The sequence below is a fragment of the Acidimicrobiia bacterium genome (genome assembly GCA_012959995.1).
In the GTDB taxonomy this organism is placed as follows: domain Bacteria; phylum Actinomycetota; class Acidimicrobiia; order Acidimicrobiales; family MedAcidi-G1; genus MedAcidi-G2B.
Map to the genome: position 1 here is coordinate 1 of DUCC01000034.1, position 57671 is coordinate 57671.

Annotated in this window: 56 protein-coding genes, 2 tRNA genes and 3 pseudogenes (1 of these 61 running past the window's edge); 33 read left to right on the forward strand and 28 right to left on the reverse strand. The window is 51.8% G+C overall.

The features are described 5' to 3' along the window. Nucleotides 1-1149 precede the first annotated feature (1149 nt). The 3 genes and pseudogenes from EYQ49_08855 (at nucleotide 1150) to EYQ49_08865 (ending at nucleotide 3172) form a co-directional block, all read left to right on the forward strand. Nucleotides 1150-1302 (forward strand): annotated as a pseudogene (locus EYQ49_08855) (DNA primase). Nucleotides 1303-1883: 581 nt separating this feature from the next. Continuing rightward, a pseudogene (locus tag EYQ49_08860) lies at nucleotides 1884-2039 on the forward strand (attachment protein). Between the two features lie 272 nt (nucleotides 2040-2311). Continuing rightward, nucleotides 2312-3172: a L,D-transpeptidase gene (locus tag EYQ49_08865; GenBank protein HIG25984.1), complete on the forward strand. Its 861-nt coding sequence runs from the start codon at nucleotides 2312-2314 to the stop codon at nucleotides 3170-3172. A gap of 55 nt (nucleotides 3173-3227) precedes the next feature. Here EYQ49_08865 and EYQ49_08870 read toward each other — a convergent pair whose 3' ends face one another. Continuing rightward, nucleotides 3228-4862 (reverse strand): hypothetical protein, encoded by a 1635-nt coding sequence (locus tag EYQ49_08870; protein HIG25985.1) that lies wholly within the window; start codon nucleotides 4860-4862, stop codon nucleotides 3228-3230. A gap of 53 nt (nucleotides 4863-4915) precedes the next feature. Here EYQ49_08870 and EYQ49_08875 point away from each other — a divergent pair, with 53 nt between their 5' ends. Continuing rightward, entirely contained in the window at nucleotides 4916-5692 is a 777-nt protein-coding gene (locus tag EYQ49_08875) for a hypothetical protein (protein HIG25986.1), read from the forward strand. Here the strand turns inward: EYQ49_08875 and EYQ49_08880 are convergent. The 11 genes from EYQ49_08880 to dnaA all read right to left on the reverse strand — a co-directional run bounded on the left by EYQ49_08880 (nucleotide 5606) and on the right by dnaA (nucleotide 17469). Next, nucleotides 5606-6286 carry a DUF3105 domain-containing protein gene (locus EYQ49_08880; GenBank protein ID HIG25987.1) on the reverse strand — a complete coding sequence of 227 codons (681 nt, stop codon included), beginning with the start codon at nucleotides 6284-6286 and terminating at the stop codon, nucleotides 5606-5608. The genes EYQ49_08875 and EYQ49_08880 overlap by 87 nt on opposite strands. Continuing rightward, nucleotides 6273-7268: a hypothetical protein gene (locus EYQ49_08885; GenBank protein HIG25988.1), complete on the reverse strand. Its 996-nt coding sequence runs from the start codon at nucleotides 7266-7268 to the stop codon at nucleotides 6273-6275. The genes EYQ49_08880 and EYQ49_08885 overlap by 14 nt, the downstream gene beginning before the upstream one ends. A gap of 173 nt (nucleotides 7269-7441) precedes the next feature. Continuing rightward, nucleotides 7442-7515 (reverse strand) — tRNA-Ile (locus EYQ49_08890). A 38-nt stretch (nucleotides 7516-7553) separates the two neighbouring features. Beyond that, complete coding sequence (locus tag EYQ49_08895) at nucleotides 7554-8294, reverse strand: hypothetical protein (protein HIG25989.1); 741 nt, start codon at nucleotides 8292-8294, stop codon at nucleotides 7554-7556. Nucleotides 8295-8341: 47 nt separating this feature from the next. Then, nucleotides 8342-8677, reverse strand: a complete 336-nt coding sequence (locus EYQ49_08900) for a hypothetical protein (protein ID HIG25990.1) — start codon at nucleotides 8675-8677, stop codon at nucleotides 8342-8344. A gap of 61 nt (nucleotides 8678-8738) precedes the next feature. Further along, on the reverse strand, nucleotides 8739-11249 hold the full coding sequence (gyrA, locus tag EYQ49_08905) for a DNA gyrase subunit A (protein ID HIG25991.1): 2511 nt from the start codon (nucleotides 11247-11249) through the stop codon (nucleotides 8739-8741). 8 nt (nucleotides 11250-11257) lie between these two features. Then, a complete protein-coding gene (locus tag EYQ49_08910) occupies nucleotides 11258-13183 on the reverse strand; it encodes a type IIA DNA topoisomerase subunit B (protein HIG25992.1) in 1926 nt (641 codons plus the stop codon). A gap of 193 nt (nucleotides 13184-13376) precedes the next feature. After that, nucleotides 13377-13640, reverse strand: a complete 264-nt coding sequence (locus EYQ49_08915; protein ID HIG25993.1) for a DUF721 domain-containing protein — start codon at nucleotides 13638-13640, stop codon at nucleotides 13377-13379. 50 nt (nucleotides 13641-13690) lie between these two features. Continuing rightward, nucleotides 13691-14767, reverse strand: coding sequence for a DNA replication/repair protein RecF (locus EYQ49_08920; protein HIG25994.1), 1077 nt, complete (start codon nucleotides 14765-14767; stop codon nucleotides 13691-13693). 5 nt (nucleotides 14768-14772) lie between these two features. Then, a complete protein-coding gene (gene dnaN, locus EYQ49_08925) occupies nucleotides 14773-15867 on the reverse strand; it encodes a DNA polymerase III subunit beta (GenBank protein ID HIG25995.1) in 1095 nt (364 codons plus the stop codon). A 198-nt stretch (nucleotides 15868-16065) separates the two neighbouring features. Beyond that, the gene (gene dnaA / locus EYQ49_08930) at nucleotides 16066-17469 is read right to left on the reverse strand and encodes a chromosomal replication initiator protein DnaA (protein HIG25996.1); all 1404 of its coding nucleotides are present in this window, start codon (nucleotides 17467-17469) and stop codon (nucleotides 16066-16068) included. A gap of 481 nt (nucleotides 17470-17950) precedes the next feature. On the opposite strand from dnaA, the gene EYQ49_08935 reads away from it, so the two are divergent. From EYQ49_08935 to EYQ49_08970, 8 genes are all read left to right on the forward strand, one after another. Next, nucleotides 17951-18085 (forward strand): 50S ribosomal protein L34, encoded by a 135-nt coding sequence (locus EYQ49_08935; GenBank protein HIG25997.1) that lies wholly within the window; start codon nucleotides 17951-17953, stop codon nucleotides 18083-18085. Then, nucleotides 18082-18423: a ribonuclease P protein component gene (gene rnpA, locus EYQ49_08940; protein HIG25998.1), complete on the forward strand. Its 342-nt coding sequence runs from the start codon at nucleotides 18082-18084 to the stop codon at nucleotides 18421-18423. Before EYQ49_08935 ends, rnpA begins: the two co-directional genes overlap by 4 nt. Before the next feature lie 8 nt (nucleotides 18424-18431). Then, a complete protein-coding gene (gene yidD, locus EYQ49_08945; protein HIG25999.1) occupies nucleotides 18432-18719 on the forward strand; it encodes a membrane protein insertion efficiency factor YidD in 288 nt (95 codons plus the stop codon). Then, the gene (locus EYQ49_08950) at nucleotides 18719-19924 is read left to right on the forward strand and encodes a YidC/Oxa1 family membrane protein insertase (protein ID HIG26000.1); all 1206 of its coding nucleotides are present in this window, start codon (nucleotides 18719-18721) and stop codon (nucleotides 19922-19924) included. The genes yidD and EYQ49_08950 overlap by 1 nt, the downstream gene beginning before the upstream one ends. A gap of 3 nt (nucleotides 19925-19927) precedes the next feature. Further along, nucleotides 19928-20824, forward strand: coding sequence for a hypothetical protein (locus tag EYQ49_08955; GenBank protein ID HIG26001.1), 897 nt, complete (start codon nucleotides 19928-19930; stop codon nucleotides 20822-20824). Next, complete coding sequence (locus tag EYQ49_08960; protein HIG26002.1) at nucleotides 20811-21449, forward strand: hypothetical protein; 639 nt, start codon at nucleotides 20811-20813, stop codon at nucleotides 21447-21449. The genes EYQ49_08955 and EYQ49_08960 overlap by 14 nt, the downstream gene beginning before the upstream one ends. A 106-nt stretch (nucleotides 21450-21555) precedes the next feature. Continuing rightward, nucleotides 21556-22341 (forward strand): ParA family protein, encoded by a 786-nt coding sequence (locus EYQ49_08965; GenBank protein ID HIG26003.1) that lies wholly within the window; start codon nucleotides 21556-21558, stop codon nucleotides 22339-22341. Then, nucleotides 22338-23222, forward strand: a complete 885-nt coding sequence (locus tag EYQ49_08970; protein ID HIG26004.1) for a ParB/RepB/Spo0J family partition protein — start codon at nucleotides 22338-22340, stop codon at nucleotides 23220-23222. Before EYQ49_08965 ends, EYQ49_08970 begins: the two co-directional genes overlap by 4 nt. Here EYQ49_08970 and EYQ49_08975 read toward each other — a convergent pair. The 10 genes from EYQ49_08975 to EYQ49_09020 all read right to left on the reverse strand — a co-directional run bounded on the left by EYQ49_08975 (nucleotide 23219) and on the right by EYQ49_09020 (nucleotide 31852). Next, entirely contained in the window at nucleotides 23219-24223 is a 1005-nt protein-coding gene (locus tag EYQ49_08975) for a hypothetical protein (protein ID HIG26005.1), read from the reverse strand. The genes EYQ49_08970 and EYQ49_08975 overlap by 4 nt on opposite strands. A 48-nt stretch (nucleotides 24224-24271) precedes the next feature. After that, on the reverse strand, nucleotides 24272-24598 hold the full coding sequence (trxA, locus tag EYQ49_08980) for a thioredoxin (protein HIG26006.1): 327 nt from the start codon (nucleotides 24596-24598) through the stop codon (nucleotides 24272-24274). Between the two features lie 128 nt (nucleotides 24599-24726). Further along, on the reverse strand, nucleotides 24727-25686 hold the full coding sequence (gene trxB / locus EYQ49_08985) for a thioredoxin-disulfide reductase (GenBank protein ID HIG26007.1): 960 nt from the start codon (nucleotides 25684-25686) through the stop codon (nucleotides 24727-24729). 21 nt (nucleotides 25687-25707) lie between these two features. Beyond that, a complete protein-coding gene (locus tag EYQ49_08990) occupies nucleotides 25708-26040 on the reverse strand; it encodes a hypothetical protein (protein ID HIG26008.1) in 333 nt (110 codons plus the stop codon). 38 nt (nucleotides 26041-26078) lie between these two features. Continuing rightward, nucleotides 26079-26879 (reverse strand): hypothetical protein, encoded by an 801-nt coding sequence (locus EYQ49_08995; GenBank protein ID HIG26009.1) that lies wholly within the window; start codon nucleotides 26877-26879, stop codon nucleotides 26079-26081. A 23-nt stretch (nucleotides 26880-26902) separates the two neighbouring features. Continuing rightward, nucleotides 26903-27448, reverse strand: coding sequence for a sigma-70 family RNA polymerase sigma factor (locus EYQ49_09000; protein ID HIG26010.1), 546 nt, complete (start codon nucleotides 27446-27448; stop codon nucleotides 26903-26905). 75 nt (nucleotides 27449-27523) lie between these two features. Beyond that, nucleotides 27524-28273, reverse strand: a complete 750-nt coding sequence (locus EYQ49_09005) for a hypothetical protein (GenBank protein HIG26011.1) — start codon at nucleotides 28271-28273, stop codon at nucleotides 27524-27526. A gap of 50 nt (nucleotides 28274-28323) precedes the next feature. After that, the gene (locus EYQ49_09010; protein HIG26012.1) at nucleotides 28324-29160 is read right to left on the reverse strand and encodes a DegV family protein; all 837 of its coding nucleotides are present in this window, start codon (nucleotides 29158-29160) and stop codon (nucleotides 28324-28326) included. Further along, nucleotides 29160-31103, reverse strand: a complete 1944-nt coding sequence (locus EYQ49_09015) for a hypothetical protein (GenBank protein ID HIG26013.1) — start codon at nucleotides 31101-31103, stop codon at nucleotides 29160-29162. Before EYQ49_09015 ends, EYQ49_09010 begins: the two co-directional genes overlap by 1 nt. After that, nucleotides 31103-31852 carry a GNAT family N-acetyltransferase gene (locus EYQ49_09020; GenBank protein HIG26014.1) on the reverse strand — a complete coding sequence of 250 codons (750 nt, stop codon included), beginning with the start codon at nucleotides 31850-31852 and terminating at the stop codon, nucleotides 31103-31105. The genes EYQ49_09015 and EYQ49_09020 overlap by 1 nt, the downstream gene beginning before the upstream one ends. Nucleotides 31853-31991: 139 nt before the next feature. On the opposite strand from EYQ49_09020, the gene EYQ49_09025 reads away from it, so the two are divergent. From EYQ49_09025 to EYQ49_09035, 3 genes are read left to right on the forward strand one after another with little or no spacing between them, the layout of a single operon-like run. Then, nucleotides 31992-32987, forward strand: coding sequence for a histone deacetylase (locus EYQ49_09025; protein HIG26015.1), 996 nt, complete (start codon nucleotides 31992-31994; stop codon nucleotides 32985-32987). Next, the gene (locus EYQ49_09030; protein ID HIG26016.1) at nucleotides 32984-34237 is read left to right on the forward strand and encodes a hypothetical protein; all 1254 of its coding nucleotides are present in this window, start codon (nucleotides 32984-32986) and stop codon (nucleotides 34235-34237) included. The genes EYQ49_09025 and EYQ49_09030 overlap by 4 nt, the downstream gene beginning before the upstream one ends. Nucleotides 34238-34281: 44 nt before the next feature. After that, on the forward strand, nucleotides 34282-34692 hold the full coding sequence (locus tag EYQ49_09035; GenBank protein ID HIG26017.1) for a hypothetical protein: 411 nt from the start codon (nucleotides 34282-34284) through the stop codon (nucleotides 34690-34692). Nucleotides 34693-34696: 4 nt separating this feature from the next. Here the strand turns inward: EYQ49_09035 and EYQ49_09040 are convergent, their stop codons facing one another. Next, complete coding sequence (locus EYQ49_09040; GenBank protein ID HIG26018.1) at nucleotides 34697-35836, reverse strand: DUF1679 domain-containing protein; 1140 nt, start codon at nucleotides 35834-35836, stop codon at nucleotides 34697-34699. Nucleotides 35837-35906: 70 nt separating this feature from the next. Between EYQ49_09040 and panB the strand changes: the two genes are divergently transcribed. The 14 genes and pseudogenes from panB (at nucleotide 35907) to EYQ49_09110 (ending at nucleotide 49908) form a co-directional block, all read left to right on the forward strand. Then, the gene (gene panB, locus EYQ49_09045; protein HIG26019.1) at nucleotides 35907-36758 is read left to right on the forward strand and encodes a 3-methyl-2-oxobutanoate hydroxymethyltransferase; all 852 of its coding nucleotides are present in this window, start codon (nucleotides 35907-35909) and stop codon (nucleotides 36756-36758) included. Between the two features lie 190 nt (nucleotides 36759-36948). After that, nucleotides 36949-37311, forward strand: a complete 363-nt coding sequence (gene rpsF, locus EYQ49_09050; GenBank protein ID HIG26020.1) for a 30S ribosomal protein S6 — start codon at nucleotides 36949-36951, stop codon at nucleotides 37309-37311. Between the two features lie 15 nt (nucleotides 37312-37326). After that, nucleotides 37327-37764: a single-stranded DNA-binding protein gene (gene ssb, locus EYQ49_09055; GenBank protein ID HIG26021.1), complete on the forward strand. Its 438-nt coding sequence runs from the start codon at nucleotides 37327-37329 to the stop codon at nucleotides 37762-37764. Then, nucleotides 37764-38015, forward strand: a pseudogene (gene rpsR, locus EYQ49_09060) (30S ribosomal protein S18). The gene ssb and the pseudogene rpsR overlap by 1 nt, the downstream one beginning before the upstream one ends. 191 nt (nucleotides 38016-38206) lie before the next feature. Then, nucleotides 38207-38653, forward strand: coding sequence for a 50S ribosomal protein L9 (locus EYQ49_09065; protein ID HIG26022.1), 447 nt, complete (start codon nucleotides 38207-38209; stop codon nucleotides 38651-38653). Nucleotides 38654-38958: 305 nt separating this feature from the next. Then, nucleotides 38959-40320, forward strand: a complete 1362-nt coding sequence (dnaB, locus tag EYQ49_09070) for a replicative DNA helicase (GenBank protein ID HIG26023.1) — start codon at nucleotides 38959-38961, stop codon at nucleotides 40318-40320. 2 nt (nucleotides 40321-40322) lie between these two features. Then, nucleotides 40323-40529 (forward strand): hypothetical protein, encoded by a 207-nt coding sequence (locus EYQ49_09075; protein ID HIG26024.1) that lies wholly within the window; start codon nucleotides 40323-40325, stop codon nucleotides 40527-40529. Between the two features lie 78 nt (nucleotides 40530-40607). Continuing rightward, nucleotides 40608-41699: a mechanosensitive ion channel family protein gene (locus EYQ49_09080; GenBank protein HIG26025.1), complete on the forward strand. Its 1092-nt coding sequence runs from the start codon at nucleotides 40608-40610 to the stop codon at nucleotides 41697-41699. 20 nt (nucleotides 41700-41719) lie between these two features. Beyond that, nucleotides 41720-43693, forward strand: a complete 1974-nt coding sequence (locus EYQ49_09085; GenBank protein ID HIG26026.1) for a bifunctional aldolase/short-chain dehydrogenase — start codon at nucleotides 41720-41722, stop codon at nucleotides 43691-43693. 217 nt (nucleotides 43694-43910) lie between these two features. Continuing rightward, entirely contained in the window at nucleotides 43911-45065 is a 1155-nt protein-coding gene (locus tag EYQ49_09090) for an ABC transporter ATP-binding protein (protein ID HIG26027.1), read from the forward strand. Further along, on the forward strand, nucleotides 45065-46102 hold the full coding sequence (locus EYQ49_09095; GenBank protein ID HIG26028.1) for an ATP-binding cassette domain-containing protein: 1038 nt from the start codon (nucleotides 45065-45067) through the stop codon (nucleotides 46100-46102). Before EYQ49_09090 ends, EYQ49_09095 begins: the two co-directional genes overlap by 1 nt. A 33-nt stretch (nucleotides 46103-46135) precedes the next feature. Further along, complete coding sequence (locus tag EYQ49_09100) at nucleotides 46136-47971, forward strand: ABC transporter substrate-binding protein (protein HIG26029.1); 1836 nt, start codon at nucleotides 46136-46138, stop codon at nucleotides 47969-47971. 108 nt (nucleotides 47972-48079) lie between these two features. After that, nucleotides 48080-49024, forward strand: a complete 945-nt coding sequence (locus EYQ49_09105) for an ABC transporter permease (protein HIG26030.1) — start codon at nucleotides 48080-48082, stop codon at nucleotides 49022-49024. Next, complete coding sequence (locus EYQ49_09110) at nucleotides 49024-49908, forward strand: ABC transporter permease (protein HIG26031.1); 885 nt, start codon at nucleotides 49024-49026, stop codon at nucleotides 49906-49908. Before EYQ49_09105 ends, EYQ49_09110 begins: the two co-directional genes overlap by 1 nt. A 15-nt stretch (nucleotides 49909-49923) precedes the next feature. Here EYQ49_09110 and EYQ49_09115 read toward each other — a convergent pair whose 3' ends face one another. The 3 genes from EYQ49_09115 to EYQ49_09125 form a co-directional block, all read right to left on the reverse strand. Beyond that, nucleotides 49924-50844, reverse strand: coding sequence for an ornithine cyclodeaminase (locus EYQ49_09115; protein ID HIG26032.1), 921 nt, complete (start codon nucleotides 50842-50844; stop codon nucleotides 49924-49926). Continuing rightward, nucleotides 50841-51827, reverse strand: a complete 987-nt coding sequence (locus EYQ49_09120; GenBank protein HIG26033.1) for a proline racemase — start codon at nucleotides 51825-51827, stop codon at nucleotides 50841-50843. Before EYQ49_09120 ends, EYQ49_09115 begins: the two co-directional genes overlap by 4 nt. 43 nt (nucleotides 51828-51870) lie before the next feature. Then, a tRNA-Gly gene (locus EYQ49_09125) sits at nucleotides 51871-51944 on the reverse strand. A gap of 82 nt (nucleotides 51945-52026) precedes the next feature. Between EYQ49_09125 and EYQ49_09130 the strand changes: the two genes are divergently transcribed. The 3 genes from EYQ49_09130 (at nucleotide 52027) to EYQ49_09140 (ending at nucleotide 53657) form a co-directional block, all read left to right on the forward strand. After that, nucleotides 52027-52374, forward strand: coding sequence for a VOC family protein (locus tag EYQ49_09130; GenBank protein HIG26034.1), 348 nt, complete (start codon nucleotides 52027-52029; stop codon nucleotides 52372-52374). Nucleotides 52375-52492: 118 nt separating this feature from the next. Further along, nucleotides 52493-53071: a phosphohydrolase gene (locus tag EYQ49_09135; GenBank protein HIG26035.1), complete on the forward strand. Its 579-nt coding sequence runs from the start codon at nucleotides 52493-52495 to the stop codon at nucleotides 53069-53071. Between the two features lie 19 nt (nucleotides 53072-53090). Next, a complete protein-coding gene (locus EYQ49_09140; protein ID HIG26036.1) occupies nucleotides 53091-53657 on the forward strand; it encodes a dCTP deaminase in 567 nt (188 codons plus the stop codon). A 7-nt stretch (nucleotides 53658-53664) separates the two neighbouring features. On the opposite strand, the gene EYQ49_09145 is transcribed toward EYQ49_09140, so the two are convergent. After that, nucleotides 53665-55881 (reverse strand): 4Fe-4S dicluster domain-containing protein, encoded by a 2217-nt coding sequence (locus EYQ49_09145; protein HIG26037.1) that lies wholly within the window; start codon nucleotides 55879-55881, stop codon nucleotides 53665-53667. Between the two features lie 216 nt (nucleotides 55882-56097). On the opposite strand from EYQ49_09145, the gene EYQ49_09150 reads away from it, so the two are divergent. Then, complete coding sequence (locus EYQ49_09150) at nucleotides 56098-57408, forward strand: ammonium transporter (GenBank protein HIG26038.1); 1311 nt, start codon at nucleotides 56098-56100, stop codon at nucleotides 57406-57408. Here the strand turns inward: EYQ49_09150 and EYQ49_09155 are convergent. Further along, nucleotides 57405-57671, reverse strand: partial view of a phosphoglyceromutase gene (locus EYQ49_09155; GenBank protein HIG26039.1) — the final stretch only. Its footprint extends 483 nt past the window's final position; the window shows 267 of its 750 coding nt (coding positions 484-750); its start codon lies off the right edge, out of view; it ends in the stop codon at nucleotides 57405-57407. The two genes, EYQ49_09150 and EYQ49_09155, sit on opposite strands and share 4 nt — an antisense overlap.

Here is a 57671-nt window from a genome sequence, read left to right on the forward strand (position 1 = left end):
GATGTAGACCTCGGAAGTTTTGATATTGAACTCACCAGTGACTTTGAAACCCACTGCGACGCCGACGACGGAACCTTCACCGTTTCGTTCATGAATAACTACACCGGTGAGGGCTTCACTGCTGCCGATCGGTGGGTCGCTATAAGTGTGGAAGATAACGACGGCATTGGTTGGGCACCATCAGACGGCTCAACTCCAAACTTTGGAAAATTTGAAGAAGGAGAAGGGTTCAGTTATACCCAAGATGCCCTCCCTGGAAGCTACCAAGCAACCGTGACCTTCTACCTCAGCCTCCTCGAAGTTGACCCACCTGATGCAGAAAGCGTTGTCGCCGAAATGGCCGCCGACGGTGAAACCTTTTGGCAAGAAACGGTCAGCGTTGACTGCACCCCAGACGAACCCGTCGAGACCACTGAAGAAGTTGAAGAGCCAACTGAAACCCCAGAAGAAATTGAAGAGTCCGAAGTAGACGAAGCCATCGAAGGGTCCCCCCTCTTCACCGGCTAATCCCTTCCCTTATTGAGATGCCGGCAGCTAATGCTGCCGGCATCTACGCGTCTAATGGAAAGCCTCTTTGAACCTGTCAGATTTTTCACCCTAAGTCATCCCCTTTTTGAAGCTTGGAAACACCAAGCACTAACAAAAGGAACCCTCATGAAAAAACTTACCCACCTTATTACTGTCATGGTTGTTTTAGCTTCGTCGCTAATGATGACCCCTCAAACCGTTTCAGCAATTAGCATCGAGCCCTACATTCCTATCGCTGCTCCAGTGGTCACCGGCTCAGTTGACGTAAACTTCATCACTGCTCTTGATGGCCACTGCGAGGGTGAACCCACAGGTGCCGTAGTAAGCATCGAAAACAACACCACCACAAACCGGTGGGTAGCCGCCAGTTTTGATGTTGACATCGACGGAATTGTTGAAGCTTGGCAGCCCGTTGGAGCACCCACCCATTTTGAACTTCTTGCTCCAGGAGACCACGCCAGTTACGGTTTTTCTGCTCCGGCTGGCAGTTTCGTAGCACTTATCTCGGTTTATGTAGCAGAGCATAGTTACGACGCTGACGACGCTTTGGGAGAAGGTGCCGACTTCACCAGGTCCATCCACAAATATTGCCCGGATTCTGATCCCGTTACTCCCGGAAACACTCCAGAGGACACTCCAGAAGAAACTCCAGAGGATAAGCCCGAGGACACTCCAGAAGAAACTCCCGAGGACACTCCAGAAGAGACTCCAGAAGAAATTGAAGAATCCGAAGTAGACGAAGCCGTTCCCGGCTCGCCGCTCTTCACTGGCTAAACCCTCCCAAACCCCCGATGCCGGCAGCACCAGCTGCCGGCATCGGCGCGTAAAAAACTTTTTCGAGCCTGTCAGATCTTTCACTCTGAGCCATCTCCCTTTTGAAGCTTGGAAGCACCAAGCACTAACAAAAGGAAACCCTCATGAAAAAATTAATACACACCCTTACTGCTTTGGCCATTGTTGCCAGCTCACTACTTATCGTCAGCAACACCGCCTCAGCAATGCCTACAGGGTCAATCGACACAATTATTTATGCGGATATTGATAACCATTGTTCTGGAAGTTCCAGCATCACGGTCAAATCAGTAAATAACTTGCCGCCAGTACCTGGCAACGAACGATGGGCACGAGCAGAGCTCGTCATGGTTGATTCCACGGGATTAACCGTTTTATTGGCTCCCGGGCCGAGCCCCACTCATGTTGACCAGTTTTTTCCTGGCGACTCATTTACTCATGTCTTTTACCCACCTCCTGGTGATCTTTATATGGTTGCCGCCTTTTTTGTTTATTCGAGCCCTTCAGCAGCGGATGACCTAACAATCCCCGCAGAGATGTTTGAGCACTTCGGAATTACCTGCGGAGACGACGATGGTGGTGGCGACGATGGTGGCGACGATGGTGGCGACGATGGTGGCGACGATGGTGGCGACGATGGTGGCGACGATGGTGGCGACGATGGCGACGATGGCGGTGACACAACCGATGGTGGCGACGATGGTGGTGACGATGGCGACGATGGCGGTGACACAACCGATGGTGGCGACGATGGTGGTGACACAACCGAAGACGGTGAGACAACCGAAACCCACAGTGGCGAAGTCAAAGAGTCAGAAGTAGACGAAGCGGTAGTCGGCTCTCCGCTCTTCACCGGCTAAATACTCCCAACCCTGGTGCCGGCAGCTCCCGCTGCCGGCACCAGCGCGTAAAAGCCTTTTTCGAACCTGTCAGAACTACGCCCGTGGCAACTCAACACTTTGAACACAACAACCAACCAAAAGGACCAACCATGAAAACCCGCCAAACCACCGCACTTCTCCTAACCATCACTCTGGCGCTTACCGCTTGCGGAGGCACCCCGGCCACTGAAGAAACAGGCCCCAAAGAGTCGCCAGTTACCACCGAGGCACCGGCGCCGTCGACCACCGAAGCACCAGCACCAACCCCAACCGAAGCACCAGCACCAACCACTGAGGCACCGGCGCCGTCGACCACCGAAACACCTGCACCCACCCCAACCGAAGCACCAGTCGAAGAAACCGCATTCGTCCCCGACCCAATTTATGTAGCCCGAGCAATTGGCACCGTCGAGGCCTATGCCAACCCCAGCGACACCGACCCCGCCTGGACCTTCGAAGACACCACCGACTACGGCTCCACCACCGTGTTCCTTGTCAACACAGTAGAAGGCGACTGGTACAACGTGGACCTCCCGGTTCGCCCTAACGAAACCAGCGGTTGGGTACACGCCAGCCAAATAGAACTCCGCACCGTCACCTTGACCATCGTCATTGACCAATCAGAACGCACCCTCACCGTCAACGATGGCCCAGACGTAGTCCTCGAAACCTCAGTAGCGATCGGCAGCGAAGAAAACCCCAGCCCTACCGGCGAATTCTTCCTCACCGACAAACTCCTCACCGGCAACCCAAGTGGCGCCTACGGACCCGTCGCCTTCGGACTCTCCGCCTTCTCTGACACCCTGTCATCTTTTGCCGGTGGCCCCGGGCAAATAGGTATCCATGGCACCAACCAACAGGACTCCATCGGCACCGCCTCCTCACACGGATGCATCCGCACTCCTAACGAAGTAGCCCTTTTACTCAACGACCTTTTGCCCCTCGGCACACCAGTAACCATCCAAGCCTAAATCGCGGGACCCCAAAACCCCGGCCCGAATACCCTCGGGTCGGGGTTTCTCGCGTTTACCTTCTCCCAAGCCCCGGAGCCAGCCAGCCCCAAGGAGTGGTCGTGGTCGTCGTGGTAAGAACCGGCATCAAAGGCTGAACTCGGCTCACCATGGTGGTTGTGGTAGTCGTGGTAAGAACCGGCATCAAAGGCTGAACTCGGCTCACCATGGTGGTTGTGGTAGTCGTAATTTCCACCGGGCCCACGCGCCTCGTTATCTCAAGAGAGAGCGAAGGAAGCGCAGCCACTGACCTCACTTGTTGTGGGTTCCATTCACCCGCAACTAACCCCTCACTCATGTCTACAAAATCTGGAGGTGCTGTGTAACAACTGCCATCTAGTGTCGTAGTCGCCCTTCTTTCAGTTTGGATGTGTTCAAGAACCCGAGCCATCTGTACAACCCCCGTTACCCCTGTTCCCCCTTCATCAAACCCTGCGCCACCTTCCCAAGTACAAACAACCACATAGTCATCTTCGCCATCCGAGACAAAAGTTACCCCACCAGGACCAACCAGCCCATCGCCTGAACTCAACCACTGCCCTTCTTTTACGCAAGGACCAGAAGGCGACGCACAACTGGCTATACCTGTGCTGTATGACGCACTATCCCACCACCCAGCCGAATAAGACAGCCAAAGATCCCCATCTGAATCACGAAAAAAATCTGGATTCTCAATTAACGGCCATTCCCAATCCTGATCCCGGCACAACAAGTTTGTTGACTCCCCAAGAAGCCTCATAGCGGAGGTGTTTAGCCGTTGAGAAAAAATACATGCCGTCCCGTTTATGTGGGGTGCATTTGTATCAGCCTTCCAAGCTATCCATAAAGACCCATCATCATCACGAAAAGGAGAAGGATCGATTGACCCCCCCAGTGACTCTTGGCAAATAAAAGGATCCGAACCTCGATCAATAAAAGGTCCAGTAGGCGCAGGAGCAACAGCGAGACCAACACACTGAACCCCCGCTGGGTACGCCGAATCTGCAGTAGTGCCAAGAACTCGAGCCGTATAAAAAAGAATCCATTTGTTGCTTGCGTTTATTACCCCCGGCGCCCAAGTCCAACTATCCTCAGCCCACGACCCAACTTTTTCTAAACCATCACCAACAGCTTCCCATGCAGAAAAGTCTGTAGTTTTCCAAATAGGGACATTAATCGGCGGGCCAAACGGGAAAATATTTGTGGTGTAGAGATAACCTATCCCGTTATCTATGACCAATTCAGGGTCCCGTGCCTCAAAAGGAGTAAATGTAAACTCATCACCCTTTGGCGCATTATCGGGGTCCAACGGCGTTCCGCTATCTTGAGTTTTTTGCATCCCTTCCTCTTCGCCACTCTCCTCACCAGATGACTCAGAACCGTCTGAGCCAGTATCCCCAAGAGTTTCCCCTCCAAGAACGCCGCCACTCTCCTCACCGGAATCAAACCCGTCCTCTTCGTTTTCACCAGACTGCATCGGACCCTCCGCTGCTGTGTCTCCTGCTTCGCCTAATTCTTCTTGAACGCTGTCCGACGTTGAATCTCTTTGGTCGACCAACGTATTCTCTGAAGAATCGTCCCGGCTCAAAATTTCATCATTTTGAACACCGCACCCCACAAAAACCAGCACCAATGCGCCATAAATAACCGCCCTGCCCATTGATTTAAGCATTTGTTACCCCCGTTAAACTTGCCGACAACCAGCACCCTTTAGACTAGGTAATCATGACTTTAGCCCTTCCGCCAGTAGACCCAGAGATTTTAAGTTTCGCCACTACCATCGCTCAAGAAGCCGGGGCCTACACATTAGAAACCTTCCAAAGCCCTGACCTGGACGTTGAAGGCAAAGGAGATGGCACCCCAGTAACGGCCACCGACCGAGGCGCTGAACGACTCTTACGCCAACGCATCAGCGAGGCCTTCCCCGACGACGCCATTGTGGGTGAAGAAGAAGCCGATACCGAAGGAACCTCCGGCCGCACCTGGATCCTCGACCCCATCGACGGCACCGAATCTTTCATACGCGGCGTACCCCTCTACGGAAACCTCGTAGCCATGGAAGACCAGCATGGGCCCGCCGTAGGTGTCATAAATATTCCCGGACTCGGCGAATGTATTTCCGCAGGCCGAGGAAAAGGGTGCTTTCTCAACGGAACCCAAGTGCACGTATCTAACCAAACCACGCTCGAAGGCGCCTGTTTAGTTACCAGTGGCGTGGACTACTGGCCTTCAGTCACCGAACTGGAGCCATTCATCCAAACCGGCACCGTTATGCGCACCTGGGGCGACGCCTACGGCTACGTATTGGTCGCCACAGGACGAGCCGACGCCATGATTGACCCGTTGGTTAACCGCTGGGATGTGGCCCCCATGCTGACCATTTTCCCTGAAGCCGGCGGTCTCTTCACCGATTTTTCAGGAAACATCACCGCGGAAGGTGGCAGCGCCGTAGCGGCCAACCCAAGCCTCCATCAAGCCATCATCAAAACCCTTAACTCCTGAACGCTTCGCTGGCGCAAACGGCTCATCTGGCGGCACCCCCAAACCACCAGTACAAGACACTCCAGGCTCCGGGGAATCTTCCGCATCGGTAAAAGCTTCAACAAAGCCCAAAATTCGTGGGTCGTCTACTTCTTGAATCTCTAAACGGCGACCCCATGAAGTAACCACCACCGGCGCAGGTTGCTCCGGATACGGCGATATCAACAACCTTTCGTTGTTGCTAAACAACCCAGCCAAAGACAAAACCTTTTCTTCGCTCAAACTCGGCAAGTAAGTCACCCAAATCATGCCGTGTTCCAAGGTGTGGACCACCATTTCGTCGTGCAACTCAACCGAATAAACACCACAGTTGTGCCACACATCAAAATGATCCCCTCCCGATGGTGGAACTGTGGGGTAATCCACGTCAAACGGTGTGTGGTTTCGGCTTAACCCATCTACCTTTTCGACTGCTGATAAATCCACAACCACCGTTGTCGAAGGAATAACCGTTGTTGTTGTTACCAGCGTCGCCGGAGGAACCGCCTGTACCGCCCCAGTGCTACACCCTGCAACCACCACCAAAAACCACCACAGACCCTTAGGTCGGCGCATGATCACCTTCAAAAACTTCAATCACCAACCCGCGTTCTCGCACATCATGTAAAAAGGCCACCGGTTCAACCATTTCAGCCAAACCAGCCATCCCTCGCTTTTTCAGGCGACCCGTTAACGCCCACTCAGCAGCAGTAGCCGCCACCGTGGCCGCCGCTACCGCAGGACGCTCAGTAACCCCCAACACCACCGCCTTATGTGCGCCATCTTGTTTACCCTGTAGTTCCACCCGTATCGCCCCTGGCCCACCCTCTGAGTGGGGAGGCGCCAACATCGGCAACGGAGCCGTCAAACGGTCTCTACGAGTAGCAGAAACCCGAGAGGTAATCCACTCTGCTTGCGGAAAGGCGTGGTGTAAAAGCACTGGTCCAGCCAAAGCAGCTCGATAACAATCCTGTGGACCTACCGGTTCAGGGAACCAACACAACGATCGGCCCGAACCCCCCGGGTTACGCGCCCACTGCCCTTGACGCCAATCGTAAGCAATCCGACTCAACGCCCGATGATGAACCAAAGCACAAGCCGGCCCACCAGTACCTGCTTTCGCAATATGAATCTCTTCTACCTGATCAAGCCACGTGGCCCCATGAGCCGCCAACACACAACTCAAACCAGGAGCAAACCCGGCGCCTAAAACCACCGAGACTCCGGCTTCTTTTGCTTGAAGAGACAATTTCAACATTGACACGGTTTCCGCCAAGCCATCGCCAGTGGTTATGACCGGGCGTTGATGCGCCAAAGCATCTACCAAAGCCGGTAACTGTGTGCCCCCAGGGGTCGCTACCACCACCACGTCGGCTTCCAGCGACGCCGGAAATGGCGCGTGCTCAATAATGAGTCGTTCCCCTAGCGAACGCGAAACCCAAGCTAAACGATCAGCATCAGTGTCACGCAACACAACTTGATCAACTAAGCCCCCCGACAGCAACTGGCGAGCCACCCGTGCTCCCACTGCTCCGGCCCCCAAAACAGCAGCTCTCATCAGCGAAGATCCGGCCCTTCAAGACGGCGCCACCCGCCCGTTTGGCGAGGAGTACGAGTGATACCAATAGCCCGAAAAACACTCGCCACAGCAGCCGCAGCCATAATTGACTCAAGAGCTCCTCGGATGGTACGCATCATGATCTCGGACCTACTCCAATTCTGCGGGTTGCGTGGGGCTAGCTGGATTTGAACCAGCGACCTCACCCTTATCAGGGGTGCGCTCTAACCAACTGAGCTATAGCCCCGCAGTGACAAAACGGTATCGCCGACGAGTGGTCGGTCGCTACCCGGTTGGGGGAGGTTGTTTCTTAATTCCTGGCTTAGGAAGCACCCGGTCACCGGAACGAACCCTCCTTCGCCGCACCGCAGTCTCCTCTTCGATGACGGTAAAACGAATACCCCCCATCAAATCGCTGATCAGGTTAAAGACCACCACCAGTACCACGGTGGTTGCTGTGCCACCCACCACCATAACCAAACCGCCCAAAACAAAGATGCGGAAAATTTGTTCCGTGTCAAAAGCAAAGTCTTCTAACGCAAACAGTTGGGCAATAAAGTGCTCAACTTTTTCAATGGTTCCGGCGTCGCTGGCTGCTCCCCAAACCATAGAGGTAGCAATCACCGTCATGCCCCACACACACAAGTAAAAAATTAACCCAATTTTAAGTACCGACCAAGGCTCAATATGGCGCAACAGTCGGCGAACCCGGCGAACCCGAAACCCACCGCGCTCTCTCCCGGTAATGCGTTCAGGTTTTGAATCTTTTTCTGATTTACGAAAACGAGGCCCCTTTGCTGGGCTGAGGTCTTCTGCAAAAACCTCTTTTTCGTTTTCACCCGTGGGCTCAAACTCTGTTGATTGCTTATCTCCACTGCTTTGAAAAAGGTCTTCAAGGCGCGCTGCGGTAGTTGCTGGCCCGCCCAATTCAGGAAGTTCTTCACTCCCTGTCGTGGGGTCAACCACTTCTTCGTTTTCTGCTTGTTCAGATTCTTCTTCCACGACCGGTGAGTCTAGAGGAATCAGAGCAGTTGGTCGCGGTCGCCTAGCATTTGTCTTTCAAAACCCTCTCGTTAAGGGATGAAACTGGCCACACTTTGCGCCTTGGCGGTGGCCCTGGCTCGACCAACACGAACCACGATCACCACCTCAAAACCATCCCGACGAAACGACTCCAGGGTTGCCCCATTACTGGTGGCCATTAACTGTGCTGCTTTTTCCGGATCAACCCGGTCAGTTGCTGCTGCTAAGGCGGCAGCATCTGCTGCGGTACGGGCTTGTGCACGCTCCACCGCTACTGCACCTAACTCCGCAGCAAGGATCGCTAAACCCACCGCCAGTAAAACCAGCAAAGCCATTAACGGTAAAGTCTGACCTCGGTCATTAAGCGGTTCTTTTTTAGACAACATAATTTCCTCACTTGGTTTCCAAGTAATTGGAATACAGGGGGGAAGTTTTGTTGCTTACAACTTATTCTTCGAGATCGACAGTTTCGCTTTCAGCTTCAACTGTGTCTTCGTCTTCGCTCATGTCTTCGGCAGGGACCCGAGACAACGCCACCACATGCTGCCCATCATCGGGGTTCATTACCCGAACCCCAGTAGCGCTTCTTCCCTGGAGCGAAATATCTGAAACCGACATACGAATAATCACCCCACCAGAGGTCACCGCAAAAATATCATCATCTTCATTCACCACCACAGCCCCTGCTACCTGGCCACGTTCTTCGGTTACCCCGATACCTCGCACCCCTAACCCACCCCGTCCTTTGGTGGAAAACTCGTCAAGGCTGGTTCGTTTACCAAACCCTTGCGTGGTCAAATGCAAAACGGTGGCCCCAGGCTTCACCACAGCACAAGACAAAAGCTCATCGCCTTCTCGGAACTTCATGCCTCGTACCCCCGCAGCGGTACGGCCCATTGAGCGCACTGCCGATTCGTCCATGCGTAAGGTTTGGCCCGACCGCGACACCAGCAACAAATCATCTTTCCCGCTGGTAGCCATGACATCAACCAACTCGTCGCCATCATTAAGTTTGATAGCAATAAGGCCCGCTTTTAACGAAGAGTCATAAGCAGAGAACTTCGTCTTTTTTACTCGACCACTTCGGGTAGCAAAAAACAAGAAGCGATGCGTTTCGTAATCTCTGGTATCGATCACTGCCTGAATGCGTTCCTCTGCCTCTAACGGCAGCAAGTTAATAATGGCGGTGCCGCGTGCCGTACGGCTTGCTACCGGCACTTGATGTGCTTTTAAGCGATACACCTTGCCCCGAGTAGAAAAGAACAATAAATATGCATGCGCAGAAGTATGTAACAAGTGAGTAACCACATCTTCATCTTTAAGACGCGCCCCCGCAACCCCGCGGCCCCCGCGGCCCTGGGTACGGAATTCATCGGCAGACATTAACTTCACATACCCACCGGCACTCATGGTGAACACTTGCTCTTCATCATCAATCAAATCTTCAACATCAAGCGACCCAGGATCAACCATCAGTTCGCTTTTTCGTGGCGTGGCGTGGGCTTCACGAACTGCTTGCATTTCTTCCTTGATGACCTCGCGAAGTCGTACTTCGTCACCCAATATGGCTTCCAAGGCATCCATGGTGATTTTAAGCTCAGCTAAACGTGCCTCTAAATTGGTTCTGCCCAAACGAGTAAGTCGCACCAACTGCATATCCAAAATATGATTCGCCTGAATTTCAGTGAAACCGAAATCCTCACCCATTAACCCCTCACGGGCGTGACTACGGTCTTCAGAAGATCGGATGAAGGCAATGATTTGATCTATTTGATCTAATGCTTTGATTAAACCTTCAGTGATATGAGATTCAGCTCGAGCTTTTTCTAGCCGGTACTGCGAACGGCGGGTAACAACCTCCACCTGATGTTCAATATAAGCAACCAAGAGTTCCCGCAAGTTCAAAAGACGGGGCACTCCATCAACTAATGCCACAGAGTTCACCGAAAAAGTGGTCTGCAAAGGTGTCCGCTTGAACAGATTGTTCAAAATAACCAGTGCCGGAGCATCCCGTTTTAAGGTAATAACAATGCGGGTTTTTCCTTGCGCCGACTCGTCGTTGATATCGGAAATACCTTCAATTTCACGGCTATCAACGAGGTCACGAATTTTGACCATGATTTGGTTCGGACTGGCCTGATAAGGCAACTCACTCACCACAATACGGTTCGTCCGTTTACCTTCTTCGATTTCTGTACGGGCCCGCATGCGAATACTTCCCTTACCGGTGCGGTAAGCATCTCGACTTCCGGCTCGGCCCAAAATAAGTGCGCCGGTAGGAAAGTCAGGAGCCGGCATGAAGTGCATCAAATCATCCGGGGTGGCCTCTGGGTTATCAATAAGATGCATGGTGGCATCAATAACCTCACCCAAGTTATGGGGGGCAATGTTGGTGGCCATTCCCACAGCGATGCCTTGACTTCCGTTTACCAACAAGTTAGGAAAACGCGCCGGCAACACCTTGGGCTCGCTGAACTCACCCGAATAGTTATCTATAAAATCAACAGTGTCTTCATCTATACCGTTAAGAAGCGCCAAAGCAATAGGGTCCAAACGGCACTCGGTGTAACGGGCGGCAGCCGCCGAATCGTCGGGAGAGTAACCAAAGTTTCCCTTAGGGTGAATAACCGGATGGCGCAAACTAAAGTTTTGCGCCATACGCACCAACGCATCGTAAATAGCTAAATCTCCATGCGGGTGGTATTTACCCATGACTTCGCCAGTAACTCTGGCGCACTTCATCGTTGGTCGGTCGGGGCGGGCCCCCAGGTCGTACATGCCCCATAAAATTCGACGATGCACTGGCTTTAAACCATCTCGCGCATCAGGGAGCGCACGAGAAACAATGACCGACATGGCGTAATCCAGAAAAGATTGTTCCATCTCTTCTTGAATTTCGATGGGCTCAATAGTACCCATCGGTATGTTTTCCGTTGGTGTGTCGTTGGTATCGCTCATAATGACCCTTAAATATCCAAGAAGCGGACGTCGTGCGCATTGGCCTGAATAAACTTTTTCCGGCTCTCCACATTTTCACCCATCAGGGTCGAAAAAATTTCGTCAGCTATGGCCATCATTTCTACCGTTACTTGCAGCAGGGTGCGTTTGGTGGCATCCATAGTGGTGGCCCGCAACTCGTCGAAGTCCATCTCACCGAGACCCTTCAACCTTTGAAACTCTCTTTTGTGGTTGGGGTGCTCCACCAAAAATGCGTCTTTAGCATGATCGTCTTTTAGATAAATCTTTTCTTTACCCACCACCGTGGAGTACAACGGAGGTTGCGCAATATAGATGTGACCGGCTTCCACCAAAGGCCGCATCTGACGGAAGAAAAACGTTAACAACAGGGTACGGATATGGCTGCCATCAACATCAGCGTCGGCCAACAAAATTACTTTGTGATAACGAATCTTTTCTAAGTTGAACTCTTCGCCAAAGCTTCCCCCGATGGCCTGAATAAGGGTCTGCACTTCATTGTTTTTCAACATCTTGTCGGGGCGGGCTCGCTCCACGTTCAAAATTTTTCCGCGAATGGGCAAAATAGCCATGGTGCGCGGGTCACGAGCCTGCACCGCTGACCCACCGGCAGAATCGCCTTCCACGATAAAGAGTTCTGACTCACGCGGATCACGTGAAGAACAGTCTTTAAGTTTGTCAGGCATACCAGCGCCATCAAGCGCAGACTTTCGGCGAGCAGACTTTCGCGCATCGTGGGCAGCAATGCGTGCCCGTTGCGCATTAATAGCTTTTTGGAGCACCCGTTTTGCTTCTGATGGGTGTTCTTCTAACCATTCTGCAAGACGCTCATTGGTTGCTTTTTGCACCAGGGAGCGTATTTCAACGTTGCCGAGTTTTGATTTTGTTTGCCCTTCAAACTGAGGGTCACCAAGACGCACGCTAATAATGGTGGTCATACCCTCTCGAATATCTTCGCCTTGAAGATTGTCGTCTTTTTCTTTCAAAAGACCCTTCACTCGGGCGTAGCGATTCATTACCCCGGTTAACGCGGTACGGAACCCTTCTTCGTGCATGCCCCCTTCAATGGTGTTGATGCCATTAGCAAAAGAATGCAGTCCGTCGGTGTTAAACCCGGTGTTCCACTGAAAGGCCACCTCAACTTCGTGGTCCTCTTCTTCTTGTGCAAAATATCCAACCACTGAAAACAATGATTCTTTAGAAGCGTTGATGTGCTCAACAAAGTCTCGAATACCACCGGCGTAACAGAACACCGTTTCGTTAGGAGTCTCGTCACGTTCATCGCGGAAACAAATTTCTAGCCCACGATTTAAAAAAGCCATCATCTGAAAACGCTCTAAGAGCGTCTGCGCACGAAATTTTGTTTCTTCGAAAATTTCATCATCGGGCCAAAAAGTGACGGTAGTGCCGGTGCGGTTATCGGGAGCTTCACCAATATCCGCCAGACGAGAATCTAACTGCCCACCGTCAATAAAGGTCATAGCATGGCGGCGCCCATGCCGATCAATTTCTACTTCCACACGAGAAGAAAGCGCATTCACTACCGAAATACCAACCCCATGCAGGCCACCCGACACTTTGTAACCTTCGCCGCCAAACTTACCGCCAGCATGTAACACCGTTAACACCACTTCGGCAGCCGTGAGGTCTTCGTATTGGTGATGTTTATCAACTGGTATCCCGCGGCCGTCATCTGAAACTCGGCAAGATCCATCAGGTAACAAGGTCACAAAAATTGTTGAACAGTGCCCCGCCATGGCTTCGTCAACAGAGTTATCTACCACTTCCCAAACCAAGTGGTGAAGCCCCGAGGGGCCCGTTGACCCGATGTACATACCGGGTCGTTTACGAACCGCTTCTAATCCTTCTAAAACCGTAATGTCAGCAGCGTTGTAAGAGGTCTCTGTTTCCGTCATTTTACTTGTCTCCAAAGGTGGTTTTCCCGAAGTAAACCAACCACAATTTTTGTTGTTTAGCGGAGCAAAACCGCAGGTCAGAGGAGAAGAACACAGCACCCCAAGTGTAGCACTTCACCACGCAAAATAGGGATCAATAATCAAGAGCAAAAGCCACGACTCTTTAAAAAAATATCAACAGAAATAAGGAGGTTTAACGGTGCTCGTTTGGGCGCACCCGAACCTGAACTTTAGTGATTTTTCCCGGCCCAACCAGGCCTTCTATTCGCTCTAAAAGTTGCGTTTCTAGCCAGGTAATTTGACTAGCCCAAGCAGGGTCTTCTACCCGCACTAACAAAACAGAACCTTTTACCGCAACCGCTTGAACTCGAGTAGCTAACTCGGGGCCCATCAAGTCAGGCCACGCCTTGATGATGTTTGTGGTGGCATCAATTTCTGGTGCACCCATATCAGCCATAAGACGTTCCAAACTCTGTCGAAGTGGCGTCGGAGCTCTTTTTCTTTGTATCACGATTTTATTTTTCCTTCAACGATTTGGATGACTTGTGAAACATCCACGCCTTTAGGAAGTTGTCCCGCCGAAGTTACCAAGGTTTGACATTGGGGCAGCAAGGCAACCAGCCCCGCTGAGCGAGTTTCATCTAATTCAGAAAAAACATCATCTAATAAAATTACCGGATGTACCCCAACCGCATCAGCAATCACCTGGTGGCCACCCAAACGCAAAGCGAGCGCCAATGATCGTTGTTCTCCTTGAGAAGCCTGCGTTCGCGCCGGCATACCAGAAAGAGTAATAACCAGATCATCACGGTGGGGCCCCACCGTGGTCACTCCTCGACGAAGATCATCAGAACGTGATTCTTCTAAGGCAACAGCAAGGCCTTGGGTGGCCCAAGCCGCTTCGTAATGCAGGGTTCCCGTCGCTCCCTCACCCTGCAACCCAGCCAAAACATTAAAAACGGGGTCTTGGAGTTGTTCAACCAGAAGACGTCGAGCGTCTACTAACGCTTGACCAGATTCAACAAGTTTGGCATCCCAAACATCAAGCGTGCTCAACACGTCTGGGGTGTTTCGGCCTTTCGCTTGTTTTAACAAAGTATTTCTTTGTCGTAATACTTTGTCCAAAGTGGTACGGAGTTCATAATTACGGGGATGCAAATTTATAAGCAGTTGGTCCAAATACTCACGCCGCTCCCCAGGACTACTTTTAATTAATCGTAAATCATCAGGAGCAAAGACTGTGGTACGCAAATAACCCAAAAGATCACGAGATCGCTTTACCGGATTGCTGTTCACTAAAATTTTATTTCGTCCGGTTAGCGACAACTCTGCTTCTAACAACACCATGCGGGCGCCAACACTTACCTCTGCTCGCACTATGGCCTGATTTTCCCCATTGCGAACCAGGGTTTCTGTTGAGGCACCACGAAATGAACCCGCTAAAGACAACCATGCCAAGCCTTCTAAAATGTTGGTTTTACCTTGGCCGTTGTTACCCACAATGGCAGTAAGGCCTTCACTAAAAGTAAGATCGGCCGTTTGATGGTTTCTAAAATCGGTAAGCCAAAGCCGTCGTACCGGCATAAAGATTAAGACACACGTACTGGCATAAGCAGGTAAAGAAACTGTTCATCGCCCACACTGCGCAATACCGCTGGCTTTAATGAATCAATAGTTTCTAATTGCACCTCGGCGCCAGAAGAAACTTCAAGCCCGTCAAGAAGGTAGGCCGGGTTAAAAGCCACCACTAAATCTGTCCCAGAATATTCTGCATCAATGGTTTCGCGAGCCTGACCCACATCTTGGGTAATGGCAATCAACTCCAAGCCATCAGCAGACATTTCTAAACGCACGGGGGTGTTTTCTTGCGCTAACAAACGAACCCTGCGCAAAGCATTCGTCAAAACACCTCGATCAACAACCAACGTATTGGGGTGATCTTCAGGAATGAGGTTCCGGTAGTTAGGGAACTCCCCTTCAATCAAGCGCGTTGACACGCTTACGCCACCCACACAAAAAGTTGCATCATGTTCACCAAAAGACACGGTGAGTTCATCGGCGTCAGAAAGAAGTTTGCCGACCGCTTCAAGCGCTCGTGACGGAACCAGCACCGTTTGATCAGTTTGTAAAACAGAAGTACCAGGTAAATCACGAACCGCTAAACGGTACGAATCGGTAGCAACAAAACGGAGGCCATCGTTTTCTGGCGCCAACAACACCCCGGTTAAAATTGGGCGAGAATCGTCACCACTGGCTGCAGTTACTACTTGATCAAGAGCAGCTGCTACCCCAAAGGCATCTAAAGTAACCGTTTCTCCGCTAGCCGGCTCTAAGCGAGGAAACTCATCGGCGGGCATTGTTCGTAAATTAAAATCACTACGCCCGGAAGATAAATTAGCTCCCTCGTCATCGATGGTCACCTCAACCTGGCCGCTACTTAACGCACGAACAATGTCTGACGCCAGTTTCGCTGGCAACACGGTTGCGCCATCTTCTTGACCACCAACGTCAACCGCCACCTGAATGGTGAGATCATTATCGGTACCGGTAACCGTGAGATCATTACCAATTAAATTTAAATGCAATCCTGAAAGCACTTGCAAAGCACCACCTCTGGTGGAGGTTGCTTGCCGAGCAATAGTAAAAGCATGGTCGAGGACATCTCGTTCACAACGGAACTTCACAGGTACGTCACTTTCGCCTTGGAAGGTTCAACATGGATAGTGGGGATAGTAGGTGCTGTGGATTGTGGATGAGTGGACATTCGTGCAGGTGGTGGAGTATTTCTTTTTACACCGTTTATCCACCATTGTCCACAAGATGTAGAAAGGCCACTGGTGGGCCTGTGGGGAACTGGTTGTTTGTCCACAGTTCGTCCTCACCTATTTCTGGGATTTTATGGCAGCGGTAAGGGTGGTTACCTGGTCGTAAATTTCTCTTCGCTCTGCCATGAGGTTACTTATTTTGTCTACGGCGTGAATAACTGTGGTGTGGTCACGGCCACCGAACTCTTTGGCAATCGCTGGGTAACTTAAGTCGGTGAGGTCTCTAAAGACGTACATAGAGATCTGTCGAGCGGTAACCAAAGGCCGCCGGCGGCTTCCGCCAGTAAGTTCATCAAGAGAGAAACTATACATTTCTACTGTTTTTTCAAGAATCAAATCTGGGGTAATACGTAAAGGCTTATTTGCGGTAATGAGGTCTTGGAGCACCGTGCGGGCCATGTCTTCAGTTAACTGCACGTCGTTCAGACTAGAGAAAGCAGTTACTCGAGTAAGGGCACCCTCAAGCTCTCGAATGTTATCGGTGATGTTTTCTGCAATAAAGAGAAGAACCTCTGCCGGTATTTTTACTTTCGAAGGAGTGTCTTCGGCTTTTTTACGCAAGATAGCGAGCCGGGTTTCTATGTCGGGGGGTTGAATATCGGTGATGAGGCCCATTTTGAAACGACTCTTTAAGCGGTCTTCAAGGGTAGGTATGGCATCTGGTGGGCGGTCGCTGGATAATACGATTTGCCCACTGGCTTGATGCAAACTGTTGAAAGTGTGGAAGAACTCTTCTTGGAGTCCTTGCTTTCCTTCCATGAACTGAATGTCATCAATTAAGAGAACATCAATCTCGCGGTAGTACTGCTTGAATTCAGGCAGAGTTTTATTACGAATAGCTTCAACAAAGCGGTTCATAAAAACTTCAGAAGAAACGTAGCGAACACGATGGGTGGGGTAATGGTCACGCACGTAGTTGGCTATGGCGTGCAAAAGGTGTGTTTTTCCCAACCCTGCATCACCGTAGATAAAAAGAGGGTTGTAGTTGCGGCCAGGGGTTTCGGCTACAGCAAGAGCGGCTGCCGCAGCAAAACGATTTGAGGTACCAACAACAAAATCATCAAAAGTTAATCGTTTTCCAAATGCATCCGAGGAAGAGGGTTGAGTGTTTTGTTGTTGAGTTGGCTGCGGCGTTTTGTTGATGGGGACAAAAGTGGTTTCTTTAGTAACAGGAGCAACCGGATCAGTGTCTAAAAAGGTGCTGTCGGTAACTACTTCGAAACGTAACTTAAGTTTTCCGTCCGAGAGTTCAGTCAAAGCATCTTGAACGATTTTTCGATACCGGCCGTCGATGCGGTCACGCACCACGGTGCTTGGTACGGAAACAACTAACTCTTCATCGGTCACGTTAAGTGCCGTGGTGGATTTAAAGTTCATTTGCCACACCACATCAGAGACTTGTAGTTGAATTGCTTTAGAACAAGCCGCCCATATGGTGGCCGATTCTTCCTTGGTTGTTATTTCGTTCAATGTCCTACTCCATTGTCGTCTTTTCCACAACTGTGGATCACCCTGTGGAAAAAGAGAAAAACCCTGGGGGGGTTTAGACAAGTACTCTCTCACCAATTTGAATGGACGTGGCAACGTAGCATCAGAATCCGCATCGCGCGCAACTGGAAATCTCGGAAAGTAAAAGTCCTGCTTATTCTATGTTTCGCGCGTAACCGCAGGGGCTAAAGAAGCGTTTTTAAACAACTGCCGCGCCGCGGATAAATCCAAAAGGAGGAAAAGTAGACCTGTGGATAACTTTGTGGCAATGTGGCTTTCCTCGTTTACCGGTTGGCGCGCGTGGTCTTATACCCGTAGCCTTTAGCGATGCCTCGTATGTCACCCGAGCATTAAGTCTGACAGGTTTGTCAGATTCTCACCGGTGGCCTCAATCTATCGCTGTTGCTTGGTGCTCCTTCTTCTTATGACACCAAGTAGCCGACAGGAGTTATAAATGAAACGTACCTTTCAACCCAACACTCGCCGCCGGGCGCGCAAACATGGGTTTCGTCACCGTATGAGCACTCGAGCTGGACGGTCAATTATCAAGTCTCGCCGCCACAAAGGTCGCGCACGCCTGTCAGCTTGATTGGCCGGCTTGGAACACGGGGCGATTTTGATGCCCTCCGCCGCCATGGACAACGTGCACGAAGTGGCCCGCTCCAACTGCAGTTTTTGGCTTCAGTGAGCACCCCAAGGTCTACTCGTGTTGGTTATGCCATTGGGCGTTCGGTAGGAAACGCCGTGATCCGAAACCGTACCCGTCGCCGCTTGCGCTCCATTATGACTGACCTTTCTTCTTCCGAGTCGTTACTCCCTTGCGGAGATTATTTGATTCGCGTGCAACCAGCAGCGTCCCAAGCGACTTTTACTGAATTAAAAGACTGGACACAAACCATGTTGAGTGACCTAAAGGCACGCTCATGACGGCAAAAATGGGCTCTGAACTGGGGGTTTTTGCAAAAAGCATTCATTTTGTGGTCCGCGGCTATCAACGCCTTGGGGCCGGCCGGCCATCACCGTGCCGTTTTGTTCCTTCTTGTTCAAACTATGCACTTGATGCTCTTGAACAACATGGCGCAAGTAAGGGGTCTTGGTTGATGATTCGTCGTATTGGGCGCTGTAACCCTTGGGGAAAAAGTGGTTGGGACCCTGTACCGTCACCAACTCAGCCCACCCGTACTGTTCTTACTCATTCTTGTTTATCTGAAGAGGTTCGCTGATGTTTGACTTAATTGCCTCGTTGTTGGCCTGGTTTTACGAACTTGTCCCGTCTTATGGTTTGTCCATTGTGCTGCTCACCATGGTGGTCATGGTGGTGGTTACCCCGTTGACCCTTAAAGGGACGCGGTCGATGATCAAAATGCAGCACATGCAGCCGGAAATGAAGAAAATTCAAAACCGGTACAAGGGCGACCGAGAAAAGATGAACAAGGAAATGATGGCCTTTTATCAGGCCAATGGCATCAACCCCATGGGTGGGTGCCTTCCAATGTTTATCCAAATGCCGGTTTTCATTGTTCTTTACAACGTTTTACGGGGGTTAACCCGGCGTCTTTCAGACGTTGGTGAGAGCGCAGGCTGGATTGCCGGTCGTTTAGCTTCAGGGAAAACTGCTACCGGAGTACTAGACGAACCATCGGTTTTCTTCCCGGATTACATTTCTTCTGGGTCAAAACTTTTTGAAGATCTCAGTAATACCACGGAAATGATTTTCTTAGGTTTTGATCTTTCGCGGTCGGCCAGCGATGCTTTGAGCGAGTCGTTGATGTCGATGGTGCCTTACCTGGTGTTGATGCTTCTGGTTTTTGTGAGCTCGTGGTATCAACAAAAACAGATTCGAGGCCGAAGTACTGGCCAGGCGGTGAACCCGCAGCAGCAAATGATCATGAAGGTGATGCCGTTTTTCCTTCCGATGATTTCTTACAGCCTCGATGCGGCCCTGGTGCTTTATTTTGTGATCTCAAACATATACCGGATTGCTCAACAGTCGTACATTACGCGGACCTTGTACGGGCCAGGGCAAGATAAACCGGTGGTGGTGCAGCCAGAGCCAAATGCTTCAGCCAAAGTAGAAAAAGCAGGAAAGAAGCCAAATAACTCCCAGAAACAAGGGAAAAACTCAAGTAACAGCGAGCCAATAGTAAGCCAAGGTTCGGCTGTTAAAAGAAATCGAACCACGGCTGGCAATAATAAGAATAGTTCTCAAAATAAGAATGAGAAGCGACAGATACCTTCAGAAAAGCAAAAAGATACTGATCCGAAGGTGAAACGTCGCCGTTTTGGCCGCCAGAAAGATGCGGAACAAAACGAAGAAAATGACCAAAAACCACCATCAGCCCGCAAGGGCGGAGGCCGGACTACCCCTTCTGGGACGGCACAACCTGGTGGTTCTCACCGAAAAAAGAACAAAAAGAAAAGGAAGTAACCCGTGGAATGGATTGAAACCACCGGGGCCACCATTGATGAAGCAAAAGACTTCGCATTAGATCGACTTGGCGTAGCCGAGGACGAACTTGAAGTAGAAGTACTGATTGAACCGTCAAAATCAATGTTTGGCCTAAAAAAGACAGAAGCCCGTTTAAAGGCGCGCGTGCGACCCACAACCCCGCGTCCTAAGACAGAACGCCGAGATCGGAACCGGCGAGATCGGAACCGTAACTCAAATAGCCGTGGGAAAAATGAAAAAACCGACAATAAGGGTCGGAAAAACAACCAGGGTGATCAGGCAAAGAAAAAATCAGAGAAAACTGAGCAACCTGATAAGGCAGAAAAACCGAAGACCGAAGACAAGCCAAAAAATCAGCGAAACCGACAAAAAGATCGGCAACCAGCGAAGGAGAAGGCAGACGTGGAAAAAATGGACTTGCCTACACAGGCAGAAATAACTGAAGATTTTGTGGGAGGCCTGCTTAGTGAAATGGGTCTTGATGCAAACGTAGTGAGCACGATCGATGAAGATCACCTCACGGTAGAAGCCCATGGTTTAAACCTTGGCTTAGCTATTGGCCAACAAGGCGATACGGTGCGTGCCATTACAGAGCTTGCCCGAACCATTATCCAACGCCGCTCTGATGGTGCCGCCAGTGGCTCCATGATTGTGGACATTGGTGGTTATCGAGCCCGCCGTCAGTCGTTTCTTGAAGAGTTCACGCGAACTCAAGCAGAAGCAGTTTTGGCCGACGGAGGGGCACGATCCCTTGAACCAATGGGTTCTGCTGATCGCCGCATTGTGCACAACACGGTGTCAGACATTGATGGTCTGGAAACCCTTTCACAAGGGTCCGACATGAACCGTCGAGTGGTTATTCAAGTTGCCACTAACTGAAGAAGTCGAAAACTGCATTAATCAAGTACTTGATGCAGCGGTTGTTGAAGGGTATTTAACCCCGATGGCGGCCACCGAAGGGCCCGCGCATAGCGCGGGCTTTTTGGGCTTTTTAGCGACCCACCCACTTCCCCTTACCAAAGATTGCTTAGCGGTTGACTTGGGTACAGGAGGTGGGGTCCCAGGGTTAATTTTGGCCGCGCTCACCCCATGCCGGTGGATATTTGTTGATCGCGGGAATCGGCGCTGCCAGTTTCTTACTTGGGCGGTTCGTGAGCTTTCTTTAGAAGGTCGGGTGGAAGTAAAGGAAGCAGATGCAGTTGATTTTGCTCACGGCCCACAAAGAGGGCAGGCAAAACTTGTGACGGCACGCAGTTTTGCTTCCCCAGCATCAACTGCAGAATGCGGCGGCCCCCTTCTTGCCCGCGGAGGGTATTTGGTGGTTAGTGAGCCACCAGATAACGTCTTTCGGTGGCCAGAAGAAGAACTTAAACAACTCGGTTTGGCCCCGTTAACACAGTGGCACAACGGGCGCGCCGGTTATCAGGCGCTAACTTCTCTGGATAAAGCAGAAAAACGGTTTCCTCGTCGTTTTTCTCGACAAACAGGAGACCCACTGTTTTAAGGGGTGTTTCACGTGAAACACCCCTTTTTAGAAAGAATCTTGGTTTTTGTGTTTCACGTGAAACATTGACTTGCATTTTGCTTAAATACCGGGCAGGATGTCCAAGATGAATGAATTCACCGAATCACCAGGGCAAGGCCGCCGGGTAATCGCCATCGCGAACCAAAAAGGCGGGGTAGGGAAAACCACTACCACCATAAACCTTGGGGCAGCAATGGCAGAACAAGGAAAGAAAGTACTTGTTGTTGACCTCGATCCACAAGCAAACACTACCACTGGGCTAGGATTTTCTCCGCGAGAGCTTGACCACTCTGTTTATGACGTCCTTTCGCAAACAGCAACCACAGAAGGCACAGTATTGGCCACCGAAGTAGACGGCCTCGATCTGTTGCCCTCAAATATTGCCCTTGCAGGGGCAGAAATTGAATTGGTAACGGCGTTTAGCCGCGAACACCGCCTAGAGCGAGCCCTGGCCAGCGTCGAACATCGGTACGACATGATTTTAATTGATTGCCCGCCGGCCCTGGGCCTCCTTACGGTAAATGCTTTTGTGGTTGCCAATGAAGTATTGGTGCCTATTCAATGCGAATACTATGCATTAGAAGGCCTCGGGCAACTAATGAGCAACGTGGAGTTAGTACGAGAAAACCTGAACCCAACATTAGAAGTTTCTACTATTGTTCTGGTGATGTACGACGCAAGAACCAAACTTTCTGAACAGGTAGCGCACGAGGTGCGTGTACACTTTGGTGATCGAGTGTGTCGGCAAATAATTCCTCGAACTGTTCGTTTGTCTGAAGCACCGTCTTATGGCCAACCAATAACCGTATTTGACCCCACCGCACGAGGTGCGGTGGCTTACCGACAACTCGCAAGGGAGATTTTGTCATGACCCGTCAAAGTGGGCTGGGGCGAGGCCTCTCTGCTCTTATTCCAGGAAGCGAACCGCAAGAGAAAGAAATAAGTGAAGAAGAAGAAAGGTTCGCTTGGCTTCCCCTATCAGAGGTCGTAGCAAACCCTTTACAACCGCGCACAAGGTTCGACGATAAAAAACAGCAGCAACTTGTCGAATCCGTACGAACTCACGGTATACTTCAGCCAATTTTAGTACGTTCCACATCTTTTGGTTACGAAGTGGTAGCCGGTGAGCGACGATTGCGGGCTGCTCAAGAAGCAGGACTTTTTCAAATACCTGCTTTGGTGCGTCAAGTAGATGACCAAGCTTCTTTTGAACAAGCGGTAGTAGAAAACCTCCAGCGAGATGACTTAAACGCCATTGAAGAAGCCCAGGCTTTTTCTCGGCTTATGGAAGAATTTGGTTTCACCCAACAAGAAGTGGCTGATCGAGTAGGAAAAGGGCGGCCTACGGTGGCAAATGCTCTCCGATTGCTGCATTTACGCCCCGCTCAGCAAGAAATGGTGCGCCAAGGTCAGATCTCCGCTGGTCACGGCAGAGCACTTTTAGGTATTGACGACCAGCAAGCGCAGAACACCCTTGCTCAACGAATAATCGATGAAGAACTCTCGGTGCGACAAACAGAAAAACTCGTAAATGACCTCAATGATCATGAAATAGTTCGCCCCCCTTCAGAAAAACCACAAGTTTTGAAAGATGTAGGTGTTTTAGAAGTAGAACGCGTGTTAAGCGATCGTTTATCCACCAAGGTGGCGGTGAGCACAAAGGGCGGGCGTGGGCGAATCATGGTTACCTTCGCCGACAAAGATGACTTATCCCGCTTATTTAACCTTATAAACGGAGAGAACTCTTTTTAAGGAGTTTCTTCAGGGTTGGTCATCCAGGTAGTGATGGCCAACGAAAAGGCTTCTGCTAATTCTGCGGTGGATTGAACTACCAAGGACGGTGGCCCCAAAAGGCAAAGAACCGCAGGCATTCGAGTGCGGCGTAAAGCGGGAAGTCGCATGCCGTGAAGCTTGGGCTCGGCCTGATTAAGTGGTGTCAAATTTGTGGCACAAAAACTGGCAAGTTGGCGGCCTCCCTCACTATGAAAACCTTCCGTGGCAAAAAAAGCAAGCGAGCTTTGAGAATCATTCTTAACACGGAGCCCTAAATAGAGTTCAGCCTCAAAACGATTAGCAATTTCTGCCTGATTGCTTTCCTCAGGATGATCAAGCAGTAACACATTGGCCCCCAAAGCCCTTAACGACCGAGTAATAGCGGTTGCTAGGGCTCCACAGGCACCAAACTGACCTAAAGCAATACGTCGGCCATCTAAACCAATGCGCCGCTGACGTAAACGCTCCAACTCACGCACCTGAACCACCGGAGTCGAACCAGCAGATCGACCAGCTAACTGGTGTAACTCTTGCACAGTACTAACCCCAGTAATACCATCTGAAGGAAGCCCAATATTACGCTGAAAATCTAATAAAGAACGCGAAGTGTCCGGCCCAAAAATACCGTCAACACGCCCGGCATCAAAGCCCAACACACCAAGACGCAACTGAAGATCCGCAACATCATCGCCCCGCATCATCGGGACATGTAAATACAAATGACGGTCACCCAACTGAAAACTGGCTTCAACTAACGCGGCCAAAGTTTGAGGACCAACAATCCCATCTTCCATCAACCGGCGGGTTGATTGAAAAACTCTTACCTGCGCCTCAGTTACCGAAGAAAAAGAAAAAGCTGTGACCTCATCGCCCAACACCTCAAAACCAGCCAAAGACAAACGATGGTGGAGGTCTCGCACTAAGTCACCAGAAGAGCCAACACTAAGAAACGCCTCGTGCTGGGGGTTGTGATCAGCCATGGCAGCACTCCTTCACGGAGCGCAGTCTAGACCTGAGAAAAGCCCAGATTAAATAAATTCAGATAATTCAGCAAGAAGAGCAGGTTTACCCTTGGCACCGACAATACGTTTTACTGGCTGGCCATCTTTAAAAAGAATTAAAGTAGGGATGCTCATGACCTCAAAACGCTGTGCCAAACCAGGAGCATCATCGACATTCACCTTGGCAATTTTCAAAGAACCAACCTGTTCATCGGCAAGCTCCTCAAGAACCGGAGCAATCATTTTGCAAGGGCCACACCATTCCGCCCAAAAATCAACCAAAACTGGTTCAACAGCAGAACCGACCTCTTCATCAAAGGTAGTTTCGGAAAGTTGTGAAATTGAATCAGACATGAGGGGCGCTTCTTTCTTTTGCAGTCAGATGGACGAGAAACCAAAAGGTCTTCCTGTTCTGTCTACCCGATGAACGCCAGCCAACCGCACGTAAAGCGCTGGTCGATTGTCACGCCACAGTGAAAAAACTAATCCTGCAAACTCTCAAGCCAACGCTCAGCATCCAAAGCAGCCATACACCCCGACCCAGCAGCAGTAATTGCTTGACGATAAGTGTGGTCCTGGACATCGCCACAAGCGAAAACACCAGCCACCCCAGTAGTAGAATTATCTGGCCCCGTAACCAAATAACCACCGTCATCGAGTTCAAGGTGACCAACAAACAAATCAGTATTCGGCCGGTGACCAATAGCAATAAATACGCCAGTAACCGGCAGATTTCTGGTTACTCCGGTAAGGGTGTCTTTTAAAGTCAACCCCTCCACCTTGGTGTCACCTAAAATTTCTTCCACCGTGGAGTTCCAAGCAAACTCAATTTTAGGGTTTTCTTCAGCACGGGCTTGCATAATTTTTGAAGCACGCAACGCATCTCTACGATGAACCACAGTGACCTTGCTGGCAAAACGGCTCAAAAAGTTTGCTTCCTCTAGCGCAGAGTCCCCGCCCCCTACCACAGCGATTTCATGATCACGAAAGAAAAAACCATCGCAAGTAGCACAGGTAGATAACCCATGGCCCATCAAACGGGTTTCCGCCTCTAACCCCAACATGATTGAACGAGCACCAGTCGAAACAATGACTGACTCGGCTAAATAAGTGGGCTCTCCATCGCTGTCGCCTACCCAAACAGAAAAAGGCCGCTGAGAAAAATCCACCCGACTCACACGATCGGTAAGAAAATTCGCTCCAAAGCGAGCAGCCTGTTCACGCATATCGGACATAAGTTGCGGGCCCATAACCCCTTGAGGAAAACCAGGAAAGTTTTCTACCTCCGTGGTCAGCATCAACTGCCCGCCCGGTTGGTCGCTCGTTGAGGAAGGTTCACCCTCAATAACCAAAGGCGCTAAATCTGCACGAGCAGTATAAATGGCGGCGGTTAAACCAGCCGGACCCGAACCAATAATGACAACTTCATGATGATCAGACATAAAAACCCTTAAGTGACGAGACTATTGAGAAGGTGAAGAATCAGGAAGACGACGTGACCAGAACCAAGCCCCGAGAGCACAGCAAAGGCCACCCAGGACCAGGTAAGCGGTCCAACTTCCCCCAGGGAGAACATTATTTAACAAGCGGAATATTCCGACACTGAACAAAATCAAAACCGTCAACCCGCAAATAATGGCCACTAAACCAAAAACCACACCTCGCGAAGCGGCAAGCAACGGTTGAGTAGTGAGAGCACGTAAACGATCAACGGTATGAACAAAGCGATCGGTAATCTGCGTTTCCCACCCCACAGAGGCATCATCGGTGGAGTTCTGTGATAAATCATCAGCCATATGCGGAGCCTACACAGCCAACCGGTTCACCATCTTGGTTAAGGAACGATTACCTCAACCAAAAACCTGTTTAAACAATCAAAAGGGTCAACGATCAACAAATTGAAATGGCCAAAGATCACCAAAAGCTCTTGTTGATGGCCCTCAACCTCAACAGGCAACCACTCAGAACCGTCAGGTAACTCACCCAACAATTCCTGTTGTTGCGTTAAAGAAAACCCACAAGGAGAATTTTCGTGAGAAAGAGCAGCGCTCTCACGACGAGCAAAAAAACGCTCAGTAGCGGCCTCCTCAAAACTTTGGAGATCTAAAAATGGAGAACCTTCGAGAAGATCCACAGAACGTTCTAAAGCCAAACTCTCTGGAACGATCGGCGCATCACCCGAAAAATCTGCTTCAGTAGCAAAGGTGGCTTGCGTTTCCACCGATTCCGCCGCCCCAGAAGTCTCTTGATCCACCGCCGCAAAAGTAGTCGGCGACGGCAGAGCCACCGACGCAGCATCATCCGACCCAGATTCAAAAACCCCACTGGTCAAACTCACCGCAACCAACAACAAGGCAGCGGCCGCCGCAATACCCACGGCAACAACCGATGAAGGGCCCCGGCGCTTGCGCAACGGAACCACCACCTGATCGCCAACCGAAGAAACCGCGACCGCCAACTGAGTGTCCCGCAACAAAACATCAGGAAAAACCGGTGCCGCAGAAAGATGGGCTCGCACCTGTTGAAATTTTTCTACTCGAGCGAGCAACTCCGCTGAAGGGGACAACGGAAGCGAAGCCAAACCCTCAACAATGGACGCCGCCTGATCATCAAGAGCCGATACCTCTGCAGGCACAGAAAGATCTTTAGGTTCCATAGTCATAGGTTCTGACGCTCCGACAAGTCTGTTTGGTTCCCGGGTCTTAAAAAAGTTGCCAAAGCGCCCCGGCCCCGAGCAATACGCGACCGCACCGTCCCCGGGGGAATATCAAGAATCTCAGAAATCTCTGCATAATCCAGATCAAGCAAATCACGCAAAACTACCGCAACGCGAAACTCTTCAGGAAGGCGAGCCAACGCAGCATCAATAAGCAAACGATCAGCAACTAAACCATCCACCGGCGGGGCGGAAAGATCTACAGGCTCAAACGCGGCGTCCAAACCCACCAAGGGCCGGCGAGCACGCCGCCGCAACTCATCTAAACAAGCATTAGTAGTAACGCGATACAACCAAGTAGTAAAACGCGACTTCCCATCAAAACGATTAAGGCGAGTGGCTACAGCAATTAAAGCTTCCTGTGTCGCATCTAAAGCATCAGCATCGTTGCCCGCCAACCGTCGGCAAATACCCCAAACCTTGTCGTGATGACGGCGTAAAAGTTGATCAAGGGCTTCCGTATCGCCCTTTTGGGCGGCCCGCACCAAAAGAAGATCAGGGTCCTCTAAAAACGAAGGCGGCGAAGCGGAAGTAATAATATTCTGAGGTTATCGCGCTGGCTTCTAGGTAATAAGGAGCCAAGAAAGAGCGGCTACTCCAGCCACAAAAAACCCTGAAGCCACCACCGGCCACCACCATTTTCTTGTGTTTAACGAAGCGCTCTCGGGTTGGTGCTCAAGAAGCAAACGAAAGGCTAAAACTGAATCAGGTTGAGGAAGAGCATCGGGGTCAGCTAACGACCACAAAAAATTAGAAACCAACGAACGCGGACAACGCAGCAACAAGTCGTGCAGCAACAAAGACAAAGCAAGTAAATCAGGTTGCGTATCAAACGGGCCATCCCCGTTACCTGTTGGTCGACCACGAAAGTCTGTTAAACGCACCGAACGGTCAGGTAAAACTAAAATATTCGAAGTAGTAATCGCCCCATGAGGAATACCGCAATGGTGAGCAGACTCCACAACGCGGGCGGCACCAGCCACCCATGCGGCAACCTCGTCAGGATGAAGAACTGGCTGCTGATGCAGTAACTGGTTGAGGGGCCAACACTCCAGGCGCTCAAAAACTAAAACAGCCATCCCTTGATGATTGGTTGCATCAAAAAGGGCAACCACTCCCGCCAGACCAAGACGACCACCCGCCGTAGGAATATCCCCCGCATGAATAAGTTTGACCATCACCGGACGAGCCAACGTGAGATCCCAACCCTCCCAAACCTCAGTACGAAGCGTGTCGCCAGATAACTGATCCAAGCGATATCGGTCAGCAATCACTAACCCGGGTGCGCCACCAGACGCCTGTTGAAGAGCCACCGCTCATCAACGTAATAAATACCACCCCCCAAAGGGGGCATACCTCTGAGTTAAGGCTTAAGCACGTAACTAATAGCAACAAGACCAGGCCCGCCATGGCTCGCCACCACGGGGCCAATAACTGCTACTCGAGCCTCTGTCAGCCCAGTGTCTGCACAAAGGCGGTCGGTAAAAGCATCAATATCATCAACCATGGCATGAGCAATCGCCACCGACTCAAGGGCATCACCTTGCTCTACCACCTTGTTAATCAGCCAAGCTAAGGCCTTTTTGCGAGTTCGCTGGCGACCCGCTTCTTCAACCACCCCACTGCTGATATCTAACAAAGGTTTAATGGACAAAACATTAGCCACCATGGCTTTAGCGCCTCCAATACGCCCACCCTTCACCAAATTATCCAAAGTATCCAAAGCCCCAAAAAGCGAAGTACGAGCCGAAAGGTCAGCCACCAAATCAGTGATCTCTTCGGCCGAAGCACCAGAACGTGCCGCCTCTGCCGCTGCCAACACAATGGTTCCTTGCCCCACACTTACCGAACCGCTATCAACAACCCGCACATCGCCCCCGCAGACCTTGGCCCCCGCTTCCGCCGACTGCATGGTGGCAGAAACCCCGGCAGAAATATTTATACACACCACGCTTTGGGCCCCGGTATCTAACCGTTTACGAAACACTTCTTCAAAAGCACCAGGAGCCGGAGCAGCCGTTTGCGGCAAATGCTCACTGGCCGACATTTTGTTATAAAACTCTGTTACCGAAAGTTCGTGACGATCAATGTATTCAGCATCGCCGAAGCGGATACTCAACGGAACAATATCAATATCTAAAGCAGCAGCTTCAGCGTCGGTGAGGTCACAGGCACTGTCGGTAACAATACGAACGGTCATTAATCCTCCTGAGGGTTAACTTCATGGTAGTCGGGTGAAACCGGTCGAGGGGCACGTGCTGAACGCACCCACCAAACAGCAAGCACACTCAGCGCCATCACCAACAACAGCACCCCGACCCCCGACAACTTGGTGGTACGAACAAAAAGTTGAGTCGAAGCCAACTGAAGCAACCGAGATTGGTCTGGAGAACGCAGCGTTACCTGCACTCGAGCATCACCCGAGGCCCGAGCGGCCACCGTTAACAAAATACGGTTACTGCCGGGTTGCAAAGTAACCAAAATTTCTTCGCCGTCGGGAAAGGTCAACCGCCCATCGCTCGTTAGACCAATAACTACCGTGGCGGGTACTGAGAGATTGTTTTCTACCGTAAAAGGAACGGTTGCTTGGCGACTCGTTAAGCGGACATTTTGACTATCAGGTAAATAAAACTGGCCCATCATTTCGGTAACTTCGTGGTAAATAGCGCTGAAATATTTATTCACCTCGTCGTTGGACAATTCAACTGCTGTAGTCGTTTCGAGTAAACCGGTAAGAGTAATAACCGATGGGTGCGGGCCGCCTAAAAGTTCTTGATAGGCCGACAAAACCATTTCAACCAAACCATGTCCGTTGGCTCGATCCACCATGCTTGCTACCTCGGTGGGCCAAAGATCAAAGGTGGGGCCAAAAAAATTTTCAGAAAGAACTAAAGGCTCCAAATGAGAAAGCTCAACAAACGGGGCCTCGCTTAAGGTATTGAAAAGTAAATCAACAAGAAGCGGCAACAGTGCTACCTGCTCTGGTACTACCACCACAGCCGATGCATCTTCTTGAACAGACCACGACAAAAGAGCAAGGTGGGCAAGCAAAAACTGGACCGCTACTACCGGTTCGTCATAGTTGGTGAAATAGGAACTTATTTGAGGGTCAAGCACCCGAGCCGAACGCAACTGCCCGTTAGCGTCACGGAGCGCTACTGGTTGAACAAAAGCGTCACTGGAAGCACCAGGAATCGGGGTGAGGTGATGGGCATCAACCAAGAATTCTGTGCTTCCAAACTGCAATAACAAACTCAACGTTTCGGCAGTAGCGGTGGGTTCTAAAAGCGTGACCGAACGCTGGGCCACTACCCCCAAACGGTCAACGAACACCACATCGCCATGGGTAAGAAGATCGCGGTAAATATCAGAACGGTTCACTTGCCGCCACGCTTCGGGGTCGGCGGTAACAAAGGAAGCGGAAGCAATTTTTACCGAAGACTCAAGGCCCGGGGTGAGAAGATCAACGAGTTGCCCATGAGCCTCAAGGCCCGAGCGAGATAAACCCACGACGGTGGCCGGAGGCAACAAAATGGTCACCGGCACCGATGGGTGACTACTTACCGCATCACCGAGTGCACGCAACTCAGTCAATAACGTGTCATCAAAAACCACCGAACCATCACTTTGCAAAGGAGGTGGGCCGGCCACCGACAAACGCAAAGCAGTAGTTAAAGGCGACGAAAAAGAATCATCGGGAACAATAACCGGGGTAACAAACTGGTCAAGAACTGTCCCGTCAATACTGGTTAACTGCACGGTAAATGGGTAAACGGCTCCTGAATCCAGCGTTAAATCTGCTTCGTTTTCCGGCAAAGCACTGACCGAAAGATCAAAGGTAGCCACCCCAGAACTATTCAAACTACTACTCAAGGGCACCAAAACAGGGCTACCTAAAAGATCGCCGGCGCCTACCTGATCAACCGATAAAGAAGAAATTTGAGTAATGCCTTGATGGGCCTGGATAACAAAAAAACCTCGCTCCAGAGGGCCAGATACCCGAATATCGAAGGTGAGATGTTCCTCGTTTACCCAAGGGGTTTGCCCAATTAAAGAAAGGCCACCAGATTCTTCCGCACCAACCGGATGAGCCAACGAAACCAAAAGAATCACCGGCAAAAAAAAGTATTTAATGGACCGCATTAGGTGCTCTCTTCATGAATAACACGTTTTAGCACCGCTAAGCCGCCCGAACAATCAACAAACCCTGCTTTACGGTAAAGCAGCAAAGCAGGTTCGTTTTGAGGCTGCGTATTAACCCAAGCATGGGCCAAACCTTTTCTTTGCAACCACCGCAAACCATCGTCAAGTAGTTGAGAACCCAAGCCTTGGCCACGATGGTCTGGATGAACAGCCAAGCGTTGAATAAACCCATCGGTAAGACCAGCACCGGTTACCGCATAAGCCACTGCTTGGCGATCTTCACAAAAAACACGTTGACGAGCCTGCGGAGTAGCTCGTTTAGCTTCATATATGGAGGCCGCATCAAAACGCCAAAAAGCATCAAAAGACAGTGCATCGATTAATAAAACTTGAGGGTTGTCGCTGCGCCGCAAAGGACGAGGCCGAGGTTTTTTTAAGGGCGAAACAGCAAGACCCAAAGGCCGTTTCAAAAGAGTCAATTCTTGATCTACCTCATAACCCAAACTCAAAAAAGGGTCTCGTTCGTGAAGAGTTAAGGCCGAAGTAAATATTTCTTTATACCCCAAACCCTGAAGATGATCGGTAGCCGCCAAAGCAGAAAGACCATCAACAAGCCCACCAAGCGGAACTAAATGCCCAGCAGAGGGTTCCCTACGCCAAGGACCAAAACGAAAACGCTGACCCCCTGGTGCAGTAAAAACTCCCGCTGGAGACAGCCCTTGGGCAGGCTGCGAAAACAGTCGAGCCATAAAGCGAGGAGGGGAAAGATGAGTGGCGATGTTGACACTTTACGACCCTCAGCGCCTCGGTAATCGCTTGAGCCAAGAGACAAGGATGCGAACCCTTCGCTTTCCACCGCGGCGAGCGGCTTATCATCACGAGGTGACCATGCTGGTATTAACCGATGAACGGTTTCTTGAACATGTCCCCGGAGGCGGGCACCCGGAGCGCCCCGACCGTTTGCAAGCGGTATGGGAGGGGTTTGACCGGTCTGGAGTAGCGGAAGGCCTTTTGCGAGAACCCGTAATACCGGCCACCGATGAGTTGATTAAAAAAGTACACAGCACTGCACACTTTGAAGGCTTGGCTGCCTTAAATGAACAAGGGGGTGGCAAAGTTGATCCGGATACTCGAATGAGCCCCGGGTCTTGGGATGCCGCCCGCTTGGCGGCTGGAGCAGGAATACAAGCGGTGGCCGCCTTAAAAGAAAAAAGAGTAACCCAAGCATTTTGCGCCATTCGCCCACCCGGTCACCACGCCACCCCAACCCAAAGCATGGGGTTTTGCCTGTTGAACAATGTGGCCATAACGGCGGCTGCGTTAACCGCTGAAGGGAAACGGGTAGCCATTGTGGACATTGACGCTCACCACGGCAACGGGACCCAAGATGTTTTTTGGGACGACGACCAAGTGCTTTACGTGTCTTGCCATCAATGGCCGTTGTTTCCTGGAACGGGAGCGATAAATGATACCGGTGCTCAAAAAGGCCAGGGTTTTACGGTAAACGTTCCGCTTCCCCCTCAGGCCGCCGGCGACACGTATCGAGCAGCTTTTGATGAGGTGATCACCCCGGCGGTAGAACGGTTTAACCCTGACTGGTTGTTGATCTCTGCTGGGTTTGATGCTCATCGAGATGACCCCCTGACCTCCCTTGGTTTAACTTCTGGGGATTACGCTGACCTCATGACTCGCCTCGTTGCTTTAGTGCCGGCTTACCGGTCGTTGATTTTTTTAGAAGGCGGCTACGACCTTGCTGCGCTCACCGAATCAACAGCAGCCACCGTGTCGGCCCTCTTGGGTGGCTCGTATCAACCAGAAAAGGCAACCAGCGCTGGCCCTGGGTTAGCAGTGGTGCAACAAGTTGCCGAGCGATTTAAACCATGACGCAACCTGTTGACCACCCGCAAGGATTCAGTGAAGTACTGAAATCAGTGGAGCCTTTAGCGAAAAGATTTTCTTCTGCGGGGGCGCGGTTGTATTTAGTAGGCGGCGTGGTGCGAGACGTTTTGATGGGGCGACAAAAACAAACACCCGACTTCGATTTCACCACCGATGCCTTACCCGAAGAGGTCCGCTCCCTGGTGGCCGACGTTGCTGATGCCGTATGGCTTCAGGGCGAACGGTTTGGCACCATCGGAGTGCGCCTCGGTCAATGGGATTTAGAAATAACCACTCATCGGGCAGAGTCATATGTAGACGACTCGCGTAAACCGGTAGTCCGCTATTCGAAAGACCTTGCCCAAGACCTAGCACGGCGAGATTTCACGGTAAATGCCATGGCTGTTGACGTAGTAGACGGCGGCCTTTACGACCCCTACGGTGGCCAAAAGGACCTCGACACGTTGACGTTGCGTACTCCGTTGGACCCAGAAGAATCATTTGCCGACGACCCTTTACGAACCCTGCGGGCGGCTCGTTTTATCGCCGGGTACGGGTTCACTCCGGTTTCTGGGCTTTTGACGGCCGCTAAAATATTAAGTAGCCGCTTGGCCATTGTGTCTGTCGAGCGGGTGCGTGACGAGTTGTTTCGATTACTCATGGTAGAGAACCCTCAACCAGGGTTTAATTTTTTATCTGAGGCCACACTGCTTGCTCAGTTCTGGCCAGAACTCAATGTGTTACCTATTGAGGAGCAACAGGAAACTTTGCGGCGCCTTTCGTTGGTGCCCCATGAACCATCGTTGCGCCTGGCGGCAGTAGGGCCAGTCGTGCCTCTTAAGCGGCAGCAAGCCTGGCGGCTCTCTACTCAGCAAATTCGTCAAATCACCGTGGTGCAACAAGCGGTAGAAACTATTGAAAAACACCAGTCTGCAGTGTGGAGCGATGATGAGATTCGGCACCTCGCTGCCCAAGCAGGGCCATACCTTGCTGATGCGGTGCGTATTGTTGATGCTCTCAAAGTGGATGTTTCTTTGTTTGAACAATCGGTTCAACGATTAAAACAAGCCGGCGAGTTAGATGACTTAGGCCCAGTTCTAGACGGCCAAACAGTGATGTCAGTTTTAAACCTTGAACCAGGGCCTCAAGTAGGGGAGGCCATGGAATGGTTGACCACCTTGCGTCTTGACGAAGGCCGGCTAACCCCCGACGAGGTAGAAGCCCGACTACAAGCGTGGTGGGACAACCGCACGTAGTTCATCGACTGGCCAACCCTTAGCCAGTGTTCTAGGGTGGCGCCATGGGGAGCCGCACCACCGCTCGAGGGTTTAACCGTGAGGGTTTGGTTCCGGCGCGGCGAACCGCCGACGTGGACTATCGATTGGCTCGGCAACGCATGATCGACGGGTTTGAAAAAGGAGCAATCGGACGTGACCTGGTGTGCGATGCCCAACCCATGTTGTTGCGTAACGCCGAACATTGCAGCACCCCAACCAGCATCGACTGCCCCATTTGTGCCGAAAACCAGGTACGTCACGTCACTTACGTTTTTGGCCCACGTTTACCAGCGCATGGGCGATGCATTAGCACCCCTAAAGAATTAAAGCGCTTAGCAAACCGGCAAGGCGAGTTCACTGCCTACCTCATTGAAGTTTGTTTGGAGTGTCGCTGGAACCACATGGTGCGCACCTCCACATTGGGCAACTATTAACGGTTTAGTTGGCGTTCAGGCTGTCTAATGCGTTGGTCTCAAGGATTGAATAAATCGTTCGTGAGGCCATAGAACGCATGAGTTCTTGTTGACGTTCTCCGAAGGAATCCCAACCGGCGAACGAAGCCACTCCATAAATGAGGCAAAAAGCAAGAGCCACGCGAAAACCGGCTTCAAGGTCTTCAAATGAGTAGTTGACACCTTCGGCGGTCAGCGTGTCGTGGTAGAGGTGAAGCAGTTGGTCGGCGTGCGCCGCACGGGTCTCTGAAGTAACCGACGAAGATAAAAAGTAAGCGATATCAAAAGCACAGTTACCCATCGAGGTGATTTGGAAATCAATAACCGCCAGGTTGCCTTCCTCATCTAAAAGTAGATTGTCGGCCCGGTAGTCCCCGTGGAGCAGTGTGGTTGGGGTGTTTAAGGCCGCCAACATTTGGGGGAGATGAGTACTGTAGTTATCACCAAATTCAATAATCTCCGGGTCTAAAAGGTCGGGTGCGTTGACTTTTAACGAAGCCCAGCCGGCACCAAAAATACCAGGCAAAGCGGCATGGTAAATAGGGTTATCCATGGGTAAAAAAGTAGAACTCAAGTTTTCTAAATCTTGATGCCCCCAATAAACAGCATGCAGTTTCGCTAAAGCTTTAAGCACTGTTTCGATTTCGGGAAGTGTTGCGCCAATCACTTGGTCAATGCGTTCCATGTGACCGAGATCTTCCATAACGATGATGAAATCGGTGGAATCAGTGGCTTGTGCCTGGCCAAAAATGGTGGCAGTTTTAAAAGGTGCGGTGGGGGCTACCACGTTGTAATAGGTGCATTCACGGTTGTAAAAACCCAAAGCATCAGAAATGCCTCGCTGGTTTGGGTCATCGGTAGGAAGCTTTACGACAACGGTGGCTGGGCCCTGTGCGCCATCGGAATAGGTGAGGCCAACGCGGTAAAGGTAACTAAGTAGACCTGATTGGTCACCAAAAGAAACTGGTTCCACAGCGGTCACGTGTTGGCTTTCCGTGAGGGAGCCTGCGGCTTGTAGTAAATCAGTTATGACTTCTGCGGTGAGTTCTTCAATTGAAGTAATGAGCGGCATGTTTGACATAAGGGTTCCTCCCGTAGAAGCAGGAATGTAGAGATTTTGGGTCATGAAGTCAAACCGTGTATCCTGTAGAGACCGCCGGCAGCCTGTGTGCGCTGGACGGGAAAGGAGTGCAGAAATGGTTAAAAAAATGACCGTCCCAACTATTCGGGATCACAAAGTAGTGCAGGGCATTGACCCCTTGGTCATGGTGACGGCTTATGACGCCCCCGGGGCTCGCATGGTGGACGAAGCGGGCGTGGACATGATTTTGGTCGGAGACTCGTTGGCCATGGTGGTGTTGGGTTACGAAGACACTTTGCAGGTAACGGTAGACGACATTGCCCACCACACCGCAGCGGTGGCACGCACCAACCCTCAGGCATTGGTAGTAGCTGATATGCCGTGGATGAGTTACCACGTATCAACGGAAGACACTTTGCGTAACGCGGCGCAGCTTATTCGAGCCGGAGCGGGTGCTGTAAAACTTGAAGGTGGGCGCCGGCGTTTGCCCATGATTGAGGCATTGGTGGCGGCAGAGATTCCGGTTATGGGCCATGTGGGGCTGACGCCCCAGTCGGTGCACGCCATGGGCGGTTTTAAGGTTCAAGGTCGTAGCACCAAGGCTGCCCTTGATCTGGTTGATGCGGCAAAAGCTTTAGTACACGCTGGCTGTTTTTCTTTGGTATTAGAAGGAGTGCCAGCCGAGGTGGCGGCCCTAGTTACCGAAGCGGTAGATGTTTCAACCATCGGCATTGGGGCCGGCCCGCACTGTGATGGACAGGTCTTAGTTTTTCACGATGTTCTTGGTATTGAAAAAAGAGTGCTGCCAAAGTTTGTGCGCCGGTATGCCGATCTCCATGGGACAGGGGTGGCTGCTTTGAAAGAGTTCGCTGCTGACGTGCGCTCAGGTGAGTTCCCTGCGCCGCAAGAGGTTTATGGCTTGTGCGATGAAGTAGTAGACGAGTTAAAACTGTACGGACTGGGGTAATTTCGCTCGGTCTGCCGAGATTGTCACACCCCTCTGGAAAGATGATGTCTATGAGGAACGCGACCGGTTTTTGTGCAGATAGCATCACATGGCTCCCCCGGGAGTTTAAAAAATTTATTTCCCCTGCCCTGTTTAAGGGCCCCGAATTCACGAAGGTCGTGAATCGTGTCCAAAGGAGGTTTCTGCCGATATGCGGTATTACGAATTAATGGTCATCGTAGATGGCGATCTTGAGCTCACTGAGGGCGAAGATGCACAAAGTCTCGCCAAGGCTATTGAAGCCATAGAGGCCGAAGGTGGCACTATTGTTTCCAAGCTTGACTCCGAGCCTTGGGGCCGGCGTCGCTTTGCTTATGAAATCAACCACAAATGGGAAGGCTTCTATGTCGTCCTCACCGTGGTAACCGAGGCATTTAACCTCGATACAGCCGATCGTATTTTGCGACTCGCGGACCGCAGTGAAATCGTCCGCCATAAAATTATGCGCCTTCCCGACGATGAGGCCGCACGTCGCGGTTTAGTCGGCGAAGCAACACCAGCAGACGCTGGTTGATAAAGGAGTAAGAAAATGGCATTTGATAACACAGTTACCATTGTTGGTAACGTCACGAAAGATCCAGAATTGCGATTCACTGCTGGTGGAGCGGCTGTGGCAAGCTTTAGTGTGGCCTGGAACCGCAAGGGGCGTGACGAGGAAGACATTGTGTCTTTTTTTGATATTACTTGTTGGAGAAACTTGGCTGAAAATGTTGCCGAGTCAGTAACTAAGGGCAGCCGAGTGGTTATTTATGGCCGCCTTGACCAACGTTCTTGGGAAAACCAAGAAGGTCAACGACGCTCTAAGGTTGAAGTTGTCGCCGATGATGTGGCCATTAGTTTGAAATGGGCTACAGCCGAAGTTTCCCGTAATGAATATCGCGGTGACGGTGGTGGCAGCAGCCAAACTCCTGCCACCTCAAACACCGCCCCAACATCCAACTTTCCTACTGATGAGGAGCCCTTCTAATGGCCCGTCCCCCACGTCGAGAAAAAAACCGCGATAACGCGCGTCGCTCAAAGAAAAAAATATCTGCGTTAACTATCGCCAAGATTGAATACGTCGATTATAAAGACACTGACTTGCTGCGCAAGTTTGTTTCTGATCGATCCAAAATTAAGGCACGTCGAGTAAGCGGTAATGATTCGCGTCAACAACGAGACATTGCTCGGGCAGTAAAAAACTCCCGAGAAATGGCACTAATCCCTTACGTAAACCGGGTAGCCACGCAACGTCGTGAGCGTCGCCCTGATGACCGCGGTGCACGCTCTTCTGGGCCAGCCCCCACCCCATCTTCGCCGCCACCAGGCACCGAAAACGAAGTTGAAGAAGCAGTAACCGAAGTACTCGAAGAAGCTTTGTCAGCAACTATTGAAGTAGTTGACACCACGACCACCGAGGAGGTAGCGGAATGAAGGTTTTGTTACGTTCCGACGTTGAAGGGCTCGGCACAACGGGCGCCATTGTTGATGTAGCACGCGGCTATGCCCGCAACTACTTGGTACCTGAAGGCTTGGCCGTTCCGGCTACTGCTGGCATGGCGACTCAAGCAGAAGCCATGCAACGCAAGCGTGCCCTTAAGTCGGCGGCTGATCGAGCAGGAGCAGAAACAGTTGCTGCCTCGCTGGCGGGCCAAACGGTCACTGCCTCGGCGAAAGCTTCCGACACTGGTCACCTCTTTGGTTCTGTAGGAGCCGTAGAAATTGTTGCGGCACTTGCTTCACAAATTGGGATAGATGTTGATCGCACGCAGATCGCCACTGAAACCATCAAGGATGTAGGCACTCATGAATTCACGGTACAACTCCACCCTGAGGTGGCCGTACCGATGAACATTGAGGTAATCCCCGAGGGATAACTCATGGGAGGACCGGTGCTTTTCACCCCCTCCTGCCAGAAGAGTAAGTTGTCCACAAGTCTTTCCCCAGTGGCGCGCGCTAAAAGGGGCGAAATCCACCGGATATCCCCTAGCGATTCACAGGGTGTTTCCTGCAGACTAGAGAGTGAAGTTCCCCTCTTCCTTTTTGGAGTCTCTCAGTGAGTGAACAGTCAGAAAACAATGAAATAAGCGAAGACGAGGCCGCTCCCTTGCCGGCTGATGAAGCTCCTGACGTGGTAAACGAACCCGACCTCGGGCCATCCCCCTTTGATGAACCGCCACCGATTGAAAAATTCGAAAGACGGCAAGCACCCACAAAAGCATCAACCAGAGTGCCTCCCCACAACCTTGATGCAGAAGCCTCACTGTTGGGAGCCATGCTGCTTTCCCGAGATGCAATTGCTGATGCTTTAGAGATTGTCGAACCAGCACACTTCTACAAGCCGTCCCATGCGCATATCTTTGACGCCATTTGCACGCTGTATTCTTCCGGAGAACCAGCCGACACGGTGACAGTGGCTGAAACCCTTAAACGAGCAGGATTTCTTGACCAAATAGGCGGCGACGGCGTGTTGCTGGAACTTCAAGCAACCACTCCGGCTATTACTGCAGCGGCAAAATATGCTCGTATTATTCAAGAACACGCTACGTTGCGTGGCCTCATCGGGGCGGCTAATGAGATTGCCGAAATTGGCTACGGGCACCCTGACGATGTCGTCAAAGCGGTCGACGAAGCAGAAAACCTTGTTTTTCAAGTAGGTCAGGGCCGGGTTACCGACACCATGGCGGTCATTCGCGACTTGCTTGATGCCAACCTGGACCGATTAGAAGAACTTTTTGAAAGTGGCAACGAAATAACCGGGGTACCCACCGGCTACACCGAATTTGATCACCTTATTTCTGGCTTACAAAAAAACTCCCTAATGATTTTAGGTGCTCGCCCCGCTATGGGAAAAACCTCATTTGCTCTTGGCCTCGCCACCCACGTGGCCACCACCGCAAACCTGCCTGCGCTCTACTTCTCGTTAGAAATGAGCCAGTTAGAACTCAGTCAAAGAATCTTATGTTCAGAAGCTCGAGTGGATTCAAAAAACATACGAAACGGAAAGCTTTCAGAAGATGACTGGAGCCGGATCAACCATGGGGTTGGCAAACTCTCCGAAGCAAAAATTTGGATTGACGACAACCCAAATACTTCCATTATGGAAATTCGAGCCAAAGCTCGCCGGCTAAAAAGCCGGGTCGGAGACATCGGGGTCATCGTGGTGGATTACCTCCAACTTATGACCGGACGCTCCACTGCAGAAAACCGGCAAGTTGAAGTGTCTGAAATTAGCCGTGGTCTTAAAATCTTGGCTCGCGAACTTGAAACCCCAGTGATTGGGCTGTCTCAGCTTTCTCGTGGGTTAGAGGCCCGCCAAGACAAACGCCCCATGCTGTCCGACCTCCGCGAGTCTGGATCATTGGAACAAGATGCTGACACCGTGGTATTTATTTATCGCGACGAGGTTTATAACCCAGAGAGCCCAGATATGGGTACAGCCGAAGTCATTTTGTCAAAACACCGTAACGGCCCTACCGGTACAGTGAGGCTGGCCTTTTTGCCTCACTACACCCGATTTGCCGACATGGCTCGTACCCCGTAACCATGTTTTTAGGCGAAGACCTTTTGGGCTGGCTTCTGCTGGCCTTGGGGGCATCCATGATGGTGGGCAACGGCCTGGCCTTAATCCGGCCCCCAGAAAAACTTGACGAGGGAGACCTTGAAAAAGCGCCACTTTGGCGCAGCGTGCTTTATATCTCACTTGGTTTGATAGCCACCGTGGCTGCCCTGGGTACACTTTTAGGCAGCTGATAGCAGCGATTGTTGACCAACAGCCTGTTTAGGCGTGGCTTCGGTTACTGTCGCTTAGAAGACGAGGAGAAGATCACCATGTTGCCAACTGGAATAACGGATGCTTGCGGGCCTGCCCCAAGTGCAATTTGTAAATGGGTATGGAACGCCACCGAAAATGACTCTATGGCCGAAACAGCGCGATGGTTTGTAGAACGACCGCTCAAAATCATTCTTATTTTGTTGGTGTCAATGATGATCAATCGTGTGGTACGACGCGGCATAGATCGCATGGTGTCTCGCCTCATTGAAACGAGAGAAAAAGAACAAGAAGTGGCAGAAGTTGAATCCAACAAAATGTTGGCCGTAATGGGAAACCGAGCCCGGCGCAAACTTCAACGCCTCGCCGAACAAGGCGACCGATCACGCCAACGTGCCTTAACCCTCGGGGCCGTATTGAGGGGTATTAGCACCGGGGCGATTTACCTCTTGGGGATGATGATCGCTTTAGGCGAGTTAGGCATTGACCTCGGCCCACTTATTGCCGGGGCAGGCATCATCGGCCTCGCGGTCGGTTTTGGAGCCCAAGATTTGGTGGCGAACTTTATTGCCGGCATTTTTGTCATCATCGAAGACCAATACGGGGTAGGTGATTGGATTGACGTTGGCCCTGCTTCAGGAACTGTGGAGCGGGTCACCTTGCGCACCACAGTGTTACGGGACAGCCACGGCACAGTTTGGGTTATTCCCAACGGGGAGATCCATCGGGTAGGAAACTCCTCACAACTCTGGGCCAAAACAGTGCTCGACCTTGACGTGGCTTACGACACCGATATTGATTTAGCGGCCACCGTTATCAAACAAACAGCTGATGAACTTTGGGAAGAGCAACTTGAAGCAGCCACCATTATTGAAGAACCAGTTATTTCTGGTTTGCAAAGCTTTGGGGCGGATGCCATCACCATTCGCCTCTCGGTAAAAACTGAACCTGGCGAACAGTGGGCTACTGGCCGTATTTTGCGGGCGCGAATGAAAAAAGCCTTTGATGCGCACAACATTGAAATCCCCTTCCCGCAACGCACAGTATGGATGCACACTGCTGATGAGCCTGCTCAACCAAGTGCTGCTCCGGAAATTAAAATCCGCACCGACCTCCTTGAGAGCCGATCCGGCGCCGACGCAGAAGATTAAGAAATTTAAAGGCGGAAAAAATGGAAAATCTTTGGAACGAACATGATTGTGGTGACGGCGGAGCACTGGCTTGTTGCGCTTATGGCTCTCGATTGTTGGGCGGCAACCAATCTTTGGTGCTGCACGGCGGAGGAAACACCTCGGTAAAAGCCGATTGGGTAGACATCACCGGCCGCACCATCGATGCCGTTTACGTCAAAGGTTCAGGGTGGGACCTGGCCAGCATTGAGGTGCCTGGTTTGACCCCGCTGCCCTTAGAGCGGATGAGCGACCTTCTTAGCCTTGACCGGTTAAGCGACGAAGACATGATGGCTGAAATGTCAACCGCCCGGTTGCGTGCTGATGCCCCACAACCGTCGGTAGAAGCACTACTGCATGCTTTTTTACCTTTCCGTGCTATCCAGCACAGCCACGCTGACGTTATTTTGAGTTTGACCAACGTTGACGAAGGGGCCGACACGGTGGCTGAGGTTTATGGCGACGCCGTAGTGACCGTGCCCTATGTGATGCCGGGGTTTGATTTAGCAAAAGCAGTGCAAGAAGCGTGGGCCGAACAAGCTCATCCCGGAACCATCGGCATGGTGCTTTTGCATCACGGGCTTTTTACTTTTGCCGAAACAACCCGCCAAGCGTACGGTCGACACGTTGACCTGATTGGGCGAGCCGAAACGTATTTGGCCGGTCTTCCTGGGGGCCAACAAGAAGCTCCAGCACCGAGCGAACAAGCCGAAATAGTACTTACTGAGTTAGCGGACTTGCGGCGGGCTATTTCTGAGACTGCGGGTTCACCCATGATCATGCATCGCCAAACCAGCCCAGAGATTCAACGGTTCGTGAATCGCCCCGATGTTGCCGACTTGGCTACCCGCGGCCCATTAACCCCCGACCACATCATTCGCACTAAACGGGTTCCTTTAGTTGGTCGTGACGTAAACCAGTTCGCTGAGGATTATCGCGAATATTTCGCACAACACCATGGAAACGTTTCTCAAGAACTCACCATGTTGGACCCCGCCCCACGAGTGGTGCTGGACCCTGAATTAGGCCTGATGACTATCGGAGCAACGGCAAAAGATGCCGCAATCGCTTCTGATATTTACCACCACACCATGCCAGTGTTGGAGTGCCTTGAGGACCAGCGCAGCGGTTACGTGGCGTTAGAAGAAGCAGACCTTTTTTCTTTAGAATATTGGGATCTTGAGCAGGCGAAACTTCGTTTGGCGGGCCCCCGTAAAGAATTTGCTGGCCAGGTAGCGCTGGTAACTGGAGCCGCCTCGGGTATTGGCCGAGCATGTGCCGCGGAACTCTTGGATCGCGGGGCCGCGGTTATCGGGTTGGACATTGACCCACAAGTCACCACAACATTTTCTGGCTCTTCATGGTTGGGGTGCCCTACAGATGTTGGCGACGAAGAAGCGCAAAAAGCTGCTTTACGAACCGGAGTTGAACAATTTGGCGGGCTCGACATGGTGGTTATTGGTGCCGGAGTATTCCCCCAAAGTGCGTTAATCGCTGACATGGATGCGGGCTCTTGGCAAAAAGCAATGGACATCAACGTCACTTCTGTGGCCCGACTTTTTCACCATGTTGCCCCGTTGCTTGCGCTTTCACCAGTGGGTGGCCGAGTGGTGGTTATTGCTTCTCGTAATGCTTTGGCCCCCGGCAAAAGCGCGGCAGCCTATTCGGCCTCAAAGGCGGCGTTAACGCAGTTATCTCGGGTAGCAGCTTTTGAGTGGGCCGAGCATGGGGTGCGGGTCAACGTGGTGCATCCCGACAATGTGTTTGATACCGGCCTTTGGACCGAAGAACTGCTTAAAAAACGGGCAGAGAATTACCAAATGACCGTAGAGGAATACAAGGCCCGCAACCTGTTAAAAATGGAAGTAGGTGCTGGTCACGTAGCTTCTGTAGTAGCGGAACTTTGCAGTGACCGTTTTGCCGCAACTACGGCGGCTCAAATACCAATCGATGGCGGCAGCGAACGTACTATTTAATTGTGGTGAGGTTTCCTTGCTATTTCCTCTTTTTGTACTAGGTTCTAAGAACTAGCCACTTGGCTAACTAAATGTTTGGCTTTCAACATTACGAGATCAAAGCGAAGCGACATCATTAAGTAGATAACTTCATCGCCGGAGTGGACTAGCGCCCGAAAATAAGTCAGACTCTTCAGCGTTGTAATATTCAAACGAGAAAGAAAAAAAGGGGGGAAAGTTGAATACACCAGTAACTACTGAGAGCGTAGAATTCTCAACGAACACAAATAGCGCCCCTCTTCTTCAAGTAACCGACCTTCATACGTCATTTAGTATTAAGGCCGGTGAAGTAAAAGCAGTCCGTGGCGTAAGTTTTTCACTTGACCAAGGAAAAACCCTTGGTGTGGTGGGGGAAAGCGGCTCTGGTAAAACAGTTTTAGCCCGTTCCATTATGCGGCTTAACCTGGGTGGCAACGTAAATACCACCGGTCAAGCAGTCTTCGAAGGAAAAGAATTGTTCGGCTGTTCCATGCGGGAAATGCAAAACCTGTGGGGTAATGAAATGGCCATGGTGTTTCAAGACCCCATGACCTCATTGAACCCTTTGGTGAAAGTCGGCCGCCAAGTCACCGAACATGTTCGCCAGCATCTAGGTGCTTCTCGGTCGGAAGCTAAATCATTGGCTATTGATCTTTTGAAAGAGGTTCGGATCCCCGAGCCAGAAAGTCGCCTCAACGCTTACCCGCACGAACTTAGTGGAGGCATGCGTCAACGTATTTGCATCGCCATTGCTTTGGCCTGCGAACCGACCCTTCTTTTTGCTGATGAACCAACCACTGCTTTAGATGTAACGGTCCAGCATCAAATTTTGAATCTGTTGAACCGGGAACAACAAGAGCGTCATATGGCCATGATTCTCATTACCCACGATCTCGGCGTAGTGGCGGGACGCACCGACGAAACCATGGTTATGTATGCCGGTAACGTGGTCGAACAGGCGCCAACCAGTTCGTTGTTTGCCGACATGCGACACCCTTACACCGAAGCATTATTGCGGTCTATTCCTCGCACAACCCAGCGTAGCCATACTCGTTTAGCCGCTATTGCCGGCCGCCCACCAGACCTTATTAAACCACCAAGTGGTTGTGCGTTTAGCCCTCGTTGCCCCTACGTGCAAGAAAAATGTCGCCAAGAAGCGCCACCGCTGCAAACAACCGACGATCCAGCCCACAAATCAGCATGCTGGTTCCCTGTAGGTACACCAGAGAACAAAGAGGCTTTTGCTAGAAATTTGGCCGCTAAATTACCGCAAACTTTGTCAGTAGCAGAAGGGTCAATGGTCGACACTAATCAACTACTTGATCAAGCGGCGACCGCCGAGGAGAACAACTAATGGCCGGCAGCGGAAAAGCCCACCTGAGACCCGAAGGCGAAGCGCTGATCAGCATTGAAGATTTAGTAGTGGAATACCCGGTAGCTGGTGGCAACACCGTAAAGGCGGTAAGTGGCATCAGTTTTGATATCAAACGAGGCGAAACCCTTGGTTTGGTCGGTGAGTCAGGGTGCGGTAAATCCACCACAGGACGAGCCATAATTCAACTTCCTAACCCCACCTCGGGCGCTGTGTACTACAACTTGGTGGATCTCACTGAATTGTCAACAGAAGCTATGCGTCGCCGCCGCACTGACCTGCAAATGATTTTTCAAGATCCCATTAGCTCACTTAATCCACGTCGAGAAGTAGGCGAAATTGTTGCTGAGCCGCTAAACGTTTGGGGCCCCCAAGACAAAGCAAAGCAAAAAGCTTTGGTTGATGAAATGCTCAACGCAGTAGGAATCGACCCCGACGTAGCCCGTAACAAACGACCGCATGAATTTTCAGGCGGCCAGTGTCAGCGCATCTCTATTGCTCGCAGCCTGGTTTTAGAACCCGAAGTGCTTATTTGCGATGAACCGGTAAGTGCGCTTGATGTCAGTGTGCAAGCCCAAATTTTGAACCTACTCGAAGATTTAAAAAAGAAATACAACCTGACACTGGTCTTCATTGCCCACGACCTTGCCGTGGTTAAAAACATTAGTGACCGGGTGGCTGTCATGTATCTCGGAAAAATCTGTGAAGTCGCCGGGTCTGACGAGCTTTATGACCATCCGTCACACCCCTACACCCGTTTATTGTTGGACTCTTGCCCAGAGCCTGACCCCGCGGTTGCTCTTGATAAATCGGATGGCGGTAGTGGAGAGCTTCCTTCACCCATTAACCCACCGTCCGGTTGCCGCTTTCGCACTCGTTGCCCGTTTGCCGACGAAATTTGCTCGGCCGAAGAACCACAGATGAAAGAGGTCAGACAAAACCATTTCGTGGCCTGTCACCACCCACTTTCTCAGCAAGCGGATACCCCGATTGCTGTTCTGGTAACGGCGAGTGTCTGATGTATCAACTATGTTCTCTAAATAAACCAACCCATGGAGGGGAAAGCAATGAATAAATTAACCAGAAAGCGGGGATCAGCTATGCGTTTGATGGCTGTTCTTCTGGCTGCCGTAATGGTAGCTACTGCTTGTGGCAGCGATAGCGGCGGCGATGCCGCACCTGTTGCTACCACGGCAGCACCGGATGCGACGGAAACTACCGCTGCACCAACTACTGCCACACCAACCACGGAGGCGCCAACTACTACGGCTACACCAACCACCACCACCGAAGCACCCCCTGTGGGGCCTGCTCAAGGCGGCGATGCTAGCGTAGGTCTTGAAGCTGAAGCTGTTGGCTTGCGCCCTTGGGAAGACGCTTGTTCTTCCCCTTGCTACAACATGCTGGCCGCGGTATTCGACAAACTGTTTGAACAATATGCCGACGGAAGCTACGGACCTTTCTTAGCTGAGAGCATTTCTTCGAATGATGATTTCTCCGTTTGGACCATGAACTTGCGTCCTGGCGTATTGTTCCATGATGGCACCGAACTGACGGCTCAAACTATTGCTGACATGTTTGTTGTTCAACAAACTGGTGCGCAATCTGCCGGAATCATCGGTTCATCTAAATTGGTAAGCGTCGAAGCTACCGGCGACCTTGAGGTGACTTACACCTTGAGCGGAACCAACGCTGTTTTCACTGCTAACCTTTCTCGTGCTCAAATTGGCATGGTGTTTGCTCCTTCTACTGGTGCAGACGAAGATGCTCTTGCCGCAGCGGCCAATGCCCCAATCGGCACCGGCCCCTTCATGGTTGACAACCGAGACGTAGACAACAAGACCGTCATGGTTCGCAACCCGAACTACTGGATGTCTGACTCTTTCGGCACACAATTGCCTTACTTAGACTCCGTTACCTTCCACCCAATCCCTGACGAAGGCACCCGCTTGTCTTCCTTGGCTTCGGGCACGGTAACTGCCATGCAGAGTTTGCGTCAAGCAAGCATTCGTGACGCTCGAAACACCGACGGGCTTTGGTTGTTTGAACACCAAGGCAACAACGCCGGTGGCGGTATGTTCAACGTGACCATTGCGCCATACGACGATACGCGAGTACGTCGTGGCTTGATGCACATGAACAACCAAGATGCAGTCATTGAAGCCTTGGGCGGTAAGGGAATTTCTACTGGTGCCACGCAATTCTTTGCGCCCGACAGCCCCTTCTACTCACAAGCAGTAGCAGACGCTTATCCAGCGTTTGATGTGGCTGCCGGTGTTGCCTTGGTAACCGAGTACATCAACGATCCAGCACGTTCTGATGGCCGTGCCGTTGGCGAAAACATTGAAGTTGAGTTGAGTTGCCCACCTGACCCAACTTTGATCGCCGGTATGCAGGTAATCCAAGCAATTATGGAATCAACTGGGCTCGTTGACGTAAACATGAGCAACTTCGACCAAGCCACCCACATTGGGATGGCCGTTGGTGGTGCAGATGGAACCTTTATCGGTACCCACCACATGCACTGCTGGCGTTGGGGAAGTGAAGACGACCCAGCAGCCGGAATGCTTTCTGGCTTTGGCGACCCGTCAAACCTTGCTGTAGGTGCCTTGAACTTCTCTAACTGGTACAACGAAGAGGCTTACGGTTACTTGGTTGAAGCCTCGTTGACCGATGACGTGCCAACTCGTGCTGCTCTCTATGAGAAGTTCGGTTTGATCATGAACGACGAAAACCCAATTTGGTTCTCTGGTGGAACGGCGACCGTTATCGCAACCGCTGAAGGTCTCGGGGGTCTTGACTCTTGGGAGATGCCAGACGGTGAAGCCGGTATTGGTCACCCAGCAGCTGAAGGCCGTTGGGCCCAAGCTTATTGGGCAGCTGAATAGAGCTAGCCATTAATTAAGCATTGGGTGGGGTGAGGAAACTCACCCCACCCATGTGCTTAATTGTTTCAGTTACTTTTTATTTATCGAAGGGTTTTATTCGTGGGAAAGATGCTTGCAGTCCGGTTTGTCCGGTTGGTAGCCACTATTTTGGCCGTATCTTTTTTGACTTTCTTGATGGTCAATTTGCTCCCCGGGGACCCCATTAATGCTCTTATCCCACCAGAGGCCCAAAATAATCAAGAGTTTGTTGAACAACTTCGAGAAGAATTCGGCCTCAATGACCCCATGTTGGTGCGTTATGCCAACTGGCTTGGTGACGCCGTTACTGGAGATTTAGGTAAGTCGGTTATTACCTCGCAACCGGTAGCGGGGGAAATTTGGCGCCGCTTACCCATTACGGCAGAGTTAGCCATTGTCGCCGTTGGTTTTTCACTTTTGATTGCCATTCCTCTCGGCACCCTGTCTGCTTACAAGCAGGGGAAAAGAGTTGATCAGGGCATTTCTGCGGTGGCCCAAGTGTCATTAAGTATTCCGAACTTTGTTCTGGGCCTCTTGCTTATTTATTTGTTTGCCATGAAACTCCAGTGGCTACCTGCTACCGGATGGACACGCCTAACGGAAAGCGTGTCTGGCAATATCAAGTCAGTTCTTTTGCCGGCCATGTCTTTGGCCCTAGCGGAAATAGCGGTTTATACCCGGGTGGTGCGTTCTGACATGATCTCTACCTTGCAAGAAGATTACGTACTTTCGGCCCGAGCAAAGGGGTTAAAAGACCGGTTCATTTTGCTTCGCCACGCCCTCCGCCCGAGTTCGCTGACTTTGATTACGGTGGTTGGCTTGAACGTGGGGGCCCTTATCGGCGGCACGGTGGTCATGGAAGTTTTGTTCGCTATTCCTGGTTTAGGTAAGCGCTTACTTGATGCCATTTACCAAAGAGATTTTTTGATGGTGCAAGGTATCACTGTTTTTGTGGCCGTGGTGTACGTGACTATCAATACCTTGGTGGACATTATTTATATGCTGGTTGACCCTCGAATTCGAAAGAAGGTCTGATGTCCTCCCCTTCCTCTTCACCTTCACGTTTTCGTATGGTATTCCGGGTTTTCTGGGCTATGCCGATTGTGACCAAACTCTGCACTTTTTGGTTAACCACTATCATTTTGACGGCTGTTTTCGCTGACCTCATCCCAAAATTAGCTGATCCCAATTATCAAGGTTTCTTGTTTGGAACCGATGTGACCAACGACGGACAATCTTGGCATCACTGGTTGGGTACAGATAACACAAGCCGTGATATTTTGTCTCGATTAATTTATGGCACCCGAGTGTCGCTCACCGTGGCGGTCACTGCGGTAGCTTTCGGCACATTTTTCGGTGGGCTATTAGGTTCATTCGTGGGTTATGTGCGAGGCCGCCGTGAGGCGGCCATCATGGCCACCATTGATGTTATTTTGGCCTTTCCTGCCCTGGTGTTGCTGCTCACTGTGGTGACCTTGCTGGAAAAACGGGATCTTCTTGTTATCTCTTTGGTAGTGGGCGTGTTGGCTATTCCTCGCTATGCCCGAGTGGCTCGTGCCAACGCTTTGGCAGTAAGCCGTCGAGAGTTTGTGGCTGCGGCTCGTGCTATTGGTACAAAAGATCGAACAATTTTGTGGCGTGAGGTTGTCCCTAACGTGATGCCTACAGTTTTTGCTTACGCTTTGGTAGCTGCTGCGGTGACGGTAGTCCTAGAAGGAACGCTGGCTTTTCTTGGCTTAAGTGTTGAGCCCCCTACCTCTTCTTGGGGCGTCATGATCAACTCTTCTCGTGCCGACTTACGTATCAATATTTGGCCGGTGATATGGCCTTCGTTGATGCTGGTATTTACGGTGTATTCGTTGAATAATGTGGGCGACTGGTTCCGCATTCGCACTGCTCATAAAGCGGCAGCACTTTAAAGTGTTCTTGTAACTTTACTGAGCGGCTAATACGGCGGCCGCCACCACAACATCTTCAACGGCTAAACCCACTGATTTAAACAAGGTGATTTGATCGTTATTCTGACGCCCTACTTGGCCGGTCGTTAATTCAGCGAGGTCGCCAGCAATCTGATCAAATGACCAAGACCCAGTTGCCGCGGCTATTAATTCTCCTGCTTCAACCTGGGCGGCTTCTCGTTCGTCAACATAAACGGATGCGGTAGCAATTAAGTCAACGTCAACTTCGCGCCGAGCCGCTGAGTATGACCCCACTAAGTTGATATGCGCTCCTGGCTTGACCGATGCGGTGGGAATCACCGGATTAACAGATGAGGTGCAGCCGCAAATAATGTCAGCAGTGGCGGTTTGTGCGGCGGGGGCGGTCAGCAGTTGATAACTGTCTTGGGCGAAACGGGTGACGAAGGCTTCGCTGGCGGCAGGCGTTCGTCCGGTCACCCAAATGGTGTCTATTGCGTGGCAAACACTCAACATGGCTTCGAGGTGCCCGACGGCTTGAATGCCCGTGCCAAAGATCCCCAATGTGGTGGCGTCGGGTTGAGCCAAGATTTGGGTGGCAACACCGGAGGCTGCGGGGGTCCGGAGGGCGGTGAGAGCGGACCCATCAAAGGTGGCGAGGGGTTGCCCGGTTTGGCGGTCGCAGAGCAAGTAGTGGGCGTGGATAAGTGGCAGTCCTTTGGCAGGGTTGTCGCTGACCACGGTCACGGTTTTTATGCCAATCCCTTGTGGGGTTATGGCGGGCATGAGGAGTAGATCGTCGGCGGGCCCGAGAGGTATTTGGGTGCGGGGATGGAGGGGGCCAAGGTTTTGAAAGGTTTGGTGAAGTGCGGTGATGGCATCGCTCATGCTGACCGCTTGGGTGATGGCTTGGGCATCAAAGTGGGGGAGGTTGTTCATCGCAGTTGAAATCCTAAGTTGAGGGCGTCGCGGGGGTCAAGGGTAAAGGTGGTGGTGGCGTAGTGGTGGGCGGAGCCTTCAACGGTGGTGAGGACCCCGGCGGCGTCTTCGGCGATGATACGGCCAGTGAACTGTCCCCCAGCCACCCCTTGGTTAATAAAGGTGTCCCCGGTGTTGAGTGACCCTTGGTGGTGGAGGAGGGCGAGGCGTGAGGAGGTTCCTGATCCGCAGGGTGACCGGTCTATTTGACCGTCGGCAAATATGGTGACATTGTGCTGATGAAGGGGATCATGGCTAAGGGTTTCAAAAAATATTGTGCCGTACAGCCCAGATAGCCGCTGGTCCTGTGGGTGGTCTACCGCGGGGTGGGTGTTTAGGTGGGTTTTTATTTCTCGTCCTAGTGATATCAGAGCATCAAGGTGGGCGGCTTCCGGGGAGAGCGTGAGGTCGGTGGTGTCTACGGAGGCGTAATAAGCCCCACCAAAAGCGATGTGGGCGGTGAGGGGCCCTTGGCTGGTGGGAACGGTTAGGTCGGTTGTGCTGACGAAGGAGGGCACGTTGGTGAAACATACGGAAGCCACTCGGTCATTTTGGTAGGTAACGGTGGCGTGGAGCCGTCCGGAGGGAACATCAACCACTACTTGGGTTTGCCCGGCGGGAAGCACGCCGGTTTCGATGGCCCAGGTAACGAGGGCAATGGTGCCGTGGCCACAGGCAGTGGAAAATCCGTCTTTGTGAAAAAACACCACGCCGAGGTCGCCCTCGGTGTCGTTGGGGGGTACGACGAACCCGCCGTACATGTCGGCGTGGCCGCGTGGTTCGTTAATTAAGAATTGGCGAAGGTCGTCAAGGTTTTCTTGTGCCCAACTTCGCCGATCTAAAACAGTGGTTCCTTCCATGGGCCCAACATCCAAAATCCGAAAAGGCTCCCCCGCAGTGTGATAATCCACACTGGTTAAGGCTCTTTCATTCCAATTTTCCATGCCCCCACCCTACCCACCAGATGAAACATGGGGGAGGGGAGGTTGGAGCGGGTGAGGAGAATCGAACTCCCGTCATCAGCTTGGGAAGCTGGGGTTCTACCATTGAACTACACCCGCGTGCCGGGTCATCGTAGCGATGGGTCCGGTATTCCCCACAGGGGAATGATGATCTACACTGAGAATCAACCGAAGAGACATTGTGACTGCACCCCATCGCCCACTACGTACAGAGGTAGTGCCAGAAATCTGTGTAGAAGGCGCCGTAGAAGCCATTGCTTTTCATGTAAAGGCCTTCGGGGCTGAAGAAATGTTTACCCACGCCCTTGATGATGGGCGAGTACTTCACGCTGAAATTTCTTTCGACGGGTTCGTAATTTTTGTGGTCGATGATTTTCCAGAAATGAACAACGGCGTCGGTTCATCACCAAAAGCCATCGGCGGTTCTCCCCTTGTTTTGCATCGTGATGTGGTTGACGTTGATGCGGCCACCCAACAAGCTGTAGCAGCGGGAGCTACCCTAGATTTTGGCTCGGAAGACATGTTTTAGGGAGACCGCTATGCTCGTCTCACCGACCCCTTCGGTCACCGCTGGCCATTAGCTACCCCCGGACCAGGCCCCGATGCCGAAGCTACCGCTAACGCAGAAAAGGAATTCGAAACCCCTAATGACTGAAATACAAAATCCACCACGCGCGTCGTTTGCCTCTTTTGAAGAGTCAACCAAAGAAGACTGGGCGCTTATCATGGGCCAGCGCGGTGAACTCGAAGCCAGCCTGCCCGCTCGAGTTATGGAACAAATGGAACACCTCCACAACGACTACGGCGGTTTCCCAATCGATCGCCTAGAGCACAGTGTGCAATCAGCCACCCGAGCCGAACGAGATGGCCGCGACGACGAGTACGTGCTTTGCGCTTTATTGCACGACATCGGCGACCCATTGGCGCCCTACAACCACCCAGATGTGGCCGCCGCTATTTTGAGGCCGTTTGTATCGGAGGCCAATCACTGGATGGTGCAACAGCACGGGATTTTTCAGGGCTACTACTTTTGGCATCATCTCGGCATGGACCGCAACACCCGAGATCGTTTTACCGGTCACCAATATTACGACTACTGCGAAGAATTTTGTGCACTTTATGATGGCCCAGCCTTCGACCCGACCTATGTTTCAAACCCGATAGAACACTACGAGCCATTAATTCGGCAGTTCTTGGGCGCTAATCCCACCAGCCTCCAACATTGACCTTTAGGATTCACTCTGCATGATTCTTTCAGACCGTTCCATTCGAGAAGCCATCGCCGCTGGGCGCATTATCGTTGAGCCCTTTGACGATTCCTGTGTGCAGCCGTCCTCGGTTGACCTGCACCTCGACCACCGTTTCTTAGTTTTTCGTAACCACACCATGGGTCTCATCGACGTGAAAGAAGACCTCACCACACTGACCGAACAGGTTGAAGCCACCGACCACGACCCGTTTATCTTGCACCCCGGAGAATTCGTTTTGGGGTCCACTTCAGAACGGATTGCCGTGCCAAACGATTTAGTAGCTCGCCTAGAAGGAAAGTCCAGCCTCGGGCGACTGGGGCTCCTCATTCATTCCACTGCCGGGTATGTAGACGCTGGCTGGGATGGCCAACTCACTTTGGAGCTTTCCAACGTCGCTAGTTTGCCTATCACCCTTTACCCGGGCATGAAGATCGGCCAGATTTCGTTTGTGCAAATGACCACAGCTGCCGACAACCCTTATGGGGCGTCCAGCCTGGGCTCAAAATACCGAGGTCAAGAAGGCCCTCGACCGAGTCGATATTGGGAAAACTTCAACGATTGATTTTCTGTTAACTCGTAGCGGCGTCGCCTGCTTCGAGGGCTTCCAGTACATGAAGTGAGATGTCGCCGACCTTGACGTCGGATTCCTCCACGCCTTCGCCTTTTACCCCGTCGTCGATCATGACGTAGCAAAAGGGGCAAGCGGTAGCAATGCGGGTGGCTCCGGTGGCCAACAGCTCTTGAGAGCGTTCTACGTTGATGTTTTTGCCGGTGTCTTCTTCCATAAACATGCGGCCGCCGCCCGCGCCACAGCACATACCTTTGGTTCCGGACCGTTCGGCTTCTACTACTTGAATGCCGCCGAGCGAACCCAACACTTTGCGGGGGGCTTGGTAAACATCATTGTGGCGGCCGAGATAACAAGAGTCGTGGTAGACGATGCGTTCCTCTAACCGAGCGTTGCTCATGTCGAGTTTTCCGGCTTCGATGAGCCATTCCAAGAGTTGACTGTGGTGAATAACTTCGTAGTGGCCGCCCAGTTGTGGGTATTCATTGCCCAAGGTGTTAAAGCAGTGCGGGCATTGGGTAATAATTTTTTTAACACCCATCCCGTTTAAGGCCTCTATGTTTTGCATAGCCAACATTTGGAAAATGTATTCGTTGCCGGAGCGGCGGGCGGGGTCGCCGGTGCACATTTCTGACGGGCCGAGGATAGAAAATGACACCCCGGCTCGGGTCATGAGTTTGGCCATGGCTCGGGAGACTTTTTTGTTTTTGTCGTCAAAGGCCCCGGCGCAACCCACCCAGTAGAGGTATTCGGAATCAAAGGGGTCGCCGCCGTCGAGCACTTCGATGCCTTCGATGTCGCCTACCCAGTCGGCTCGTTCGCTTTGAGAAAGACCCCACGGGTTGCTGGAGTTTTCCATGGACCGGTAGGCGGCGCCCAATTCGGTAGGGAAGTCGGATTCCATAAGCGACAGGTAGCGCCGCATGTCCAAAATTTTGTCCATGATTTCAATATTGACCGGGCAGATTTCGTCGCAGGCTCGGCAGGTGGTGCAGGCCCAGAGTTCTTCGCCAGTGATGCGCTCAAACATGGCGTTGGCGGGCACGGTGATGTCCGGGTCGACGCCTAGGGGTGGGGAGACTACGGGGCTTCCGGTGGCGGCCATGATTTCGCCGGTCTTGAGTACGATTTCTCGTGGGTCTAATGGTTTGCCGGTGGCGTGTGCGGGGCACACACTGGTGCAGCGGCCGCACATGGTGCACGAGTCGGTGTCGAGCAGTTGTTTCCAGGTGAAGTCTTCGATGGTGGCGGCGCCGAAGCTTTCGAGTTCGGTTTCCATCAGGTTGGGCATGGGTTTCATGGCGCCCTTGGGGCGGTCACGGTCTTTGAGATACATGTTGAGCGGCGAGGTAAACATGTGGCGCAACATGGTGATGGGTAGCAAAGCTAAAAAGGCCATGAAGGACAGTACGTGGGCGATCCACCAGGCTTGATGCCATCCGTGTATTTGGTCGGCGAAGAAGTCAACGTCTTTGATGAGCAACCCAAGAGGGTAGCCCACAACGGACCAAGTTTCGGCCTCGTTACCGAGCCCGCCGGGGGCCGCTTGGAGAGCGATGCGAAAGGCTTCGACACCGAGGCCGGTAACCCCGATGGCCAATAAAATAAGTAGTCCTGCGGCGTGCTCTGGTTTGGATTTTATGCGAATGCGGTAGGGACGAAAGCGGCGGGGCCCGAAGCGCCGCAGTACGGCCCAGGTGACGCCGATTAAAAAGAGCAGGCCGGCGACATCGCCCACCAGGGTGTAGGCCCGGTAAACGTCGCCATGAAGGAATTTGAGGCTTTCTGGTACTTGGTGGTTGATTTCCAGCACTGTGGTAACGGCCAGAAGAATAAGGAAAGGGAAGTACATCAAGGAGTGCATGACTCCGGCGGCGGGATCACGCAGCAGGGTTTTCATGTAAACCCCGGAGCGGAAGTCACCGAAGCGTTTTTTGGCGTTGCTCTTGGTGGTGGATCGATTGTCGGGGGTGCCGCGTTCCCAGTTTTTCATGCGGTTAGCAAAAAGGATGGAGCCGTAAATGATAAGTGCCGGGATGACTGAATAGAAGGCCACCTTGAGGGCGCCGGGGATGTTGCCAAAGACCTCGCGAGTAACGGTTGATTCGTCGTGCCACCCGTTGACTGTGGCGGCGATCCCCGAGATGACGGTTACTGCGGCAACCGAAACACCAAGGATTATTGAAAGGTGATGGGGGCGAAGTTCTTTCTGGCTCATATAAAACGAAACACTATCGCCCTTAAGGCCTTGGTGAGAAGGTCGCCGAAAGGTCGCTGTTTTGTTACCGCCCCGAAACAAGCCGGAAACGAAAGACCTTTAACGTTTTTAGTGTTAGTTCTGACCACCGAGGAGAGAAACGTGTTTAATTTTTTTGCAAGAAAGCCCCGATTTCGTAAAATAGCTTTTGGCCTGTTTGGAGTAGCGGGGGCGGTGATGGTAACGGCGACTCCAGCGGCGGCGCAAGAACTTACTGCGTCTGACAACACAGCGTTGTTGACCAGCCTGTGGCTATTAGTAGCGGGCTGCATGGTGTTTTTAATGCAAGCTGGGTTTGCCTTAGTGGAAGCAGGGCTTACGCGGGCAAAAAATATCGGTAATATTATGGCGAAAAACTTGGCCGACATGGCGGTTGGTGCACTGGCTTTTTGGGCGGTGGGGTTTGCGTTTGCTTTCGGTAGCGACACAGGGAGCCTTATTGGGGGCGACAATTTTTTCCTTTCGAAGATGCCCGAGTCTTTCTTGGGCGGGGGCGATGTGCTGGCGACCCCCTCGTTCTTTTTCTTTCAAGTGGTGTTTGCGGCAACGGCGGTCACCATTGCTTCGGGGGCCATGGCGGAGCGCACTAAGTTTTCGGCTTACTTAATTTTTAGTGCGGTGATGTCGGCATTCATCTACCCAGTGGTGGTGCACATGTTTTGGCAAGGCGAGGGGTTGCTAAGTGACCTGGCCATTGGTCAAGCCCGTTTTACTGACTTTGCCGGGTCAACCATTGTCCACAGTACGGGAGGGTGGGCAGCCTTGATGGGTGCTATTTTCCTCGGCCCTCGTTTGGGTAAGTACGGCCCAAATGGTGAGCCTCGAGCGATCCCGGGTCACAACATCGGGTTTGTGGTTATTGGGGTCTTTATTCTGTGGTTTGGCTGGTTTGGCTTTAACGGAGGGTCTGAGTTGGCCATGGATGAATGGGTGGCCCACACCATCATGACCACACTGTTGGCTGCTTCAGCAGGCGTTTTGAGTGCTGGGGCGGTTATTTGGCGCAAAACGGGGGCCATGGATGTGGGTATGGCCGGCAACGGCGCCTTGGCGGGTTTGGTGAGCATTACCGCTGGTACAGGGGCTTTGACCTTCGCTGGGGCGGTAGCCACCGGAGCCATTGGTGGGATTATTGTGGTCTATTCGGTTATCGCTATTGAGCGTCGGGGCATTGATGACCCGGTGGGGGCGGTGTCGGTGCACGGTATTTGTGGGGTGTGGGGCACCTTGGCGGTTGGCCTTTTTGCTCGATACGACGATGCCTTTTTAGGGCGTGAAAACGCCGGCTTATTTTATGGTGGCGGCGTCGACCAGTTGGTGGTGCAAGCCATTGGGGTGCTGGTGGTAGCGGTTTGGGTGCTGGGTACTTCGGCGCTGCTCTTTAAAACTATTAAAGAAACCATTGGCCTTCGCGTGGACAAGCAGGAAGAGTGGGAGGGCCTTGACTTGGCCGAACATGGTTCGCCCGGTTACAGCCTGGTCGACTAGCCGGCTTGGCGGGCTACGGCTTGTGCGGCGGCTTGTGCGGCGGCCGGGTCTAACGAGCGTTGGAGTACCGGTTTGGCTTCTAAGGGTTTTCCTTGGGGGTCGAGCTGGTAAATCAACGGGGTGCCGGTGGGGATGTTGAGTTCGGCGATGTCTTGATCGCTGATGTGGTCGAGGTATTTACACAAGGAGCGCAGGCTGTTGCCGTGGGCGGCCACTAACACGGTGCGGCCGTTTTGCAGGTCGGGCAAGATGTCGCTTTCCCA

Coding starts and splice junctions, on each gene's coding strand:
- EYQ49_09105 (HIG26030.1), top strand. CDS start 48,080: ATGCTTGCAGTCCGGTTTGTCCGGTTGGTAGCCACTATTTTGGCCGTA.
- rpsF (HIG26020.1), top strand. CDS start 36,949: ATGCGGTATTACGAATTAATGGTCATCGTAGATGGCGATCTTGAGCTC.
- trxA (HIG26006.1), bottom strand. CDS start 24,598: ATGTCTGATTCAATTTCACAACTTTCCGAAACTACCTTTGATGAAGAG.
- EYQ49_09145 (HIG26037.1), bottom strand. CDS start 55,881: ATGAGCCAGAAAGAACTTCGCCCCCATCACCTTTCAATAATCCTTGGT.
- EYQ49_09025 (HIG26015.1), top strand. CDS start 31,992: ATGCTGGTATTAACCGATGAACGGTTTCTTGAACATGTCCCCGGAGGC.
- panB (HIG26019.1), top strand. CDS start 35,907: ATGGTTAAAAAAATGACCGTCCCAACTATTCGGGATCACAAAGTAGTG.
- EYQ49_09035 (HIG26017.1), top strand. CDS start 34,282: ATGGGGAGCCGCACCACCGCTCGAGGGTTTAACCGTGAGGGTTTGGTT.
- EYQ49_09140 (HIG26036.1), top strand. CDS start 53,091: ATGATTCTTTCAGACCGTTCCATTCGAGAAGCCATCGCCGCTGGGCGC.
- ssb (HIG26021.1), top strand. CDS start 37,327: ATGGCATTTGATAACACAGTTACCATTGTTGGTAACGTCACGAAAGAT.
- EYQ49_09040 (HIG26018.1), bottom strand. CDS start 35,836: ATGACCCAAAATCTCTACATTCCTGCTTCTACGGGAGGAACCCTTATG.
- EYQ49_09095 (HIG26028.1), top strand. CDS start 45,065: ATGGCCGGCAGCGGAAAAGCCCACCTGAGACCCGAAGGCGAAGCGCTG.
- EYQ49_09115 (HIG26032.1), bottom strand. CDS start 50,844: ATGAACAACCTCCCCCACTTTGATGCCCAAGCCATCACCCAAGCGGTC.
- EYQ49_09100 (HIG26029.1), top strand. CDS start 46,136: ATGGAGGGGAAAGCAATGAATAAATTAACCAGAAAGCGGGGATCAGCT.
- EYQ49_08990 (HIG26008.1), bottom strand. CDS start 26,040: ATGGCTGATGATTTATCACAGAACTCCACCGATGATGCCTCTGTGGGG.
- trxB (HIG26007.1), bottom strand. CDS start 25,686: ATGTCTGATCATCATGAAGTTGTCATTATTGGTTCGGGTCCGGCTGGT.
- EYQ49_09120 (HIG26033.1), bottom strand. CDS start 51,827: ATGGAAAATTGGAATGAAAGAGCCTTAACCAGTGTGGATTATCACACT.
- EYQ49_09135 (HIG26035.1), top strand. CDS start 52,493: ATGACTGAAATACAAAATCCACCACGCGCGTCGTTTGCCTCTTTTGAA.
- EYQ49_08920 (HIG25994.1), bottom strand. CDS start 14,767: ATGCCGGTACGACGGCTTTGGCTTACCGATTTTAGAAACCATCAAACG.
- EYQ49_08880 (HIG25987.1), bottom strand. CDS start 6,286: ATGCGCCGACCTAAGGGTCTGTGGTGGTTTTTGGTGGTGGTTGCAGGG.
- EYQ49_08970 (HIG26004.1), top strand. CDS start 22,338: ATGACCCGTCAAAGTGGGCTGGGGCGAGGCCTCTCTGCTCTTATTCCA.
- EYQ49_09080 (HIG26025.1), top strand. CDS start 40,608: ATGTTGCCAACTGGAATAACGGATGCTTGCGGGCCTGCCCCAAGTGCA.
- EYQ49_09030 (HIG26016.1), top strand. CDS start 32,984: ATGACGCAACCTGTTGACCACCCGCAAGGATTCAGTGAAGTACTGAAA.
- EYQ49_09020 (HIG26014.1), bottom strand. CDS start 31,852: ATGGCTCGACTGTTTTCGCAGCCTGCCCAAGGGCTGTCTCCAGCGGGA.
- EYQ49_09150 (HIG26038.1), top strand. CDS start 56,098: ATGGTAACGGCGACTCCAGCGGCGGCGCAAGAACTTACTGCGTCTGAC.
- EYQ49_09010 (HIG26012.1), bottom strand. CDS start 29,160: ATGACCGTTCGTATTGTTACCGACAGTGCCTGTGACCTCACCGACGCT.
- yidD (HIG25999.1), top strand. CDS start 18,432: ATGGGCTCTGAACTGGGGGTTTTTGCAAAAAGCATTCATTTTGTGGTC.
- EYQ49_08965 (HIG26003.1), top strand. CDS start 21,556: ATGAATGAATTCACCGAATCACCAGGGCAAGGCCGCCGGGTAATCGCC.
- EYQ49_09085 (HIG26026.1), top strand. CDS start 41,720: ATGGAAAATCTTTGGAACGAACATGATTGTGGTGACGGCGGAGCACTG.
- EYQ49_08865 (HIG25984.1), top strand. CDS start 2,312: ATGAAAACCCGCCAAACCACCGCACTTCTCCTAACCATCACTCTGGCG.
- EYQ49_09015 (HIG26013.1), bottom strand. CDS start 31,103: ATGCGGTCCATTAAATACTTTTTTTTGCCGGTGATTCTTTTGGTTTCG.
- EYQ49_08870 (HIG25985.1), bottom strand. CDS start 4,862: ATGCTTAAATCAATGGGCAGGGCGGTTATTTATGGCGCATTGGTGCTG.
- EYQ49_09065 (HIG26022.1), top strand. CDS start 38,207: ATGAAGGTTTTGTTACGTTCCGACGTTGAAGGGCTCGGCACAACGGGC.
- EYQ49_08975 (HIG26005.1), bottom strand. CDS start 24,223: ATGGCTGATCACAACCCCCAGCACGAGGCGTTTCTTAGTGTTGGCTCT.
- EYQ49_09110 (HIG26031.1), top strand. CDS start 49,024: ATGTCCTCCCCTTCCTCTTCACCTTCACGTTTTCGTATGGTATTCCGG.
- EYQ49_08875 (HIG25986.1), top strand. CDS start 4,916: ATGACTTTAGCCCTTCCGCCAGTAGACCCAGAGATTTTAAGTTTCGCC.
- gyrA (HIG25991.1), bottom strand. CDS start 11,249: ATGAGCGATACCAACGACACACCAACGGAAAACATACCGATGGGTACT.
- EYQ49_08935 (HIG25997.1), top strand. CDS start 17,951: ATGAAACGTACCTTTCAACCCAACACTCGCCGCCGGGCGCGCAAACAT.
- EYQ49_08900 (HIG25990.1), bottom strand. CDS start 8,677: ATGTTGTCTAAAAAAGAACCGCTTAATGACCGAGGTCAGACTTTACCG.
- EYQ49_08950 (HIG26000.1), top strand. CDS start 18,719: ATGTTTGACTTAATTGCCTCGTTGTTGGCCTGGTTTTACGAACTTGTC.
- EYQ49_08885 (HIG25988.1), bottom strand. CDS start 7,268: ATGAGAGCTGCTGTTTTGGGGGCCGGAGCAGTGGGAGCACGGGTGGCT.
- EYQ49_08915 (HIG25993.1), bottom strand. CDS start 13,640: ATGGCTGATATGGGTGCACCAGAAATTGATGCCACCACAAACATCATC.
- EYQ49_09075 (HIG26024.1), top strand. CDS start 40,323: ATGTTTTTAGGCGAAGACCTTTTGGGCTGGCTTCTGCTGGCCTTGGGG.
- EYQ49_08910 (HIG25992.1), bottom strand. CDS start 13,183: ATGACGGAAACAGAGACCTCTTACAACGCTGCTGACATTACGGTTTTA.